Origin of the sequence: Nonomuraea sp. NPDC048882 (assembly GCF_040649755.1) — a bacterium.
GTDB lineage: Bacteria > Actinomycetota > Actinomycetes > Streptosporangiales > Streptosporangiaceae > Nonomuraea > Nonomuraea maheshkhaliensis.
Genome location: NZ_JBEZGB010000012.1, coordinates 341,083 through 397,300, shown reverse-complemented (window position 1 = coordinate 397,300; position 56,218 = coordinate 341,083). Strand labels below are relative to the sequence as shown.

Here is a 56,218-nt window from a genome sequence, read left to right as displayed (position 1 = left end):
CCCCGTATGGGCTTCAACGTGTGACACGCCTGCCAAGGTCCCGGCACCTCCCGGGAGGCGTTACGGTCGAGTCATGAGTGAGCTGCCGGAGGAGACCGGCGACGAGCGGGTCGACGCCATCGTGGCGCGCCTCGGCGGGCTGGGCGAGCTGCCCGTGAGTGAGCACGTCGCGCTCTTCGACGAGGCGTTCTCGGGGCTGGAGAGCACGCTCGCGGCCGTGGACGAGCCGACGGCGGACCAGCCCTCGCCGGACGGACGACCCTCGCCGAGCGAACCGATGCCGGATGGGCCGATGCCGGGTGGGCCGACGCCGGGTGAGCGGCCGCGCCCCGGTGGGTGGTTGGCGGGCGAGCGGGCCGTGGGACGCCCGTGAGCCGCAGGATCCGGCTCGACAGCGAGCTCGTACGCCGCGGCATGGCCAGATCGCGCGAACAGGCCGTCCAGCTCATCGAGGCCGGCCGGGTCAGCGTCGGCGGGCAGCGGGCACAGAAGGCCGCCACCCAGGTCGACACCGCCTCCGCCATCGTCGTGGCCACCTCGGACGAGGGGCCCGACTACGTTTCGCGCGGAGCGCACAAGCTGCTCGGCGCGCTGGACACGTTCGAGACCCTGAAGGTGGAGGGCCGCCGCTGCCTCGACGCGGGCGCCTCCACCGGCGGGTTCACCGACGTGCTGCTGCGCCGCGGCGCCGCCCACGTGCTGGCGGTGGACGTCGGCTACGGGCAGCTGGCCTGGTCGTTGCGCAACGACGAGCGGGTGACCGTCATGGAGCGGGTCAACGTACGCGACCTCACCCCCGAGATGGTCGGCGAGGAGCCGCCCACGCTGGTGGTGGGCGACCTGTCGTTCATCTCGCTGCGGCTCGTGCTGCCCGCGCTGGCGGCGGTGGCCGCGCCCGCGGCGGATTTCGTGATGTTGGTGAAGCCTCAGTTCGAGGTGGGCAAGGATCTGGTCGGGGCGGGCGGGGTCGTGCGCGATCCCGCGCTGCGGGCGCGTTCGGTCCGCGACGCCGCGGCCAAGGCGACGGAGCTGGGGCTGAGTGTGCGCGGCGTGACCGCGAGCCCGCTGCCCGGACCGTCGGGAAATGTGGAATATCTGCTCTGGCTGGGCAAGGGGGCAGGCGAGCCGCAGGTCGCCGACCTCGACGCCGAGATCGAGCGGGCCGTCGCGGAAGGGCCGCAATGAAACGGACTGTGCTGGTCGCCGTGCACACCGGGCGCGGCGCCGCCATCGACAGCGCCCGGTTGGTGATCAACCGGCTGGTCGACGCGGGCATCAACGTCAAGGTGCTGGACGCCGAGGCAGGCGAGATCGGCTGCGGCGTGGCCGAGGCGGTGCCCGCCGACCCGGGCGCGGCCAAGGACGCCGAGGTCATGATCGTGCTCGGCGGCGACGGGTCGCTGCTGCGCGCCGCCGAGCTGGCCAGGCCCACCGGCACGCCACTGCTGGGCGTCAACCTCGGTCATGTCGGGTTCCTGGCCGAGGCCGAGGTCGCCGATCTCGCCGCGGCCGTCGACAGTGTCGTGGCCGGCCGGTACGACGTCGAGGAGCGGATGACCATCGATGTTCTCGCCCGGCAGAACGGCCGCGTGCTGGCCGACACCTGGGCGCTCAACGAGGTCACCGTCGAGAAGCAGGAACGCATGCTGGAGGTCGTCGCGGAGATCGACGGGCGGCCGCTGTCCAGATGGGGCTGCGACGGGGTGATCTGCGCCACTCCGACGGGCTCGACCGCCTACGCCTTCTCCGCGGGCGGCCCCGTCGTCTGGCCGGAGGTCGAGGCGCTGCTCATGGTGCCCATCAGCGCGCACGCGCTGTTCGCCAAGCCACTGGTGGTCTCGCCGCGCTCCACGCTGGCCGTCGAGATCCTGCCCGACACCCCCGGGGGCGTGCTGTGGTGCGACGGGCGGCGCAGGTTCGAGCTGCCGTCCGGGACGCGGATCGAGGTCCGCAAGGGCGCCGAGCCCGTACGGCTGGCGCGGCTGCACGGGGTGGAGAGCACCGGCGCGCCGTTCACCGACAGGCTGGTCGCCAAGTTCGAGCTTCCTGTCCAGGGGTGGCGCGGAAGGGTTCGTCCTTGAGTGAATGGGCTGAGGAGGACGGAAGGGTTCGTCCCTGAGTGAATGGCCTGAGTGAATGGAAGGCGGAGCGCGTAGGATCACGTGGGCATGATGAAACGCCTCAGGCGGCGTCGGACACGGCAGTGAACGGGAGTGGGCAGTGCGACCAAGGGTCGAGGAGGTCCGCATCCAGGGGCTCGGCGTCATCGACGAGGCCGTGCTCGAGCTTTCGCCTGGCTTCAACGTGGTCACCGGCGAGACGGGTGCGGGCAAGACGATGGTCGTCACCGGGCTCGGCCTGCTGTTCGGCGGCCGGGCCGACCCTTCGCGGGTCCGGCCGGGAGCCGACCGGGCCTCGGTCGAGGGCACGCTCGTCATCGAGCCGGGCGGGCGCGTCGCCCAGCAGGTCGAGGACATCGGCGGCGCGGCCGACGACGGCGAGCTGATCATCTCCCGCACCGTCTCGGCCGAGGGCAGGTCCAGGGCGTGGCTCGGCGGGCGCACGGTTCCCGTGGGCACGCTCACCTACCTCGCCGACGACCTGGTCGCCGTGCACGGGCAGATGGACCAGCAGCGGCTGCTGCAGCCGGCCAGGCAGCGGGCGGCGCTCGACCGCTACGCCGGCAACGAGCTGGTCAAGCCGCTGCGCGCCTACTCCCAGGCCTACAAGCGGCACAAGAAGGTGGGCGCGCAGCTCGAAGAGCTGACCACCAGGGCCAGGGAGCGGGCGCAGGAGGCCGACCTGCTGCGCTTCGGGCTCGAAGAGATCGAGAAGGTCGATCCCAAGCCGGGCGAGGACGTCGAGCTGCGCAGCGAGGAGGAGCGGCTCTCGCACGCCGACGCGCTGCGCAGCGCCGCGACCACCGCCCACACGGCGTTGCTCGGCGACCCGATGGAGGCCGCGGGCGGCCCTCACGACGTGATCTCGCTGCTGGGCGAGGCCCGCGCGGCCGTGGAGGCCGTGCGCGACTTCGACACTCAGCTCGCCGGGGTGGCCGACCGGCTGGCCGAGGCGGGCTACCTGATCTCCGACGTGGCCACCGACCTGGCGGCGTACGCGGAGTCGATCGAGGCCGATCCGGCGCGGCTGGCCGCCGTCCAGGAACGCCGGTCGGTGCTGTCCGGCCTGATCCGTAAATACGCCGAGGACAGCGCGGGAGTGCTGGCGTGGGCGCAGCGCTCGTCCGCCCGCCTGGCCGAGCTGGAGGGCGACGACGAGCGCATCGACGAGCTCACCCGCGAATACGAGGAGCTGACCACCCGGCTCACCGACCTGGCCGACGAGCTCACCGCCGTCCGTCAGGCCGCCGCCGAGCGGTTCGGCCAGGCGGTGACCGACGAGCTGACCGCGCTGGCCATGCCGCACGCCAAGGTCGTGGTCCAGCTGAGCCAGAGCCCGGAGTTCGGCCCCGAGGGCCGCGACGAGGTGGAGCTGCGGATGGCCGCCCATCCGGCCGCGCCGCCGCTGCCGCTCAACAAGGGCGCCTCGGGCGGTGAGCTGAGCCGGGTGATGCTCGCCATCGAAGTGGTCTTCGCCGGCGCCGATCCCGTGCCGACGTTCGTGTTCGACGAGGTCGACGCGGGGGTCGGCGGGAAGGCCGCGGTCGAGATCGGGCGCAGGCTGGCCCGGCTCGCCCGCACCGCACAGGTGATCGTCGTCACGCACCTGCCGCAGGTCGCGGCCTTCGCCGACCAGCATCTCGTGGTCGAGAAGGCGAGCGACGGCAGCGTCGTGCGCAGCGGCGTCGTCACGCTCAACCACGAGGGCCGGGTACGCGAGCTGTCCCGGATGCTGGCCGGCCTGGAGGACTCCGAGCTCGGCCGGGCCCACGCCGAAGAACTGCTCGGGCTGGCGGCGGCCGACAGGTGATCCTGGGTGACATAGCGGACACGCCGCGTCATGCGTGGCCTCCGCGCTGTTTCCCTCTGGCAGGATGGTCTTGATGAAGGTTCCGGGAAGCAGGATGCCGGGCCTCCGCGGGAGGAAGGTCGGAGACCTTCCCGGTGTAACGGCAGTGGCGAGAATCGACCGGCGGACCAAGAGGCTGACAAAACGCCTCCAGCCCGGGGAAATAGCGATTATCGACCATGTTGACGTTGACCGGGTCAGCGCGGAGGCTCTTGTCGCATGCGGTGCTTCGGCCGTGGTCAACGTGGCCAGCGGCATCAGCGGCCGCTATCCCAACCTGGGGCCTCAGATTCTGCTCGACGCCGGGGTGCCGTTCGTCGACAACGCCAACCAGGAGTTGTTCGAACGGGTCAAAGACGGTGATGTCGTACGCGTCTGCGACGGCGTCGTCTACCTCGACGACGACGTGGTCGGCAAGGGCGAGGAGCAGACCCCGGAGGCCGTCGAGTCGGCCATGGCCGAGGCGCGCGCCGGTCTGGCCGTGCAGATCGAGGCGTTCGCCGTCAACACGATGGAATACGTCCGCGGTGAGGGCAAGCTGCTCATCGACGGTGTCGGCGTACCCGAGATCCGCACGCCCATGGAGGGCAGGCACGTCCTCATCGTGGTGCGCGGTTATCACTACAAAGAAGACATCGCCACGCTGCGCCCCTACATCCGCGAATACCGTCCGGTACTCGTCGGGGTCGACGGCGGCGCCGACGCGCTGCTGGAGGCCGGCTACCTGCCCGACGTGATCGTCGGCGACTTCGACTCGGTCTCCACCAAGGCCCTGACCTGCGGCGCCGAGCTCGTCGTACACGCCTACCGCGACGGCAGGGCGCCCGGCCTCGAGCGGGTGCACCAGCTCGGCAGGGAAGCGGTCATCTTCCCCGCCACCGGCACCAGCGAGGACATCGCGATGCTGCTGGCCGACGACAAGGGCGCCGAGCTGATCGTCGCGGTGGGCACCCACGGCACTCTGGAGGAGTTTCTCGACAAGGGCCGCTCCGGCATGGCCAGCACCTTCCTCACCCGGCTGATCATCGGCAGCAAGCTCATCGACGCCAAGGGCGTCAGCAGGCTCTACCGCAGCCGCATCACCACGTCCCAGCTGCTCCTGCTCGTGATCACGGCGCTGATCACCATGGGGGTCGCGCTCTTCCTGTCGCCGCTCGGCCAGACCTGGCTCAACGGGCTGCAGGACGTCTGGAACGCATTCATCTTCTGGTTGGTCGGACTTTTCTCGTGATCGATTTTCGCTACCACCTCGTCTCCATCGTCGCGATCTTCCTGGCGCTCGCGGTCGGGATCGTGCTCGGCACCACGCTGCTGCAGGAGCCGGCGGTCAAGTCCGCCCAGGAGCTGACGGCCCAGCTCACCAAGACGAAGGAGGAGCTGCGGGCCCAGATCGACACGCTGCAGGGCCGCGAGGCGGGCAACGACAGCTTCATCACCTCCGTGACGCCCGACCTGGTGTCGGGCGACCTGGCCGGTCAGCGGGTGCTGCTGATCGAGACGCCGGGCTCCAGCACCGCCGCGCGCGAGTCCGTGCAGCAGGTGCTCGACCAGGCCGGGGCCGAGATCTCCGGCCGGGTCACGCTGACCGAGAAGTTCCTCGACCCCAAGGGCATAGGCGTGCTCGACGGCCTGGTCAACCAGCTCAAGCCGGTCAACATGGTCTTCCCCGCCACCACCACCAGCTGGGATCGCGCCGCCACGCTGCTGGCCTCCGCCCTGGTCACGACCGACCAGACGCAGGGCGGCACCCCTAACACCGCCGCCGCCGACGTCGTCAGCACGTTCGAGACCGGCGGCCTGCTCAGCACCGAGGGCGAGGTGACCAAGCGGGCCACGCTCGCGGTCATGTTCGCGCCGGAGAAGGCGTACGAGGGGGAGAGCGCCGAGGCCCAGGCGGGCGCGCTCGTCTCCGTCGCCGACGGCTTCGACGTCGGCGGCATGGGTACGGTGCTGGCCGGAATGGCCGCCACCACGGCCCTGCCCGGCGACGCGATCAGCGCCGTACGCGACGAGGGCGAGGTCTCCAAGCGCGTGTCCACCGTGGACACCGTCGACATGCCCCTCGGGCGCGTCGTGGTCGTCTATTCTCTCCGCGAACAACTGGCCGGGCGCGCCGGCCAGTACGGCGTGGGCAGGGGAGCCTCGGCCGCCATGCCCGTGGAGACGTCCGCCACCCCGTCCCCCACCGCAACGTCAGGGAGCTGACATGCCAGCCAGCCGGGCCCGTGGCCTGCTGTACGCCCTCGCCGGTGCCGCGATCGGCGCCGCCGCGGCGCGGGCCGCCTACGCGGCGTTCACCCGCAACCGCCCCGCCGACCTGAGCGGCCGCTGGACCAGGAAGAACCACCGCGGCGAGCCCATCACGCTGCTCGAAGGCCCCGCGTTCGTGGCCGGCTCCACTGCCGCCGCCGCGCTCGCGCCCGGCCTGACCCCGCGCGTACGCGCCGCCGCGCTGCTGGCCGGAGCCGGAAGCGGCGCGCTCGGCGCCTACGACGACCTCTACGGCACCACCTCCTCCAAGGGCTTCAAAGGCCACCTGAGCGCGCTGAGCCGCGGCGAGGTCACCAGCGGAGCCGTCAAGATCCTCGGCATCGGCGCCACCGGCCTCGGCGCCGCCGCCCTCGTCTCGCAGGGCCCCGCCGACATCCTGGTCAACGGCGCCACCATCGCCGGCACCGCCAACCTGGCCAACCTCTTCGACCTGCGCCCCGGCCGCGCCATCAAGGTGGCCCTGCTGACCGGCGGCCCGCTGCTGGCCGCCTCGCTCCTGCGCGGCTCGCCCGCCGCGGCGGTGCTGGCCGCCGTCCCGCTCGGGGCCGCCGCCGCGCTGCTGCCCGACGACCTCGGCGAACGCGCGATGCTCGGCGACGCCGGCGCCAACGCCCTGGGCGCGCTGCTCGGGCTCGCCGCCGTCACCAAGCTCGGCAAGCCGGGCCGCTACGTCCTGCTGGGCACGGTCGTGGCGCTGACCGCGGCCGCGGAGAAGGTCAGCTTCACCAAGGTCATCGCGGGCAATCCCGTGCTCAACCGCATCGACATGCTCGGCCGCCGCCCGGCCGAGACCGTGTGACCCGCTCGGCGCGATTGTCGGTCCGGCCTGCCAGGATGTCTGCGTACGCGTGATCGGCGGCGGGGCTGCCGGCAGCGGGGCTATCGGGGGCGGGGCTGAGGAGGCCGGGTGGGTGTGGTGACGGCGCGGGGCGTCGCGGGCGGCGCGATGCTCATCGGAGCCATCACGGTGCTGGCGCGCGTCGTGGGCTTCGCCAAGCAGTACGCCTTCGCCAGGACCGTCGGCACCAACTGCCTGTCCACCGCCTACATGACGGCCAACCAGATCCCCAACATCGTCTTCGAGCTGGTCGTCGGCGGCGCGCTGGCCGGGATGGTCGTCCCCGTGCTGGCCGGCGACCTCTCGCGCGAGCGGGCGGGGCGGATCGGCTCGGCGCTGCTCACCTGGGTGATCGTCGTGCTCGTCCCGGTGAGCGTGCTCATGGCGCTGCTGGCCGGGCCGGTCATCGCGCTGTTCGTCGGCGCCGCCGTCGACGGCTGCCAGGACACCTCGGCCGTGGCCGCCGTGGCCGCCCGTATGCTGGTCGTCTTCGCCCCCCAGATCCCGCTGTACGGCGTGGCCGCCGTCCTCTACGGCGTACTGCAGTCGCACAAGCGCTTCGCCGGGCCCGCCGTCGCGCCCCTGGTCTCCAGCATCGTGGTGATCGTCGCCTACCTGCTGTTCGTGCCGCTCAGTGGCGGGGTGGTCGATCCCGCGACGCTGCCCGAGCCGGCCGAGCTGGCGCTGTCGGTGGGCACCAGCCTGGGAGTGCTGTCGCTGGTACTGACCGTGCTCGGGCCCGTGGCGCGGCTCGGGCTGCGCTGGCGGCCCACCTTACGATTCCCCGACGGGGTGGCCGGGCGGGTGCGCAGGCTCGCCCTCGCGGGCATCGCGGCGCTGCTCGCCCAGCAGGCGGCCATGATCGTGGTGCTGGTGCTGTCCAACAAGGCGATCGGCAACGGCGCCATCGCCGTCTACAACTACGCGTGGGCGATCTACCTGGTGCCGTACGCCGTGCTGGCCGTGCCCATCGCCACCAGCGCGTTCCCCCGGCTGTCCGCGCAGGCCGGCGACCCGGTGGCCTTCGCGGCGCTCTCGGCCCGCACGACCAGGGCCGTGGTGCTGGTGTCCGGGCTGGCCGCCGGGGTGCTGGCCGCCGCGTCAGGGCCGGGGGCGGTGGTCTTCCTGATCGACAAGAGCGACGTGCCGCCCGCCGAGCTGGCGGCGGCGATCGCGCTGTTCGCGCCGGGACTGGTGGGATACGGGCTGATCGCGCACCTCAGCCGGGTGCTCTACGCGGCCGGCCACGGGCGGGCGGCCGCCACCGGCACCGTCGCCGGGTGGTGTGTGGTCATGGTGGCCCAGGTCGTGTTCGTGATCGTGCTGCCCGAGCAGTGGGAGATCGGCGGGATGGCGCTCGGCATGAGCGTCGGCATGAGCGTGGGCGGGGCGTGGCTGCTCGGGTCCGTGATCCGGGCTCGGGGGCGCGCGGCCGCGGCGGGGCTGGGCAGGGCCGTGGGCGCGGCGCTGGCCGGCGGGGTGCTGGGGTGGCTCGCCGGGGCCGGCGTGGTGGGGTGGCTCGGGGCGAGCGGCCTGTGGCCGAACGTCGCCTCCGCCGCCCTGGCCGCCGTGGTGGCACTGGCCGTCGGCGCTGCTGTCGTGGCGGTGGTGGATCGGGCGGATGCTGACGCGGTGGTCGGGCTGCTGCGGCGGCGTGGCCCGAGCTGAGCCCGGGACGCCACCTCATGAGCGGGCTGAGCACGGGAGGCCACCTCTCAAGGGGGCTGGGCACGGTGGCCCGGGCAGCGCCGGAGAGATCGCTAGGGCCGAGCAGGGCCGGAGGGATCGCTTGGGGCGGGCACGGCCGGAGGGATCGCTTGGGGCGGGCAGGCGGGCAGGCTGGGAGGGATCGGTTTGGGTCGCGCGGGTCGCGGGGGATCCTTCGGGGCTGGTGGGGCTGGGGTGGGGCTGGTGGGGTCGGTGGGGGCAGCGGATCCAGCGCTTGGTCGGTCTGGATACGACGGGCGGTTGGGGTGGTCCGAAAGGGCGGGTGGTCGGTTCGCTCGGGATCGTTGGGTTGGTTGGCTCAGGGTGGATAGGGCGGTGTGGTGTTCGGGACGGGCGGCTGGTCGTTGGTTGGTGCGGGGAGGGTGAGTGGTCGGTCTGTGTGGGATCGTCGGGGGGCGTTCGGGGTGGACGGATCGCTGGTTCGTTCAGGGCGGACGGGGTCGTTGGTTCGTTCGGGATGGATGGACGGTCGTAGGTTCGGGCGGGCGGGTCGGCGGTTCGGGCGGGACGGACTGTTCTTGGTCGGGTCGGGAGTGGTGGACTTGAGGAGGGAGCGGGTTGTGCGGGTGGCTTTCGTGCTGGGCACTACGACCGGAGGCACGGGGCGGCATGTCCTGACACTGGTGGAGGAGCTCGTACGCCGGGGACACCAGGTCGTCGTGATCGGGCCCGGGAGTGTCGAGGAACAGTTCGGCTTCGGCGCCGCGGGGGCCAGGTTCGCGGAGGTGGCCGTCTCCGATCGGCCGCATCCGGTGAACGACCTGCGAGCCGTGCTGGCCGTCAGGCGGCTGACCAGGGGCGCCGACGTGGTGCACGCCCACGGGCTGCGGGCGGGGGCGCTGGCCGCGCTGGCGCGGCGGGGGCCGGTCGTGACGCTGCACAACGCGCTCACCGCCGGCGGGTTCGTCGGGCTGGCCTACGGGGTGCTGGAGCGGATCGTGGCCCGCCGGGCGGGGCGCGTGCTGACCGTCTCGCCCGACCTGGCGCAGCGGATGACCCGGCTCGGCGCCCGTGACGTGCGGGCCGCCCTGGTGACGGCGCCGGTGCCCCGGCCGCCGAAGCGTACGCCGCGGGAGGTCAGGGACGAACTGGGCGCGGGCGAGCGGCCCATCCTGCTCACCGTCGCCAGATTGGCCCAGCAGAAGGGCTTGGAGACGCTCCTCGACGTCGCCGCCGGGCCGTGGCATGACGCCCGGCCGCTGTTCGTGGTGGCGGGGGAGGGGCCGCTGCGCGGGGAGCTGCGGCGCAGGATCGACGGGGAAGGGCTGCCCGTCACGCTGCTGGGTCACCGGGAGGACGTGCCCGACCTGCTCGGCGCCGCCCTGGCCCTGGTGATGCCGAGCCGGTGGGAGGGGCAACCGCTCACGCTGAGGGAGGCGCTCATGACGGGGACGCCGGCCATCGCCTCGAATGTGGGGGGCATTCCGGAAATCTTGGGAGATGCCGGAATCCTGGTTCCGTACGGTGACGTGGAGGGGTTGCGTATGGCCGTACAGGAGCTGCTGTCCAGCCCGCGAGCTGCGGAAACGCTGGCCGAGGCGGCCGCGCGGCGGGGCCGGGAGATGCCGGATGACGACGACGTCGTCGAGAGCGTGGTGGCCGCGTACCGCGGAGTGAGAGACGGGGATGGTTAGGCGTGCCCGATCCGTTCTCATATACTGCCTGGGTTAGGGAGGGGAGTATCCCTTCGCGACAGCCTCGTCATCACGGTGCAGCCCCACTCCACGGGGCCCCCGGGGCTGCCGGTCCGCGGTTTGAGCGGGCGGGAGAGACCTCCGGCAATGAAGCGTGCATGCTGCCGGAGGGTCTTTGTGACTGAACCCCTGTGGGCCTGGATCGCCGTGATCGGCGCTCTTCTGCTCGTCATCGCCATTGACCTGTGGATCGTCGACCGCGGAGAAGCCCGGGAATTCTCCATGCGGCAGGCCGGATACTGGGTGACGTTCTACGTCGCCCTCGCTGCGGCGTTCGCCGTGTTGTTGTGGAACACCTCCGGAGCCGACCGGGCCGGGGAGTTCGTCGCCGGTTACATCACCGAATACAGCCTGAGCGTCGACAACCTGTTCATCTTCTTCATCATCATGAGCCGGTTCGCCGTGCCCAAGATGTACCAGCACAAGGTGCTGCTCGTCGGCATCCTGCTCGCGCTCGTGATGCGCGGCGCGTTCATCGCGCTCGGCGCAGCGGCTCTTGAGCGGTTCAGCTGGCTGTTCTACGTCTTCGGCGCCTTCCTCGTCTACACGGCGATCAACCTCGTCCGCCAGCACCTGAAGGGCGAGGAGGAGGAGTTCAACGAGAACGTCCTGCTCCGATGGGTGCGCAGGGCCTTCCCGACCACCGAGGGCTACGTCGGCTCGAAGGTCACCGTGCGGATCGACGGCAGGCGCATGGTCACGCCCATGCTCATCGTGATGGTCGCCATCGGCAGCACCGACCTGCTGTTCGCCCTCGACTCGATTCCGGCGATCTTCGGGCTCACCAAGGACCCCTTCATCGTCTTCACGGCCAACGCGTTCGCCCTGATGGGGCTGCGTCAGCTCTACTTCCTCCTGGGCGGCCTGCTGCAGCGGCTCGTCTACATCAGCTATGGTTTGGCGTTCATCCTGGGGTTCATCGGGGTTAAGCTCGTATTGGAGGCGTTGCACTCCAGCCATGTCTCCTGGGCGCCCGAAATTCCCATCTGGGTGTCGCTCTCGGTCATCGGCGCCACCATGGTCATCACCACTGTGGCGAGCCTGATCAAGGCCCGCATGGACGCGCGCAAGGGCGAGCAGACGCACTCGGAGCAGGTCTAGCGAAATGGGCTTCGAGGCGCTTTGCTTGTGTAGTTGTGCCGTGTCATAGTTGCTCGTTCTGTAACATCACGGCAAAGCGCCCAGTCCAGTCACCACCAAAGGTTGTTCGTGTCAGACGATTCTGCTAAGCCGAGCCGCGTGAGGCTCGCGCGAGGGGTCTCCCCGTGGCTTCTCCCGACAGCGGCCACGGCGGCCGTCACCGCTCTGCTGACGCGCCGAAACCGGCGATGGGCGCTCGCGGCGGTGCCGCTGAGCGCGCTCACCGGTGGCATGCTCTGGTTCTTCCGCGATCCCGACCGCACTCCCGGCCGCGGCCGGGTTCTGTCGCCCGCTGACGGCGTGGTGCAGAGCATCGATCCGTGGCCGGACGGCCGCACCAGGGTCGCGATCTTCATGAACCCGCTGAACGTGCACGTCAACCGCGCCCCTCTTGCGGGAAATGTCACCTCCGTGCAGCATGTGGCAGGTGGGTTCCTGCCGGCGTTCAACAAGGACAGCGACCAGAACGAGCGCGTGGTGTGGCATTTCGAGACCGCGCTGGGCGACATCGAGATGGTGCAGATCGCGGGCGCGGTGGCGCGCAGGATCGTGCCGTATCTGAGCGCCGGGGCGAAGGTGGAGCAGGCCGAGCGGATCGGTCTCATCAGGCTCGGCTCCCGGGTCGACCTCTACCTGCCCGAAGGGATCTCTCCCGCGGTGTCCGTGGGTGACAAGACGGTTGCGGGGGTGACCAGAATTGACCACGGCTGACGCCGGCAGCTGGCAGGCCGACGAGGAAGAGCCGCGCGGTCCCGTGGGCAAGGCGTTCCGCCTGTCCGCCGCCGACTCCCTGTCCCTGGGCAACGCCGTCTGCGGGTTCCTCGCGGTGTGCGTCCTCGCCTACTCCGCCATCCAGCAGCTCCAGGTCGACGGCGGGCGCTTCACTCCCGAGCCCAGCTACTTCGCCACCGCCATCGTGCTGCTGCTCATCGGCGCGACCTGCGACCTGTTCGACGGGCTCGTGGCGAGGCGCTTCCGCGCCTCCGCGATGGGGGCCGAGCTGGACAACCTGGCCGACGTCATCAGCTTCGGGTTCGCGCCCGCGTTCATGGTGGTGATCTGGGGCGGGTTCACGCCGCAGGTGCCGTTCACCGCGGTGCTCGCGGCGGCGGCGGCCGTGCTGGTCGCCGGTGTCGTACGGCTGGCCAGGTTCGCCTGCGTCAAGACCAAGAGCGGCGACTTCATGGGGCTGCCCATCCCGATGGGCGCGATGACCGTGATCTCCATCGTGCTGCTCTTCCAGCCGAGCGTCTGGTCGCTGGCGGCCGTGCTCGGCGTGGCCTGGCTGATGGTCAGCCGGATCGAATACCCCAAGCCGAAGGGGCAGCTCGCCGCGGTCGTCCTCGGCTGGATCATGGTGAACGTGGCGTTCCTGACCGTGTGGGTCGCCTGGCCGCAGGGCGGGGACCTGCCGATCAAGATCGGGGCGAGCATGCAGATCGCGCTCGTCGCCGCGATTCCGCTGCGGGTGCTGTTCTACAAGCGCGAGCAGCGCAAGGAAGCCGCCCGTATCCGAATCGGCCACTGATGCGCCACTGACGGGATTTTTCGTCTTACTTCGGCTTTGATGGAGCCATGTCGGCTACGCCGCGCGAGCACACGCGCACGTACTATCTCGGCAAGCTGGCCACGGAGCTGGAAGAGCGCGGGCTGACCGCCCTGCTGCGGAGCCATCCGCCCGCGCTGCGCATCAGCCATCCCGACACGTTCATGCTGGCCGAGACCGTGGACTGTGTGCCGCTCTCCGGCGGATGGTTCTACCGCTGGTCGTGGGGCGAGCTGGTCGGCCTGGCCGACGAGCCCGCCCTCGCGGCGGCGCGGATCGTGCACGTGCTGGCCGCCCGCTCGTGACGCACCACCTCGCGTCGGCCGTCCGTTCATGACATGCCACGCGTCGGCGGCGCGTTCTTCACATACCACGCGCCAGGCCGCGCGTCCGTGACATGGCGACGCGTCGGTCGCGCGCCTGATGCCGGCCCAGACGGCGGCCGGCCACGGTCTACCAGCCTCTGGCTCGCCACTCGGGTAGGGCGGGGCGCTCGACGCCGAGGGTGGTGTCCTTGCCGTGGCCCGGGTAGACCCAGGTCTCGTCGGGCAGGCGGTCGAAGATGCGCTCCACCACGTCGTTGAAGAGCTGGTCGAACCGCTCGGGATCCTTGTTGGTGTTGCCGACGCCGCCGGGGAACAGGGAGTCGCCGGTGAACAGGTGATGGCCGGCCTCGCCGCCGTCGTACAGCAGGGCGATCGAGCCGGGCGTGTGGCCGCGCAGGTGGATGACCTCCAGGGTGACCTCGCCGAACGTGATCGTGTCGCCGTGCTCGACCGTGCGATGCACGGGCAGCGGGAGCGCGGGCGCGTCGAGCGGATGGGCCACCAGCCGGGCGCCGGTCACCTTGGCCACCTGCTCAAGCGCCTGCCAGTGGTCGCCGTGCTGATGGGTGGTGACGATCGTGCCGACCGGCTGGTCGCCCATCAGCGCGAGCAACCGGTCGGAGTCGGCGGCGGCGTCGATGAGCAGGCCCTCGCCGGTCTCGGTGCAACGCAGCAGGTAGGCGTTGTTGTCGTACGGGCCGACGGCGAGCTTGGAGATCGTCAGTGCGGGCAGCTCGCGCACGTCGGCGGGACCGCCGACCTGAACGTCGCCTGTGTACGTCATGGATAGTCCTTCGGGGGCGTCGCGGGCAGATCAGCGGGGGCCGGCATCGTCAGCCACGGCGGCGGTGGTGGCAGACCCGCGCCTCCGGGGCCTGGCATGAACGACTGCCCCACGGGCAACAGACTAACGCCCTCACCGCGGGAGCGGCCGGTGAGCCAGGCCAGCATGTCGCGTGGCGTGCCCGCGACCGCAGGGCCGTCGCCGAGGCCGCGCCAGCGGGCGACGATCTCGAGTGGCCGGTGGGTGGTAACCGGGGGAGAGCCCGGCGAGGACTGGTGGATGACAGGAGCGGCAGGCGTCATGGGACGCATAAGAGGGGGTTGTGAGGGTCCGTCTGTGACGGGGGTGACGGCGGGTGTGGCAGGTGTGCCGGGATGTGTGGGTGGGGGTCTGTGCGTGATGGGTGTGGCGGGATGCGGGGGTGGGGGTGGGGGTGGGGTGAGGAGGATGATCTCGCTCACCGTGCTGTGGTCGTGGGGCCAGGTGGTGTGGCAGTCGTGTAGTTCGCGGCGGACGAACGGGTCAGGCCAGTCGGCAGGGCCGTAGCCGGCGGCGAGGTCCACATGGTGGAAGCCGACCTCGCGCAGGCGGCGTACCAGGACGTACCAGGCGGGATGGGGTGGTGGGCGCAGGCCCTCGACCCGCGCGGACCAGGCGCGGTCCGGCAGGTTCCGGACGGCGGCGGCGAAGCGGGCGGCGCCGTCCTCCAGGCGGGCCAAGTGCTGGGCGGCCGGCTGGAGGGCGTGGGCCTCGATGGCGGCCGCCCTGGACTCGTACGAGCTGTACTGAGGGGTGCGGACACCGGTCCTCGCCCAGGCCAGCAGGCTGACGTAGGAGTCGGCGTTGGCGGCGAGGTGGGCCAGGACGTGCCCCCTGGTCCAGCCGGGCAGGCGGGAAGGGGCGCGGACGTCGGCGTCGGAGAGGGAGGCGGCCGTGGCCAGCAACTGGTTGGTCGCCGAGGCCAGCTCGGCCCGCAGCGCCGCGAGGACGGTCATGTCTAGATTTTTCATCATCTATCGTGTCTGGGGCGGGCGGGGCATAAAACCCCAGGTCAAGCGGTTCCATGTGGAAGGACTCCTGCCGAGGCGGGAGATGGCCGTAACCTGTGAGAGACGGATTTTCGACTGGCCGAGGATCGGGCCGCCGGAAATTGTCGGAGCCCCCGTCTACCATCGCCCGTTGGACCTATCCGCCTTTCGACTTCCGGGATCGCCGTGGCAGACCGCCTGATCGTGCGTGGTGCACGAGAACACAACCTCAAGGACGTCTCGCTGGATCTGCCGCGGGACTCGCTGATCGTCTTTACCGGCCTGTCCGGCTCGGGCAAGTCGAGCCTGGCCTTCGACACGATCTTCGCTGAGGGCCAGCGGCGCTATGTCGAGTCGCTGTCGGCCTACGCCCGCCAGTTCCTCGGCCAGATGGACAAGCCCGACGTCGACTTCATCGAGGGCCTGTCGCCCGCGGTCTCCATCGACCAGAAGGCCACCAGCAAAAACCCGCGCTCGACCGTCGGCACGATCACCGAGGTCTACGACTACCTGAGGCTGCTGTGGGCGCGCATCGGCAAGCCCCACTGCCCGGTGTGCGCGCGCCCGATCGCCAGGCAGATGCCGCAGCAGATCGTCGACCGCGTGATGGACCTGGAGGAGGGCACCAGGTTCCAGGTGCTCGCGCCGGTCATCAGGGGCCGCAAGGGCGAATACGCCGAGCTGTTCCGCGAGCTGCAGACCAAGGGCTTCGCCAGGGCCAGGGTCGACGGCACCGTCGTGCGGCTGGAGGAGCCGCCGACGCTGAAGAAGTACGAGAAGCACGACATCGAGGTCATCGTCGACCGCCTGTCGGTGAAGGACTCGGCGCGGCGCCGGCTCACCGACTCGGTCGAGACGGCGCTGCAGCTGTCCGGCGGCACGATCACGCTGGAGTTCGTCGACCTGCCCGAAGACGACCCCAACCGCGAGCGCTTCTACTCCGAGCACCTCTACTGCCCCTACGACGACCTGTCGTTCGAGGAGATGGAGCCGCGCTCGTTCTCCTTCAACTCGCCGTTCGGCGCCTGCCCTGAGTGCACCGGTCTGGGCACCAAGATGGAGGTCGACCCCGATCTGGTGGTGCCCGACCCCGAGCGCGAGCTCGGCGACGGCGCGATCCACCCGTGGTCCGGCGGCCACACCAGCGAATACTTCTCCAGGCTGATCGAGGCGCTCGGCCACACGGTCGGGTTCACGCTGGAGACCCCGTGGGAGAAACTGCCGAAGAAGGCGCAGAAGTCGCTGCTGTACGGCCACGACGAGCAGGTCCACGTTCGCTACAGCAACCGCTACGGGCGCCAGCGTTCCTACTACACCACCTTCGACGGGGTCATCCCGTGGGTGCAGCGCCGGCACGCCGAGGCCGAGAGCGACTCGGCCCGTGAGCGGTTCGAAGGCTACATGCGCGAGATCCCGTGCCCGGCCTGCAAGGGGGCCAGGCTCAAGCCGGTCACCTTGGCGGTGACGGTGGCCGGGAAGTCGATCGCCGAGGTCGCGGCCATGTCGATCGGCGAGTGCGCCAAGTTCCTGGCCGCGCTCAAGCTGTCCGACCGCGACATGCACATCGCCGAGCGGGTGGTCAAGGAGATCAACGCCCGCATGGGCTTCCTGCTCGACGTCGGCCTCGACTACCTGACCATGGACCGCGCCGCCGCCACCCTGGCCGGTGGCGAGGCCCAGCGCATCAGGCTGGCCACGCAGATCGGCTCCGGCCTGGTCGGCGTCCTCTACGTGCTCGACGAGCCGTCCATCGGCCTGCACCAGCGCGACAACATGCGCCTGCTCGACACGCTGGTCAGGCTGCGCGACATGGGCAACACGCTGATCGTGGTCGAGCACGACGAGGACACGATCGCGGCGGCCGACTGGGTGGTCGACATCGGGCCCGGCGCGGGCGAGCACGGCGGCCAGGTCGTCGTCTCCGGCACCGTCCAGGACCTCCTGTCCAGCGAGGAGTCCTTGACGGGGGCCTACCTGTCGGGGCGCAGGAGCATCCCGATCCCCGCCAAGCGCCGCAAGCGCGACAAGAAGCGGCAGATCACGGTCAAGGGCGCGCGCGAGCACAACCTCAAGGGCGTCGACATCGAGTTCCCGCTGGGGATGTTCACCGCCGTCACCGGCGTGTCGGGGTCGGGCAAGTCGACGCTGGTCAACGACATCCTCTACAACGCCCTGGCCAAGGAGCTCAACGGGGCGCGCACGGTGCCGGGCCGCCACTCGCGGATCAACGGCATGGACCAGGTCGACAAGGTCGTCCACGTCGACCAGTCGCCGATCGGCCGCACCCCGCGCTCCAACCCGGCCACCTACACCGGCGTCTTCGACCACGTGCGCAAGCTGTTCGCGGCCACGGCCGAGGCCAAGGTGCGCGGCTACCAGCCCGGGCGCTTCAGCTTCAACGTCAAGGGCGGGCGCTGCGAGGCGTGCGCCGGCGACGGCACCATCAAGATCGAGATGAACTTCCTGCCCGACGTCTACGTCCCCTGCGAGGTGTGCCACGGCGCCCGCTACAACCGGGAGACGCTGGAGGTCCACTACAAGGGCAAGACGATCGCCGAGGTGCTCGACATGCCGATCGAGGAGGCCCTCGGCTTCTTCGACGCCATCCCCGCGATCAAGCGCCACCTGCAGACGCTCAACGACGTGGGGCTCGGTTACGTACGGCTCGGGCAGCCGGCGACCACGCTGTCCGGCGGCGAGGCACAGCGGGTCAAGCTGGCCTCCGAGCTGCAGCGGCGGCAGACCGGGCGGACCATCTACGTCCTCGACGAGCCGACCACCGGTCTGCACTTCGAGGACATCAGGCGGTTGCTCGGCGTGCTGGGGCGGCTGGTCGACGGCGGCAACACGGTGATCGTCATCGAGCACAACCTCGACGTCATCAAGACCGCCGACTGGATCATCGACATGGGGCCCGAGGGCGGCTCACGCGGCGGCACGCTCGTGGCCTGCGGCACGCCCGAGGAGGTCGCGCTGGTGGACGAGAGCCACACCGGGCGCTTCCTGCGCAAGATCCTCGAGTTCTGACCCCTGGCGCCGGAGATCCCGCCTGCCGAAACGTTCGACGGGCGGGACTTCCGGCGTCACCAGACGTGGCGGCTCCGGGCCCGACGCTTGGGCCGGGCTTCGGAGCTACGCGGCGCGGCAGCACTGGGCACGGTGCTGGGGTTTGCGCGGTGCGGCGGCTCTGGGCGCGGTGCTATGCGGCGGGTGCGGGCGCGGTGCTACGCGGTGCGGCGGGTGCGGGCGCGGCGTTTGGCGGCGTCGCCGCGTTCCAGCCACCACTCGGCCACCAGCAGCGGCAGCACCCGGCCCAGCCAGGCCGCCAGCCCCGACACCGTGGCGATCATCAGCCCCGTGTCACCGTGGAAGGTCGTCTCCAGCTGCGGCTCCAGCAGGATCACGAACAGCACGCTGTAGATCCGGTTGGTGATGATGGACATCGTCAGCGCGAAGCTGCGCACCATCCACCGCCGGTGATCGACGAACCTGCGCTGCCTGGCCATCCGCCACCCCGCCACCGTGACACCCAGCCAGAGCAGCGCCAGCGTGACGTCACTGGCCATCGTCACCGGCCCGAACGGCGTGGCCAGGCCCACCACCAGACCCAGCAGGCCGGCCGGCAGGCAACCGCCGAACACGTACACGCGGCCGATCATCCGGTGCGCCCGCGGGTAGCGGGCGCGGAACCACGGCCAGATCTGCAGGCAGCACGTGATCATCGCGATCGAGCCGAACACCACGTGCAGCGAGAGCATCACGAAGTGCGGCGGGAAGAAGTCAGGGGCGGGCACGCGCGACTGCGAAGGATCCAGCGACAGGTACGGCGGCAGCGAGAAGGCGATGAACGCGGCCGCCACCACCATCAGCGGCGCCACCCACGGCCGGCGTCACCACCGGGTCCTGGGCACCTGAACGGGAGGGACAGAGGGACGCGTCGTCGAAGTCGTCATGCACGCAGCCTGGGGTGGGCCGCTGACCGCCGGCCTACCACCCGCTGACAGGACCGGCGGGTGCCGTCAATAAGGTGAAGTCCTGAGTCATCACCGCGGCTCCAGGGGCGAACGCAGGAGCGCGGGCACATCGCGGGCACACGCGGAAACACGCGGAGACACTGATCGGGGGCGGAGCCATGTCCGGGAACGGGTTGGGGCGTCGGGAACTGCTGGGCGCGACCGGGGTCGCAGCGTGCGGCCTGGCGCTGACCGCGTGCGGCTCGCAAGGCGCGCAGGCCAAGCCGAGCCTCAAGGGAAAGGTCCTGGCCAAGACGGCGGACGTGCCCGTCGGCGGCGGCAAGCTGATCGAGGACCTCAAGATCGTGGTGACGCAGCCCACGCAGGACGTCTACAAGGCCTACAGTTCGGTGTGCACCCACAAGGGCTGCCAGGTCGGCACACCCGCGGACAACGTCATCAGGTGCGCCTGCCACGGCAGCGAGTTCGCCGCCGATACCGGGCAGGCCACCAAGGGTCCCGCGACCGCGCCGCTGACCTCGTTCAAGGTGAAGGTCGAAGGCGACGGGATCGTGGTCGCCTGAACGGGTAATAGTGCGTAGTCCTCCGGATTGCCCTCGGGCACGCTGAACCGGCGCCAGGGCGCTGGCCGTACCTGAAGTGAAAGACAATCTGGGAGGACACACCATGACGGAAACGACGCGTCGGACAGTGGTGTTCGGCGCCGGGAGCGCAGGGCTCGCGGCGGTTCTGACGGCCTGTGCGAGTTACGGCTCGCCGACGACAGAAGTGAACGAGGAGCCGGCCGCCGAAGAGCCGTCGTCCGACGCACCGAAGAAGAAGGCCGACTCCAAGCCGAAGGCGCTGGCGGACGTCAGCGACATTCCGGAGGGAGGCGGGAAGGTCTTCGAGAAGCAGAAGCTCGTCGTGACGCAGCCGACCGCGGGGGAGTACAAGTGCTTCACGGCGGTCTGCACCCATCAGGGCTGTCTGGTCGCCACGGTCTCGAACAAGACGATCAACTGCCCGTGCCACGGGAGCAAGTTCAGCATCGAGGACGGCTCGGTGTCGGCCGGTCCGGCAGGTGACCCGCTGGAGGAGAAGCAGATCGAGGTCGACGGCGACAAGATTAGACTCGCCTGAAATTCGTCTCATGAATTTCTCACCTGTGTACGTTTGGGTGAGCGCATGGCAGATGACCTTCAGAGCCGCAGGGCGGTGTTCGCAAGCGTCGGAGCGGGTGGCCTGGCGCTTGCGATCAGCGCATGCAGCGGCGGCGGCACCGAGACGACGGCGAACACCACCCCTGACGCGAGCGCACCCGCCGCACCCGAGACCAGCGCGCCGGCGGCCGACGGCGGTGGCGCGCTGGCCAAGACCGCCGACATCCCCGTGGGCGGGGGCACGGTCTTCAAGGACCAGAAGATCGTGGTGACGCAGCCGACCGAGGGCGAGTTCAAGGCCTTCAGCGCACTCTGCACCCACAAGGGCTGCCCGGTCGGCTCCGTCGAGGACGGCGCGATCGTGTGCCCGTGCCACGGGAGCAAGTTCGCCATCGCGGACGGCTCCGTCACCGGGGGCCCGGCGGACAAGCCGCTGGCGGCCCAGGAGATCAAGGTCGACGGCGACCAGATCATGCTGGCATAGCCGGACGTTCTCGCGGCGTGCCCGCCGTACCATCGCGAAGAGTACGGCGGGCAACCTTGTCGGTGCGGGCTACTAGGCTGGCAGCGTGGTCAGATCAACGGGCAGCACCTTGAGTTTCCGGCCTAAGCCGGGGTCGATTCCCGAGTCCCCAGGGGTCTACCGGTTCAGGGACACGCACGGCCGGGTGATCTACGTCGGCAAGGCCAAGAGCCTGCGCCAGCGGCTCAACTCCTACTTCGCCGACTTCTCCGCGCTGCATCCGCGCACGCAGTCGATGCTGACCACGGCCGCCGACGTCGACTGGACGGTCGTCGGCACCGAGGTGGAGGCGCTGCAGCTCGAATACTCCTGGATCAAGGAGTTCGACCCGCGCTTCAACGTCAAGTACCGCGACGACAAGTCCTACCCCTACCTCGCGGTGACCATGGGCGAGGACTTCCCGCGCGTGCAGGTCATGCGCGGCGCCAAGCGCAAGGGCACCCGCTACTTCGGCCCCTACTCCCACGCCTGGGCCATCCGCGAGACGGTCGACCTGCTGCTGCGCGTCTTCCCCGTACGCACGTGCAGCGCCGGGGTGTTCAAGCGGGCCGGGCAGATCGGCCGGCCGTGCCTGCTCGGCTACATCGACAAGTGCTCGGCGCCCTGCGTCGGCCGGGTCAGCCCCGACGAGCACCGCGACCTGGCCGAAGACTTCTGCGACTTCATGGCCGGCAACACCACCCGCTTCATCAAGCGGCTGGAGAAGGAGATGCGCGAGGCCGCCGCCGAGCAGGAATACGAGCGGGCGGCCCGGCTGCGCGACGACATCCAGGCGCTGCAGCGGGCGCTGGAGAAGCAGGCGGTCGTGCTCGGGGAGGGCACCGACGCCGACGTCATCGCCCTGGCCGAAGATCCGCTGGAGGCCGCCGTCCAGGTCTTCTACGTACGCGGCGGACGCATCCGCGGCCAGCGCGGCTGGGTCGTCGACAAGGTCGAGGAGAGCACGCCCGGCGAGCTGGTCGAGCAGTTCCTGCTGCAGATGTACGGCGAGGCCAGCCCCGACTCGATGCCCCGCGAGGTGCTCGTCCCGCACCTGCCGCCCGACGCCGAGGCCGTCGCCGAGCTGCTGACCGAGCAGCGCCGCTCCCGCGTCGAGGTGCGCGTGCCCCAGCGCGGCGACAAGAAGTCGCTGATGGAGACCGTCGAGCGCAACGCCAAGGAGTCCCTGGCGCAGCACAAGATCCGCCGCGCCAGCGACCTGACCACCCGCAGCAAGGCGCTGCAGGAGATCGCCGACGCGCTCGACCTCGACCAGGCGCCGCTGCGCGTCGAGTGCTACGACGTCTCCCACCTGCAGGGCGAGAACGTCGTGGCGTCGATGGTGGTCTTCGAGGACGGCCTGGCGCGCAAGAGCGAATACCGGCGTTTCGCCGTCAAGACCAAGGAGGGCGACGTCGCCTCGATCCACGAGGTGATCATGCGCCGGTTCCGCCGCTATCTGGAGGAACGCTCCGCGACCGGCGAGCTGGCCCCCGACGACGACGCCGGAGCGGGCCCCATCGACCCGGAGACCGGCAAACCGCGCAAGTTCGCCTACCCGCCCAACCTCGTCGTGGTCGACGGCGCCGGCCCGCAGGCGGCCGCCGCGCAGCGGGCCCTCGACGAGCTCGGCATCGACGACGTGGCCGTGTGCGGTCTGGCCAAGCGGCTGGAGGAGGTGTGGCTGCCCGGCGACGACCAGCCGGTGATCATGCCTCGTTCAAGCGAGGGTCTCTACCTGCTGCAACGGGTGCGTGACGAGGCACACAGGTTCGCCATCACCTACCATCGTTCCAAGAGGTCAAAGACGGTGAAGGAGAGTGCGCTCGACGGTGTGCCCGGCCTGGGGCCGGCGCGCAGGCAGGCGCTGCTCAAACACTTCGGCTCCGTGAAAAAGCTACGTGAGGCCACTGCCGATGAAATCTGCGCGGTTCCCGGCATCGGCCCGTCCATCGCCGAGGTCATCGTGTCGACGCTGAAGGGAGAGTCACCTTGATCTCGCCAGGATGCCAGGGTGTTCACGCCGAAGAGGCGTACGGTCCGGCCCGTCATGGCCGGGCCCCGTCGAAACCATCGATCACCCCTGACGGGGTGACACGATGAGCGACGCACGGGGTGGCGCGGGCATCGCCCGCGAAGCGCGCGGCGCCGGTTCCGCGCGGGGTGACGCGATGAGCGCCGGGCCGGCGTTCGTCATCGTCACCGGCATGTCAGGGGCCGGGCGCAGCACCGCCGCCAAGGCGCTGGAGGACCTGGGCTGGTTCGTCATCGACAACCTGCCGCCGGGGCTGCTGTTCGCGATGGCCGAGGAGGCGGGCAAGGTCAAGCTCGCCGCCGACAAGGTGGCCGCCGTCGTCGACGTGCGCAGCCTGGCCTTCACCACCGACCTCAACGCGGCCATCGAGGAGCTCGAAGGGCGCGGCGTACGCGTGCGGGTGGTGTTCCTGGAGGCCAGCGACGAAGAGCTGGTGCGCAGGTTCGAAAACGTCCGCAGACCGCATCCCCTCCAGGGCGAGGGGCGGCTGGTCGACGGGATCACCCGCGAACGCGGCATCCTGCGGGAGGTGCGCGCCAACGCCGACCTGGTCATCGACACCTCCTCGCACAACGTGCACGACCTGCGCAACAAGATCGTCGCCTACTTCGGCGGGGAAGACCGTCCCGGGCTGCGGCTCAACGTCGTGTCGTTCGGCTTCAAGTACGGGCTGCCCGTCGACGCCGACCTGGTGGTCGACTGCCGGTTCCTGCCCAACCCGCACTGGGTGCCCGAGCTGCGGCCGATGAACGGCCTCGACGCCCCCGTGAGCGACTACGTCCTCGGCCAGCCGGGGGCCAAGGAGTTCCTCGACGCCTACGAGGAGGTCCTCCAGGTGGTCGCGGCCGGATACGCGCGCGAGGGCAAGAGCTATGCCACGCTTGCGGTGGGATGCACGGGCGGCAAGCATCGCAGCGTCGCGATGGCCGAGCAGGTCGCCGCCCGCCTGCGCGACCGCGGGATGGAGGTCCAGGTGAGTCACCGGGATGTGGGGCGGGAGTGACCGATGAAGACGTCGAAGCCGCTCTGCCGGTTCCGGTAGGCGACGCTGGGCCCGGCCTCGGCGGGCGCGGTCATCAGGGTCCGTCGCTGGTGGTTGGCGGGCCGGGTGGAGACGTGCCTTGTGGCGACCCTTCCGACCATGAGGTTGCCGACCGTGGTGTCTCGGGCCGTGGTGTCTCGGGCCGTGGTGTCTCGGGCCGTGGTGTCCTGAATCGCGAGGTTCTGGACCTTACCGGTCCGGATCGTGGCGTCCCCGGCGGTGGTGCCGTGGACGGTGCGGCTCGCGGTGGTGGCGTTGTGGACGATGGCGTCGTGGCCGCGGCCGGTGGAGGTTCCGGCGGCGCTGTGTCTCCAGCTGGGGTTTCCGGCAGCGGCATGATCGACGGTGAGTCTTCCGGGCGTGGTGCCGGGGCCGGCGTGGGCGAAGACAGCGGGGTTGCGGACGGTGGGGTCGTGGCCGGCGTGGTCGCGCGGGAGGAGCGGGGCGGCGGCGTGGGTGACGCGGATGCGCGGGAGCAGGAGCCTGAGGTTCGCGACGGTGGTGTGGGCGCGCCGTGGCACGGCGGGTTCGGGCCGCCGGTGGTCGCGCTCGGCGGCGGGCACGGCCTGTACGCGTCCCTGTCGGCCTTACGGATGGTCACCGACCGGTTGACCGCCGTGGTGACCGTCGCCGACGACGGCGGCTCCAGCGGACGGTTGCGCCGGGAGCTCGGTGTGCTGCCGCCCGGCGACCTGCGCATGGCGCTGGCCGCGCTGTGCGGTGACGACGAGTGGGGCAGCACCTGGAGCGAGGTGGTGCAGCACCGCTTCCGCAGTGAGGGCGACCTGCACGGGCACGCTGTCGGCAACCTGCTCATCGTGGCGCTGTGGGAGCTGCTCGGCGACCCCGTGGCGGGGCTCGACTGGGTCGGGCGGCTGCTGGGCGCGCACGGCCGGGTGCTGCCGATGGCCTCCGTGCCGCTCGACATCGTGGCGGAGGTGGAGCTCGACGGCGTCACCTCGACCGTACGCGGGCAGGTGGCGTGCGCCCTGACGCCCGGTCGCGTACAGGCGATCTCCCTCGTGCCCGAGGACCCGCCGGCGCGGCCTGAGGCCGTGGCGGCGGTGCTGGAGGCCGACTGGGTGGTGTTCGGGCCCGGGTCGTGGTTCACCAGCGTGCTGCCGCACCTCAAGGTGCCCGAGCTGGCCAGGGCCCTGCACGCGACCAGGGCCAAGCGGCTCGTCACGCTCAACCTCGCCCCCCAGCCGGGTGAGACCGACGACTTCTCCCCCCAACAGCATCTGGAGGTGCTCCGACAGCACGCACCCGGCCTGTCGATCGACGTCGTGCTCGCCGACACCGGTGTCGTGGACGATCCCGACGCCCTGGAGAAGGCGGCGGCGGCGCTCGGCGCCCGGCTCGTCATGGCCGACGTGGCCGCCGCCGACGGCTCCGCGCGGCATGACCCACGACGTCTTGCCTCCGTCCTGGACGAGATTTTCCTCCAGAAGCGTTGATCCTGGTCGGCGTGGCGCGAAGGTGCGAGAGACTCAAAGGAGCCGGTCTGAATGGGGGAGAGGACTAACGCATGGCGATGACAGGTGTGGTGAAAGACGAACTGAGCCGCCTGCCGGTGCTCAAGCCGTGCTGCCGAAAGGCGGAGGTTTCGACGCTGCTGCGGTTCGCCAGCGGCCTGCACCTGGTGGGCGGCCGGATCGTGATAGAGGCCGAACTCGACACCAACGCCACCGCACGGCGGCTGATCAAGGACATCGGCGAGGTCTTCGGGCACAAGGCGGAGGTGCTCGTGCTCGCGCCCGCCGGGCTGCGCAAGGGCTCGCGCTACGTCGTACGCGTCTACCGCGACGGTGAGGCGCTGGCCCGCCAGACGGGCCTCATCGACAACCACGGCCGCCCGGTGCGCGGGCTGCCGCGCCAGGTCGTGGCGGGGGCCGCCTGCGACGCGGAGGCCGCCTGGCGGGGGGCCTTCCTGGCGCACGGCTCGCTCACAGAGCCGGGGCGCTCCATGTCGCTGGAGGTCACCTGCCCGGGGCCGGAGGCGGCGCTGGCACTGGTGGGCTCGGCACGGCGGCTGAAGATCCACGCCAAGGCGCGCGAGGTGCGCGGCGTGGACCGGGTGGTGGTGCGCGACGGTGACGCGATCAGCGCGCTGCTCACCCGGCTCGGGGCGCACGACAGCGTGCTGGCCTGGGAGGAGCGGCGGATGCGGCGCGAGGTGCGCGCCACCGCCAACCGCCTGGCCAACTTCGACGACGCCAACCTGCGTCGTTCCGCCAGGGCCGCGGTCGCGGCGGGGGCCCGCGTGCAGCGGGCGCTGGAGATCCTGGGAGACGAGGCGCCCGAGCACCTGGTCGTGGCCGGTCGGCTGCGGGTGGAGCACAAGCAGGCGTCGCTGGAGGAACTGGGGCAGATCGCCGACCCGCCGCTGACCAAGGACGCGATCGCCGGACGGATCCGGCGGTTGCTGGCGATGGCCGACAAACGGGCCTCCGATCTGGGGATCCCCAACACTGAGGCCAATCTCACAGTGGACATGCTCGCGCCGTGAGGTGACGCGACGGTCAGGCGGCTGCTTTCGCGTGGCGGGCAGGTTGCACGCGGGCGCTCAGGGGGGTGTCCGGGAGCGCGTCACGCGGTGGTGGCCGCCTTCGTCGTGGGATGGCGGACGGCTGGCCGTCCTGGGGTGGCGGGTCCCGCTGTGCCGGACGTGTCGCCGCCGGTGTGTCGCCGTGAGCAGGCGGGCGTGGCGGGCGGGTGCGGGTTGAGGGACCCGTCAGTCCTTCACGGGCTTGCGGGGGGTGAAGAGGTCGGCCGTGGTCTTCGGGGTGGGCTGCTGGGCGGGTTCGAACGGGGCCCGGTACTCAGGCTCCTTGGTCTCCTCGGCCTCCGCCGCGTCCTCCTGCGCCCGCTGGGCCCGCCGCACCCGCGTCACCCGCAGCGTGAGCAGGGCGAACGCGGCCACGGCCGCCACGGCGACGTACAGCCAGGCGGACCACGTCTCCGCGAGCGGCCCCCGGTACAGCGCGAGCGCGTCCTGCAGGCCGGTGTTGAAGTTGGTCATGTCGATGTCGCCCAGGTCGGCGGGGGCCGGCTCGGGCGAAGGGGCGCCGCGCAGGGCGGCGCCGTACAGGATGGAGGAGCCCGTGATCTGCCCGGCCGCGACCGCGCCGCCCGCGAACAGCGCGGCGAACGGGAGCAGGACGAGGGAGCGCGGACGTACGGCGCCCATCGCGAGAGCGACCAGTGCGGCGATCACGAGCGACAGGCCCAGCAGGACCGGATGGCCGCCCCACAACGTGATGACGGCGGCCGGCAGGCTCTGCTGGAACAGCACGACCATCCCCATGCCGGCCGCGCAGACGAGCGCGGCGAGCAGCCCTGCTAGAAGTCCGGGCAGTAGGCCGGACCGGTTATGTGACATCTCAGCCCCCAGAGAATGCACGAATTTACTCCGACGAGTCGGGCACTTTACTCGAACCTCTCAAAACGTGTCGCCAGAACGGTGATTCACAGGGCGGGACCTGAAGTGGTCTAAACCAATTTGGGTCCGATAGGGTTCGTGGTTGAGGATCCCGCCCGCCGGTGGCTGAAGGATCCAGCCCGCCATCTGTTCGAGGAGATCGGTTCCCGTGAGCATTCGCGTAGGCGTCAACGGCTTCGGCCGCATCGGTCGCAACTTCTGGCGCGCTGTCGCCGCCAGCGGCAAGGACATCGAGATCGTCGCGGTCAACGACCTGACCGACACCGCGACGCTCGCCCACCTGCTGAAGTACGACAGCATCCTCGGCCGCCTGCCCTACGAGGTCAAGGCGACCAGTGACGAGATCACCGTTGACGGCAAGGCCATCAAGGTCTTCGCTGAGCGTGACCCGGGCAAGCTGCCCTGGGGCGACCTCGGCGTTGACGTGGTGGTGGAGTCGACCGGCCTGTTCACCGACGCCAGCAAGGCGCGGGTGCACGCTGACAACGGCGCCAAGAAGGTGATCATCTCCGCCCCGGCGAAGAACGAGGACGTCACCCTCGTGCTGGGCGTCAACGACGGCGCGTACGACCCGGCCAGCCACACGATCATCTCCAACGCCTCCTGCACCACCAACTGCCTGGCGCCGATGGCCAAGGTCCTGCACGACTCCTTCACCATCGAGAAGGGGCTGATGACCACCATCCACGCCTACACGCAGGACCAGAACCTCCAGGACGGCCCGCACAAGGACCTGCGCCGCGCCCGCGCCGCCGCGCTCAACGTGGTGCCCACCTCGACCGGCGCCGCCAAGGCCATCGGCCTGGTGCTGCCCGAGCTCAAGGGCAAGCTCGACGGGTTCGCCATGCGCGTGCCGATCCCCACGGGCTCGGCCACCGACCTGACCGTCGAGGTCAGCCGCGACGTCACCGTCGAGGAGGTCAACGCCGCGGTCAAGGCCGCCGCCGAGGGCCCGCTCAAGGGCATCCTCAGCTACACCGAGGACGAGATCGTCTCCTCCGACATCGTGACCGACCCGGCCTCCTGCGTCTTCGACGCCGGTCTGACCAAGGTCATCGGCAACCAGGTCAAGGTCGTCGGCTGGTACGACAACGAGTGGGGCTACTCCAACCGCCTCGCCGACCTGGTCGAGCTCGTCGGCCGCGGTCTGTGAGCGAAGGTCAGGACGGCCTCTTTACCACGGGAGCATGAGCATGCGCACGCTCGACGATCTCGACGTGAAGGGGCGGCGCGTGCTCGTGCGCGCCGACCTCAACGTCCCCCTCGACGGGGAGACGATCACCGACGACGGCCGCATCCGGGCGTCGGTGCCGACGATCAAGGCCCTGCTCGAACGGGGCGCCAAGGTCGTCGTCTGCGCCCACCTGGGCAGGCCCAAGGGCAAGGTCAACCCGGAATACTCGCTCGCGCCCGTCGCCGCGCGGCTCGGCGAGCTGCTCGGCCAGGACGTGGCCTTCGCCTCCGATGTGGTCGGCGAGAGCGCGCGGAGCACGGTCGAGGCGCTCCAGGACGGCCAGGTGGCCCTGCTGGAAAACCTGCGCTACGAGCCGGGCGAGGAGTCCAAGGACGACGCCGCGCGCGGTGAGTTCGCGGCCAGGCTGGCGGGGCTGGCCGAGCTCTACGTGGGCGACGGCTTCGGCGCCGTGCACCGCAAGCACGCCAGCGTCTACGACGTGCCCAGGCTGCTGCCGCACGCCGCGGGCGGGCTGGTCGTGGCCGAGGTCGAGGTGCTGCGCAAGCTGACCGAGAGCCCCGAGCGGCCCTACGTGGTGGTGCTGGGCGGGGCCAAGGTCTCCGACAAGCTCGGCGTCATCGCCAACCTGCTGACCAAGGTCGACCGGCTGCTCATCGGCGGCGGCATGGCCTACACCTTCCTCAAGGCCCAGGGCCACGAGGTCGGGAGGTCGCTGCTCCAGGAGGACCAGCTCGACCAGGTGCGGGGCTTCCTCGACGAGGCCGCGCGGCGGGACGTCGAGCTCGTGCTGCCCGTCGACGTGCTGGCGGCGGTCACCTTCGCCGCCGACGCCGAGCACGACGTGGTCGAGGCCACGGCCATCCCGGCCAACCGGGAGGGGCTCGACATCGGGCCGAAGACGCGCGAGCTGTTCGCGGCCAAGCTGGCCGACGCCAGGACGGTGTTCTGGAACGGGCCGATGGGCGTGTTCGAGTTCGAGGCGTTCTCCGGCGGCACCAGGGCGGTGGCCGAGGCGCTGATCGCCGGCGACGCCTTCACCGTGGTGGGCGGTGGCGACTCGGCGGCGGCCGTACGCAAGCTGGAGCTCTCCGAGGACGGCTTCTCCCACATCTCCACGGGTGGCGGCGCCAGCCTCGAATATCTGGAGGGCAAGACCCTCCCCGGACTCGCGGCCCTGGAGGACTGAACGGTGCAGCGCAAGCCGCTCATCGCCGGCAACTGGAAGATGAACCTCAACCACTTCGAGGCCATCGCCCTGGTACAGAAGCTGGCCTTCGCGCTCAACGACAAGGACTTCGACAAGGCCGAGGTCGCCGTCCTGCCGCCCTTCACCGACCTGCGCAGCGTCCAGACCCTGGTCGACGGCGACAAGCTCAGGATCGTCTACGGCGCCCAGGACCTGTCCGAGCACGACGGCGGCGCCTACACCGGCGAGGTGTCGGGCGCCATGCTGGCCAAGCTCGGCTGCACCTACGTCGTGGTGGGCCACTCCGAGCGCCGGCAGTACCACCGCGAGGACGACGACCTGGTCAACGGCAAGGTCCGGGCGGCCTACCGCCACTCGCTGACGCCCATCCTGTGCGTGGGGGAGGGCCTTCCCGTGCGTCAAGCGGGGGGCCAGATCGCGCACTGTTTGCGACAACTCGACGGGGCGCTGCGCAAAATCAGCGCCGAGCAGGCAAAATCGATAGTGGTGGCCTACGAACCGGTGTGGGCGATCGGCACCGGTGAGGTGGCCACCCCGGAGGACGCCCAGGAGGTCTGCGGAGCGCTGCGGGTCAGACTCGCCGAGCTCTACGACCCCGAAGTGGCCTCCGCGATCCGTATCCTTTACGGTGGCTCGGTCAAGTCAGGAAACGTCGCCGGCATCATGGCTCAGCCGGATGTCGACGGCGCGCTCGTCGGTGGCGCCAGCATCGACGCCGGAGAGTTCGCGAAGATCTGCCGATTCTCCGATATGCCTGCCAACTGAGCCGTTCTGGGGGTGCGACTTGACATCAGGTCGTACCCTCAAGAGGCAAGTTTGAATCGTCACGCGTAACAGAGCACTGAAGGAACAGGCATACCGTGGTACTCGGAATCTCCATCGCCCTCATCCTGGCGAGCCTTCTCATGATCCTGCTCGTTCTGCTTCACAAGGGCAAGGGCGGTGGCCTGTCTGACATGTTCGGCGGCGGCTTCTCGTCGAACTTCGGTGGTTCCTCGGTGGTGGAGCGTAACCTCGACCGGCTGACCGTCATCACCGGCACGGTCTGGTTCGTCTGCATCATCGCTCTCGGCCTGCTCATGAGGCCGTGAGCAAGCAAGTCAACGCGTGACAGTGATTCTCCCCCCGTGTCTGTACGCGGGGCGATCGAGCGAGGAGTTCATCCGTGGGTAGTGGCAACGCGATCCGTGGCAGCCGAGTCGGCGCCGGCCCGATGGGGGAGGCCGAGCGTGGCGAGGCGGCTCCGAGAGTGCGGGTCTCGTTCTGGTGCGCCAACATGCACGAGACGCGCCCCAGCTTCGCCAGCGACGCGGCGGTGCCCGAGCTGTGGGACTGCCCGCGTTGTGGTCTCCCGGCCGGACAGGACGAGGAGGCGCCGCCTGCCCCGCCGAAGAACGAGCCGTACAAGACGCACCTGGCCTACGTGAAGGAGCGCAGGAGCGACAAGGACGGCAAGGCGATCCTGGAGGAAGCACTGGAGCGCCTGCGCAACAACAAGTCCCCCTGGTAGTGGTGGCGGACGGCGAGGGGCCCCGGGCGGCTGCCCGGGGCCCCTTCGTCATGTCCGCCGCAGGAGAACCCTCCGTCAGCGTTCGTGGACCGGCTCGCCGTCCACGAACGTCATGCGCACCCGCGTCGTCCAGATCTCGTCCGGCGGCAGCTCGAACGGGTCGCGGTCCAGCACCACCAGGTCGGCGGGGCGGCCCGGCTCGATGACGCCGGCGGGGGAGCGGTTGATCCAGGCCGAGCCCGCCGTGTACGCGGTCATGGCCGTGGCCAGGTCCATCCGCTGGCCGGGCAGGAACGGCGTTTGCGCCGTCGGGTAGCCCGCGTGCAGCGAACCGCCGGGCTCGGTGCGGTTGACCGCCACGTGCATGCCCTGCAGCGGATCGGCGTCGGAGACCGGCCAGTCGCTGCCCGCGCAGAGGCGGGCCCCGGTGGCCAGCAGGTCCGCGAACGGGTACTGCCACGACGAGCGCGGCTCGCCCAGGTACGGCAGCGTCAGCTCGTCCATCTGGGCGTGATGCGTGGCCCACAGCGGCTGCAGGTTGGCGGTGACGCCCAGGGCGGCGAAGCGCGGCACGTCGGACGGCTCGATGATCTGCAGGTGGGCGATGTGGTGCCGGTTGGCGGGGTCGGTGCCCTCGAAGGAGTCGAGCGCCTCGCGCACCGCCCGCTCGCCGATGGCGTGCACGTGCACCTGGAAGCCGAGCCGGTCGAGCTCGGCGACGCACTCGCGCAGCAGGGCCGGATCCACGTACGACAGCCCCGTGCCCCCGCACAGGCAGTAGGGCTCCAGGGTCGCGGCGGTGAAGTTCTCCGTGATGCCGTCCTGCATGATCTTGACCGAGCCGGCCCGGAACCGGTCGAGGCCCTCTGCCGACGCGCGCCGCGCCACCAGCTCCTCGATCTGATCGAGCCCACGCGTCCTGTCCCACCACAGCGCGCCCACGACGCGCGCCCGCAGCGTCCCCGAGCGGGCCGCGGCCAGGTAGGCGGGCAGCTGGTCCTGCGAGCCCGCGTAGGAGCCCACGATGGCGTCCTGCCAGCCGGTGATGCCCAGCGAGAACAGGTGCCGCTGCGCCTCCGCCAGCGCGTCCTGGAGGTCCTGGGGCGTCGGGCGGGGCGTGAGCAGGCCGACCAGGTCCATCGCGCCCTCGTGCAGGACACCGGTCGGCACGCCGGTGGCGTCGCGCTCGATGCGGCCGTCGGCGGGGTCGGGCGTGTCGCGGGTGATGCCGGCCCGTTCGAGCGCGCGGGTGTTGACCCAGGCGGCGTGGTGGTCGCGCTGGATCAGATAAGCGGGGCGGTCGAGGAAGTCGATCTGTTCGCGGTGCGGCAAGCCACCCGAAAATGCCGACATGTCCCAGCCGCCGCCATCAATCCACTCTTTATCAAGATTTTTCGCCGCATAGTCGGCGATCTTTTCTCTGTACGCGTCCAGCCCGTATTTGTCGGACAAATCGCACTTCGCGCGTTCTAGGCCCGCCTGGATGGGATGGATGTGCGCGTCGGTGAAACCGGGCACCAGCAGCCCGCCGTCGAGATCCACCGTCTCGCCGGCCCGCGGCGCCGGCTCCCCTTCCGCGACCACCGCGGCGATCACGCCGTCCCGCACCAGCACGGATCCGGCCAGGACGCCCTTCGGGGTGAAGACGCGACCGCCTCGGAAGAGGATGCTCATGGACGTTCCTTTCTAGTGGCCGGTGATCATATCGGCGAACCGGGCCAGGGCGGAGGTGCGCGGCATCGTCCGCTCCCGGTGGTCGGCCATCCGGTAGAGGCGGTACATCGCGTGCACGCCCGCCCAGCGCAGCGGCTCGGGCTCCCAGCGGCGCACCCGGTGGTCCACCCACGGCAGCGACGTCAGCTCCGTCTCCTCGCCGAGTATCAGGTCGCGCAGCGTGCGCCCGGCCAGGTTGGTGGTGGTCACGCCGTGACCGGTGTAGCCGCCCGCCCAGCCCAGGCCCGTCGCGGGGTCCACGTGCACGGCCGAGCACCAGTCGCGCGGCACCGCCAGCACGCCCGACCAGGCGTGCGCGACCGAGGAGGAGCGGGCGGCGGGGAAGAAACCGGTCAGCAGCCGCCACAGGGCCTCGACGGTCCACTCGTGGGTGCGGCCGCGGGCGTCCACGCGCGAGCCGTACAGGTACGGGCGGCCGCGCCCGCCGAAGGCGATCCGGTCGTCGGCCGTGCGCTGGGCGTACATGTAGTAGTGGGCCATGTCGCCGAGCAGCTCCGCGCCCTGCCAGCCGACCTCGTCCCAGAACGACGCGGGGAGGGGCTCGGTGACGATCATCGAGCTGTTCATCGGCAGCCACTGCCTGCGCAGGCCGCGCAGCCGGGCGGTGAAGCCCTCGGTCGCGCGGATCACGTGGCCGGCCGTCACCGTGCCGTACGGCGTACGCGCCCGGTGCGGGGCGATGGCGGTCACCGGGGTGCGCTCGTAGACGGGCACGCCCAGCTCGCGCACCGCCCTGGCCAGGCCGCGCGCCAGCTTGGCCGGCTGGATCCTGGCGCAGTGGGGGCTCCAGGATGCCGCCAGAGCGCCGGAGACGCGTACCCGGTCCGCCGGGTCCACCAGGCGCAGATCGGGCTCCTCGATGCCCCAGGAGCGGGCGGAGGCCACCGTCTCGCGCAGCCGGGCGGCCTGGGCCGGGGTGCGGGCGACGTTCAGCACGCCGCCCTTGACCAGGTCGCAGTCGATGGACTCCCGCTCGCAGACCGCGATGACCTCGTCGATCGAGGCGTACATGGCGCGCTGGAGCCGCCGTGCGCCCTCCCCGTAGCGCTTGTGCGAGCCGGCCAGGTCGCCGGTGAGCCAGCCGCCGTTGCGTCCCGAGGCCCCGAACCCGGCGAACTCCTGCTCCAGCACCACCACGTTCAGCGACGGGCGGGCCCGCTTGAGGTAGTAGGCGGTCCACAGGCCCGTGTAGCCGGCGCCGACGATGGCCACGTCGGCGCTCAGTTCGCCGTCGAGCCGCGGGCCGGCGGCGGGCAGCCCGGACGACCGGTACCAGAAGGAGACGTCGCCGTTCACGAACCCGGTCGACAAAGGGACACTCATAGCGACATATCCTCCTATATCGGGATAAGTCGGCGCATCATGCGACGAAATACGCAATGTAAACACGTCGGTAGCGACCGTGTAACAGCCGCGGGGCATGCTCGTGCCCATGGGATTCCTGCGCATCCGAACGACGGTGGACGAGCGACCCGGCCGGCTGGCCTCGCTGGCCTCGGCCCTTGCCGACAGGGGCGGCAACATCCTCGGCCTGAGCGTACAGTCCGACACCGACGGCACCGTCGACGAGTTCGTCGCCGACATCCCCGCCAGCGCCGAGACCGTGCGCGAGGCCCTTGAGGCGGCCGGCGGCCGCCGCGTCGAGGTGGTGCCCGCCACCGCCCACGAGCTGACCGACGAGCCCACCCGGGCGCTGCTGCTGGCCTCCAGGCTGCGCACGATGCCCTGGCGGCTGCCGGAGCTGCTGGCCGAGCTGCTGCGCGCGGACGACGCCCGGTGGATCTATGGTGAGCCCGTGAGTGATCTTCCCGACCCGACCCAGCTCGTCGTCCCCGTCGCGCCCAGGCGCGCCGTCCGCCTGCGCCGTTCCGAGCTGCCGTTCACGCTGACCGAGGCGGCCAGGGCGGCCTCCTTCGCCCGGCTGGCCCAGCCCGCGACGGAGCCGGCCGTGGCCGAGCGCGCGATCAAGCTCGCCGACGGCGCTGAGGTGACGGTGCGCCCGCTCACCTCGATCTACCGCGAGGCCGTGCGCGACCTGCACGACAGGTGCTCGCCGGAGTCGCGCAGGTTCCGCTACTTCACCGCCATGCCGGCGCTGCCGCCGCGCGCGTTCGACAAGCTCTGTGACAGGAGCAAGGGATATTCGCTGGTCGCGGGCCACGACGGGCAGGTGGTGGGCATGGCCAACCTCATGTTCACCCCCGACCCCGGGATCGCGGAGATGGCCTTCCTGGTCGAGGACCGCTGGCAGGGGCGCGGTCTGGGCACGGCGATGGCCAGAATGCTCGTACGGGCGGCCCGCGACTTGGGCTACGCCGAGGTCAGGGCCACCATGCTGTCGGACAACGCGCGGATGCGCCGGCTGCTGGTCGCGCTGGGAGCCGGCCTCGCCTACACCGAGGACCCGGGAGTGATGGAGGCCCGGCTCCCGGTCGGCGCGCTGGCCTCGATCTGAAGGCCTCGGCTTGAGGTGGGCCCGTGGTCGCCTCAGCCCAGGCCCGCCTCGTCGTTGCCCGCCTGGCCGGGTGGGTCCCGCTTCTCGATGCCGAGGTGGCGTTCGATGCGGTCGAGGCTCTCCTGGATCTGCGTGAGCCGCTCGCTCAGCACGGAGCCGCCGGCGAAGAACATCTCGGCCGGGCGCTCCTTGGGGGCGCGGCCCACCCGGTCGAGCACGCGCTGGCGTACATCCACCAGGTCAGCGCCGGCGTCCGCCAGCGCCGATGCGGCCAGCCCCTCGCCCTCCCTGATCAGCCCGAGCAGGATGTGCTCGGTGCCGATGTAGTTGTGCCGCAGCTGCAGCGCCTCGCGCAGTGACAGCTCCAGGACCTTCTTGGCGCGCGGCGTGAACGGGATGTGCCCGCTCGGCGCCTTGCTGCCGTGGCCGGCCTCGCGCTCGACGAACGCGCGTACGTGCTCGATGTCCACGCCGCAGCTGTCGAGCACCAGCGAGGCGAGCCCTTCACCCTCGTGGACGAGGCCGAGCAGCAGATGTTCTGTGCCGATGTAGTTGTGGCTCATCATCCGCGCCTCCTCCTGAGCGAGGACGACGACCCTGCGCGCACGGTCGGTGAAGCGTTCGAACACCGGATGCCTCCGTTCGGCTGGGGCTGCCTCCACTATGCGCTAGAAACCCGGCCGTGTGGGGTATTTGTCCTGTGTGGATCTTGACGAGGTGGCCGGCCGCCTGTATGCGTTGCCGCCGTCCGAGTTCACCGCCGCGCGCACGGCGGAGGCCCGCGCTGCCAAGGACGCGGGGGACGTACGGCTCTCGCGCGACATCGCGAAACTGCGTCGGCCGACGGTCTCCGCCTGGGCGGTGAACCGGCTGGCCCGTGAGCATCCCGACGCGCTCGCCGAACTCCTCGACGTGGGCGAGAGCCTGCGCGCGGCCTGGGAACGGCAGGACGCGGGCGAGCTGGCCGAGCTGACCCGGCGGCGGGGCGAGGTGACCGGGAGGGCGGGCCGGCTCGCGCGGGAGGGCGTGAACCTGTCGGCCGCCGCCGGGGCCGAGGTGGACCAGACGCTGGACGCCGCCGTCGTGGACGCGGGCGCGGCCGAGGAGGTGCGCCGCGGCCGGCTGGACAAGCCACTGCGGTTCAGCGGTTTCGCCCCCGCCCCCGTTCCGCGCGGGCGTCCCGCCGCCGCCAGGGGGAAACGCGGCAGCGGTACGGAGGACACGGAGAAGGCGCGGGCGGAGGCTCGGGAGGAGGAGACCAGGAAGCGCGCCGAGGCCGAGGCCAGGAAGGCCGAGGAACGGCGGGAGGCCGAGGCGGCGCACCGCGAGTGGCGCGATGCCCTGGACGCGGCCGAGAAGGAGCACGGCGAGCGCGCGGAGAAGGTGGCGCGGCTGGAGCGGAAGCTGGCCAAGGCACGCAAGAAGCTGGACGACAGCGCCCAGCGGCTGGAGGTGACGCGGCGCGAGGAACGGCACGCCCGCCTGCGCCTGGACCGCGGCCGGTGATCTCCGCAGCGCCTTGAACGTGCACCGGTGATCTCCAAAGCACCATGAACGTGCGCCGGTGATTTGCGCGACGTCTTGAAGCTGCGCCGGTGATCTAGGAAACGTCCGGAACGTTTAGTCTGTGATCTACGCAACGGTTCCGCACCCCTGGAGCGCCGATGACCGCCTGGACCCCAGCCTCCATGCCCGACCTGAGCGGCAAGTCGGCCGTCGTGACCGGCGCCAACAGCGGCATCGGGTACCCCACCGCGCTGGAGCTGGCCAGGCACGGCGCCCACGTCATCGTGGCGGCGCGCGACCAGGGCAGGGGCGAGGAGGCGGTCGCGCGGATCCTGCGGGAGGTGCCCGGGGCCCAGGTCGAGTACGGGCGGCTCGACCTCGCCGATCTCTCCTCGGTCAGGGGCTTCGCCGCGGGTGTGCGCAAGCTCGACCTGCTGATCAACAACGCCGGCATCGCCATGATCCCCAGGAGCACGACCAGGGACGGCTTCGAGATGCAGTTCGGCACCAACCACCTGGGGCACTTCGCGCTCACCGGGCTGCTGCTGCCGCTGCTGATCGCCGCTCCAGGCGCCCGGGTCGTGACCGTGACCAGCGACGCGCACAACGCGGGCCGGATCGACTTCGACGATCTGGGCCTGGAGCGCCGCTACGGCCGCATGTCCGCGTACGGGCGCTCCAAGCTCGCCAACGTGCTGTTCGCGCTGGAACTGCAGCGGCGGGCCGACAAGGCGGGGGTCGATCTGCTCAGCACGGCGACCCATCCCGGCGTGACGGCCACCCGGATCGTCAAGCTGGGGCTGTTGCAGCCGCTGGTGGGGCTGGTGCTGAAGCCGGCCGCGGCGGGCGCCGTCCCCTCGCTGTACGCGGCCACCTCGCCCGACGTGCGCGGCGGCGAGTACTTCGGCCCCAAGGCCAAGCTGCTCGTCCCGTCGGAGCGGGCCCGCTCGGAGGAACTGGCCGCGCGCCTGTGGGAGGTCTCGGCCGAGCTGACGGGTGTGCGGTTCGAGGCGCTGGCCGGCCGCTGAAAGGACGGGCTCGCGTCGGTGTCTGGGGACGTCTGGCGGCGACTCGGCTACTGGGAAGTTCGGCGGAGACTCGTCTGCCGGGGGTCGTCCGGTGGCGACTCAGCGGCGTGCGCGGGCGAGGTGGGCGCAGATGGGAAACCCCTCCCGCTCGTACGGCGCCGCCAGCCGCAGATAGCAGGCCCTGACCCGCTCGACCACCTCCGGCGGCTGCCGGCCGATGACCGCGAACCGGGGACCACCCGCCCGCACGATGTCGGCCCACCATGCGGCGAGGTCGACCCGGTGCCGCCATCTGACGTCCTCCACGGAGATCCGGCTGAACCCGGCCCGCGCCAGCAGCGCGGCGAAGCGCTCGGGTGTGTCGTGCGCGGTGAACGAGCGGACCGGCGGTTCGTAGGGGACCCCGGCGGCGGCGATGGCGTCGGCGATCACGCCGGTGGCCGTCATCTCGTCGGCCTTCCACCAGGTCAGGCCGATCGTGCCGCCCGGCCGCAGCACACGGTGCAGCTCGGTCAGTGCCGCGGCGGCGTCGGGAACGTGATTGATGATGAAATTTCCGGCTATTACGTCAAATTGCTCGTCATCGAACGGCAACTCGGGCAGCGCCGCCGGCCGGACCGTCGCGGACGGATTACGGCGGGCGGTCAGCGCCACCATGCCCGGATCGACGTCCACGGCCGTCACCTCGGCCCCCGCCGCCAGCGCCGCCGCCGTCACCACCCCGGTGCCACAGCCCACGTCGAGCAGGCGCAGGGCGCGGCCCCCCGCCACGCGGTCCTCGTCGAGCAAGCGCACGGCACGGTCGCAAGCCACGGAGGCGACGAGGAGACCGGCGGTGTGGGCTGTGAGGCGGGCGAAGCCGCGGTCGTAGGCTTCGGCATCGGTCACGCGCCCCAGCCTAGCTCGGCCAAAGAATCTGACAAATGACTGTGAGATTTAGCGGCGAAGCCTGTATTTCCGGGAAACCCCGCATCTATGGTCGTCGGCATGACCCTTGACGCCTTCATCGACGCCCTGCCCAAGGTCGAACTGCACGTGCACCTGGTGGGCTCGGCCTCGGTGCCCACCGTGCTGGAGCTGTCGCGCCGCCATCCCGGCATCGAGGTGCCCACCTCGGAGGAGGAGCTGCGCCGCTTCTACACCTTCACCGACTTCCCCCACTTCGCCCAGGTCTACGGGGCCGTCAACTCCCTGATACGCGAGCCGGAGGACGTGGCCACCCTCGTCCTCGGCCTGGCCCGCGACCTCGTCCCGCAAGGGGTCAGGTACGCCGAGTTGCAGGTCACCCCGTACGCGCACCACATGGTCGGCCTGCCCATGCGGGCCGTCACCGAGGCGCTGGACGTGGCCTCCAGCCGTTCGCTCAGCGAGTACGGGGTCGAGATGGCCTACATCTTCGACATCCCCGGCGAGTACGGCGAGGAGGCCGCGAAGGTGACCCTGGAGCACGCCCTTCGAGAACCTCCCGCCGCGTTGGTAGGTTTCGGCATCGGTGGGATCGAGCAGGAACGCCCCAAACACCGCGACGCCTACCGGTCGGCGTTCTCGGCCGCCCGCGCGGCGGGCCTGCACAGCGTGCCCCACGGCGGGGAGATGAGCGGCCCCGAGACGATCTGGGAGGTCATCGACGGCTACGGCGCCGAGCGCATCGGCCACGGCATCAACTGCCTGTCCGATCCCCGCCTGGTGGCGTACCTGCGCGAGACGCAGCTGCCGCTGGACGTGTGCCCGACCTCCAACGTGTGCACGGGCCAGGTCGCCGGGATCGAGGACCACCCGCTGCCCCGGCTGCTGGAGGAGGGGCTGTTCGTCACGCTCAACAGCGACGACCCGCCGATGTTCGCCACGACGACGGCCGCGGAGTACCGGGCGGTGGCGCGGGCGTTCGGGTTCGGGAAGGAGCGGTTGGCGGAGTTCGCGCGGAACGGGGTGCGGGCGTCGTACCTGAGCGAGGAGCGCAAGCGGCAGCTCATCGAGGAGATCGACACGCTGACCGGCCAGGAGGCCGCACAGACGCCGGGCGCGCAGGGACCGGCCCAGGGGCCGGGCGCGTAGAGACCGGCCGGGGAAACGAGCGCGAGCAGGCCGGCGGGAACCCACCCCAGAGGGTGAGCAGGCCGGCGTGAACCGCCACAGGCGTGACCCCGGCCGATCGGCGAGGGTCACGCCTGTGACGGGCCCGCAGGCGTTACGGGGAGGCGATGCGGCCCAGGCCCGGCGGGATCTTGCCGGCCGCCGCCCGGTCCAGCAGGAACAGCGTCCGCCCCCGCCCCCTGGCCCCAGCCGCGGGCACCTGGACGGGCCCGGACTTCGACAGGGCCAGCCGTACCGCGCCCGACTTCTCCTCACCGGCCGCCACCACCCACACCTCACGCGAGGCCTGGATGGCGGGCAGCGTCAGCGAGATGCGCGTGGGCGGCGGCTTCGGCGAGCCGTGCACCGCCACCACCGGGCGCGTGTCGTAGAGCGCGGGCAGGCCGGGGAACAGCGAGGCCACGTGCGCGTCGGGGCCCATGCCGAGCAGCATCACGTCGAAGTTCGGGACCGGCCCGTGATCCTCGGGCCTGGCGGCCCTGCGCAGCTCGGCGGCATAGGCGTCGGCGGACTCCTCGGCCGTCATGCCCGAGTCGGGGCCGCGCATGACGTGGACCCGCTCGGGGTCCACGTCCACGTGGTCGAGCAGCGCCTCGCGAGCTCCGGTCTCGTTGCGCTCCTTGTCGCCCGAGGGGACGAACCGCTCGTCGCCCCACCACACGTCCAGGCGCCGCCAGTCGACGGCGTCCCTGGCCGGGGTGGCGGCGATGGCGGCCAGCGTGGCCGTGCCGACCGTGCCGCCCGTCAGGACGATCGAGGCCGACCCCTTGGCCGACTGCACGTCGACCAGGCGGGTGATGATCCGCGCCGCCACGGCCTTGGCCAGGACGTCCGCGTCGCGGTGCACGACGATGCCGGGAACGCTCACGGTCGCCATCCCTTGAACTGTCGTCATCCCTTGTACGTCCTAGCGAACCGCTTGACGGCGGTCTCGTAGATCTCGTCGGTGTCCAGCCTGCGCAGCTCCTCGGCCATCAGCTCCGAGGTCTGCCGCCTGGCCAGGGCCACGTTGCGGTCGGGCTGGCCGGGGCGCGACAGCTTAGCCAGCCGGGCGTCGGTCCTGACCACGGCGAGCTCGCCGTCGCCCAGCTGCAGGCGTACGGCGGTCAGGCCGGGGCCGGCGGACTCGGCGACCTTCATGCTCACGCCCAGCCGCTCCGACAGCCAGGCGGCCAGCAGCGGCGCGCTCGGATGCCCGGGAGCGGCCTCCACGACGCCCTTGCGCACCTTGCCCACCGGCTGGTCGAACGCGGCCGCCAGCAGGCTGCGCCACGGCGTCAGCCGGGCCCAGGCCAGGTCGGTGTCGCCGCGGGCGTACCCCTTGGCCCTGATCACCAGCGACTTGACGCCGCCGTCGTCGAAGCCCTTGGCGTCGGTGATGCGGCGCTGCGCCAGCGCCCCGATCGCGTCCTTGGAGGGCACGTCGGGAGCCGCGCCCGGCCACCACGCCACCACCGGGGTGTCGGGCAGCAGCAGCGGGCTGACCACGGAGTCGGCGTGCTCGGTCAGCTCGCCGTACAGGCGCAGCACGACGACCTCGCCGGGCGTGTTCTCGCCGATCCGCAGCTCGGCGTCGAGCCTGATGGGCTCGTCCTCCTCGCGCTTGATCACGACGATGATGCGCGACGGGTGCTCGCGGGCCGCCTCGGTGGCCGCGCGCAGCGCGTCGTACTGGTGGCGCTCCTCGCTGATCACGACGAGCGTCAGCACCATGCCGATGGCCGGCGCGCCCATCTGGTGCCGCAGGTGCATGAACTGGGCGGCGATCTTGCCCGCCGTCGTGTCCGTCAGCATGAACGTGGTCATGAGCCCTCCTTCGTCGGTCTCGTGACCACGGTGGTGCTGCGTCTGATGGTTCGCTCGCTCACTAGAGCCTCCTCCACACCCGGCCGTCGCGGGCCATCATCGCGTCGGCCGACTCGGGCCCCCACGATCCTGACTCGTAGCCCTCGGGCTGGCCCTGCGTGGTCCAGAACTCCTCGATCGGGTCGAGGATCTTCCACGACAGCTCCACCTCCCGCTGGTGCGGGAAGAGCGGCGGGTCGCCGATCATCACGTCGAGCAGCAGCCGCTCGTACGCCTCCGGCGACGACTCCAGGAACGACTCCCCGTAGGCGAAGTCCATGGAGACGTCGCGGACCTCCATCTGCGTGCCCGGCACCTTCGAGCCGAAGCGCACCGTGATGCCCTCGTCCGGCTGCACCCGGATGACCAGGGCGTTCTGGCCCAGGATCTCGGTGTCGTCGGCGCTGAAGGGCAGGTGCGGGGCCCGCTGGAACACCACGGCCACCTCTGTCACCCGGCGGCCCAGGCGCTTGCCCGTGCGCAGGTAGAAGGGCACCCCGGCCCAGCGCCGGTTGGCGATCTCCAGCTTGATGGCGGCGTAGGTCTCGGTCGTGGACTCGGCCGAGATGCCGTCCTCCTGGAGGTAGCCGACCACCTTCTCGCCGCCCTGCCAGCCGGCGGAGTACTGGCCGCGGGCCGTGTTGAGCGCCAGGTTGGCCGGCAGGCGCACGGCCTTGAGCACCTTCTCCTTCTCCCGCCGCAGCGCCGAGGCGTCGAAGGAGGTCGGGTCCTCCATGGCGACGAGGGCGAGCAGCTGGAGCAGGTGGTTCTGGATCACGTCGCGGGCGGCGCCGATGCCGTCGTAGTAGCCGGCCCGGCCGCCGATGCCGATGTCCTCGGCCATCGTGATCTGCACGTGGTCGACGAAGCTGCGGTTCCAGATGGGCTCGTAGAGGTTGTTGGCGAACCTCAGCGCCATGATGTTCTGGACGGTCTCCTTGCCCAGGTAGTGGTCGATCCTGAAGATCGAGCTCTCCGGGAAGGCCGAGGTGGTGATCTCGTTCAGCTCGTGGGCCGACTGCAGGTCGTGGCCGAACGGCTTCTCGATGACCACCCGCCGCCACGAGCCGTCGGGCGCGTCGGACAATCCGGTCCGCTTGAGCTGCTCCACCACCGTCGGGAAGAACTTCGGCGGCACGGACAGGTAGAAAGCGTAGTTTCCGCCCGTGCCCCTGGTCTCGTCGATCTCGGCCAAGGCCATGGCCAGCGCGTCGAAGGCCCCGTCGTCCGAGAACTCGCCAGGAACGAAGTGGATGCCCTCACGCAGCTGCTTCCATACCTCCTCGCGGAAGGGCGTCCTGGCGTGGGCCTTGACGGCGTCGTGCGTCAACTGGGCGAAGTCCTGGTCCTTCCAATCCCGCCGGGCGAACCCGACCAGGGAGAATCCGGGCGGCAGCAGCCCCCGGTTGCCCAGGTCGTAGATCGCCGGCAGCAGCTTGCGCTTGGCCAGGTCCCCCGTCACGCCGAACAACACCATCACACATGGTCCCGCCACCCGGGGCAGCCGCTTGTCGCGCGGATCGCGCAGCGGGTTGGCGGCTGCCACCTCCATGGTGGTGGCGGTGCCCGCGACGGCGGCCGCCACGGTGGCGGCCTCCTCCGCGGGTGCTGCCGGGTCTGTCATCTCAAGCCTCCTGTGCGGCTGCGAGCAAACGCGCGACTCCGGCCGCGCGGTCGGTCAAATGCAGGCGTACGGCCGGGCGCCCGCGGGTCTCCAGCGCCCCCAGGTCGCCGAGCGCCTGCGCGAGCTGGAGCCGGCCCAGCGTGTACGGTCTGCCCGGCACGGCGACGTCGTCGGTCACCGCCCCGGTGATCTGCAGGAACACCCCGTTCTGCGGGCCACCCTTGTGATATTGCCCCGTCGAATGCAGATATCGCGGCCCCCACCCGAACGTGACCGGCCGGTCGGTGCGCAGCGCGAGCAGCGCCCGCAGCGTGGCAGGGTCGGCCATCATCCAGGCGTCGGTCATCTGCTCGAAGTCGGCCCCGTCGGGCACCGGCGTGTCGAAGGCCGCCAGCCGGTCGAGGAAGGCGGTGATCGCCAGGTAGCCGTCGCCGGGAACGGCGTCGAGCAACTCGGAGAACAGGTGGGGCAGGTCCTTGGCCGTCGTCGGCCCGTACGCCTCGACCGGGCCGTCCACGAACGCGGGCGCGCCGGCGGGCAGGTCGGGCAGGTCGGGCAGGTCAAGCAGAGCGGCGGTGTTCGCCTTCGACTCGGCCACGTTCGGCTGGTCGAAGGGGTCGATGCCGAGCACGGTCCCGGCGATGGCGGTGGCGTACTCCCAGACGAGGAACTGCGCGCCGAGCGGCCCGTCGACGCGGACGTCGCCGACGTCGGACTCGATCGCCACGACCAGCTCGTCAGCCGTCCCCGAAGGGTCGGCGGCCACGACAGGCAGGATCCCCCTGCCCTGCTTGCCGGTGGACTCGGCGACGAGCTGCTCGATCCAGTCGGGCAGCCCGGTGATGGCCGAGAGCTGGTCTTCGAGCAGCAGCTTGTCGCGCCCGGCCAGGGCCGCGCCGGCGAGCGCGGCGCCCAGGTCGAGGCCGGGATTGCCGCTGTCGAGCGACAGCAGCGCCAGCACCTCTTCCGCGTCGTCGAGCAGCCGCTCGACGTCGGCGCCCGCCAGCGCGGCGGGCACCAGCCCGAACGCCGACAGCGCCGAATAACGGCCCCCCACGCCGGGAGGGCCGAGCACCAGGTCGTAGCCGGACTCCACGGCCCGCCGCTCCAGCGGCGAGCCCGGGTCGGTGACGACCACGACGCGGCCCGCGGGCGCGAGGCCCGCCTCGGTGAAGAGCCCCTCGTAGATCCGCAGCAGGCAGTCGGTCTCCACGGTCGAGCCGCTCTTGCTCGCCACCACCAGGACCGTGGACTCCAGCCCCTCGGCCAGGGCCCGGCGGACCTGCCCGGGATCGCTCGTGTCGAGCACCGTGAGCGGCACGTCGGCGGTGTCGCAGATGACCTGCGCCGCCAGCGAGGAGCCGCCCATCCCGGCCAGGACCACGTTCGTCAGGCCCGCGGCGCGGGTCCGGCCCGCGAGCTCGCCCAGGACGGGCAGCAGCTCGCGGGAGGAGCGGGGCAGGGTCAGCCAGCCGAGCCTGACCGCCGCCTCCGCCTCGGCGTCCTCACCCCACAGCGTGGGGTCGCCGGCGGCGAGCCGCGCGGGCACGCCGTCGGCGACGAGGCGCCCCGCGACGGAGGAGGCGGCCGAGGCCACCCCCTCCTCGCGGTAAGAGACCTCCATCACGGAACCAGGTTCTTGGTGACGCTCTCGAGCAGCTCGTTCCAGGACGCCTCGAACTTCTCCACGCCCTCGTCCTCCAGGACCTTCACCACGTCGTCGTAGTCGACGCCGGCGTCCTTGAGCGCGGCCATGGTGTTCCAGGCCTGCTCGTAGAAGGGGCGCACGGTGTCGCCGGTGATGTTGGCGTGGTCAGCCGTGGCGTCGAGCGTCTTCTCCGGCATCGTGTTGACGGTGCCGGGCGCGACGAGCTGGTCGACGTAGAGGGTGTCGGAGTATTCGGGGTTCTTGACCCCGGTCGAGGCCCACAGCGGCCGCTGCGGGCGCGCGCCGGCGGCGCGCAGGCGCTGCCAGCGCTCGGAGTTGACGACGTCCTCGAACGCCGCGTACGCCAGGCGCGCGTTGGCCACGCCCGCCTTGCCCTTGAGCTCGGGCTTGCCGAGCTGGTCGAGCCGCTTGTCGATCTCGGTGTCGACGCGGCTGACGAAGAAGGAGGCCACCGACTCGATCGAGCTCAGGTCGAGACCCTTGGCCTGGGCCGCCTCCAACCCCGTCAGCCAGGCGTCCATGACGGCGCGGTAGCGCTCAAGGGAGAAGATCAGCGTGACGTTGACGCTGATGCCCTCGGAGATCGCCTGCGTGATCGCGGGCAGCCCCTCCACCGTGGCCGGGATCTTGATCAGCAGGTTGGGCCGGTCGACCAGCCACCACAGCGCGCGGGCCTCGGCGATCGTCTTCTCGCTCTCGCGGGCCAGGCGCGGGTCCACCTCCAGCGACACGCGGCCGTCCACGCCGCCGCTGGCGTCGTAGACCGGGCGCAGCACGTCGGCGGCCCAGCGGATGTCGTAGGTGGTGATGGCGCGCACGGCCTCGCCCACGTCGACGCCGCGTACGGCCAGGTCGTGCAGCTGGCTGTCGTAGGCGTCGCCCTTGCTCAGCGCGTTGGCGAAGATCGTCGGGTTGGAGGTCACCCCGACGACGTTCTTCTCCTTGATCAGCTGGTCGAGGTTGCCCGTGCGCAGGCGCTCGCGGCTGATGTCGTCGAGCCAGATGGCAACGCCCTGGCCGGACAGCTTGTTGAGGTTCTCGCTCATGATCTTTCTCAGTTTCCCGTCGTCTCGCCCTTGTCCTGACCCAGCTTGGCCAGGCTCGCCTTGGCCGCGGCCGCCACGCGCTCCGCCGTCAGTCCGAACTGCTCGTACAAAGTTCTGTACGGGGCGGAGGCACCGAAGTGTTCGAGACTGACCACTTCGCCGCACTCGCCGACGTAGGCGTGCCAGCCGAGCGCGATGCCCGCCTCGACCGCCACGCGAGCCCGGATCGACGAGGGCAGAACCGTCTGCCTGTATGCGGAATCCTGCCCGTTGAACCACTCCACACACGGCATCGAGACCACTCGCGTGGGGATGCCCTGCGCCTCCAGGATCTCGCGGCCGTTGACCGCGATCTCCACCTCGCTGCCGGTGGCGATGAGGATGACCCTCGGCTGGCCGTTGGACGCCTCGCGCAGCACGTAGCCGCCGCGGGCCACGCCGTCGGCGCTCGTGCCCTCGTAGACCGGCAGGTTCTGCCGGGTGAGCGCCAGCGCGGCGGGCCGGTCGGTGTGCTCCAGCACGGCCTTCCACGCGTACGCGGTCTCGTTGGCGTCGGCCGGGCGCACCACGTCGAGGCCGGGGATCGCGCGCAGCGCCCACAGGTGCTCGATCGGCTGGTGGGTCGGGCCGTCCTCGCCCAGGCCGATGGAGTCGTGCGTCCACACGTACGTGACCGGCAGCTTCATCAGCGCGGCCAGGCGCACCGAGGGACGCATGTAGTCGGAGAAGACCAGGAACGTGCCGCCGTAGGGGCGGGTGCCGCCGTGCAGCGCGATGCCGTTGAGAATGGCGCCCATGGCGTGCTCGCGGATGCCGAAGTGCAGCGTGCGGCCGTAGCGGTTGCCGGGGAACGCCTTGGTCTGGAACTCCTCGGGGATGAAGGACGGCTCGCCCTTCATCGTGGTGTTGTTGGACTCGGCCAGGTCGGCCGAGCCGCCCCACAGCTCGGGCAGCACCGGCGCCAGCGCGTTGAGCACCTCGCCGGAGGCCTTGCGGGTGGCGACCGAGGAGCCCTTCTCGAACGAGGGCAGCGCGGTGGCCCAGCCGGCCGGCAGCTCCCGGTGGGAGATGCGGTCGAGCTCGGCGGCGCGCTCGGGGTTGGCCAGGCGCCACTCGGCGTAGGACTTCTCCCACTCGGCGTGCTCGGCGCGGCCGCGCTGGGCGATGCCGCGGGCGTGGTCGAGCACCCCGGCCGGCACGTCGAACGTCTTGGCCGGGTCCATGCCCAGCACCTGCTTGGTGGCGGCGACCTCGGACTCGCCCAGGGCGGACCCGTGGATCTTGCCGGTGTTCTGCTTGTTGGGCGCGGGCCAGCCGATGATCGTGCGCAGCCGGATGAACGACGGGCGGTCGGTCTCGGCCTTGGCCTTCTGGAGGGCTTCGTACAGGGCCGGGACGTCCTCGGCGTAGTCGCCGGTCGCGGTCCAGTCGACGCTCTCGGTGTGCCAGCCGTAGGCCTGGTAGCGCGCGACCACGTCCTCGGACTTGGCGATCTGCGTGTCGTCCTCGATGGAGATGTGGTTGTCGTCCCAGACGACGATGAGGTTGCCCAGCTTCTGGTGGCCGGCGAGCGCGCTGGCCTCGTGGCTGATGCCCTCCTCGATGTCGCCGTCGCTGACGAAGCACCAGATGTGGTGGTCGAACGGCGAGGCGCCCTGCGCGGCCTCGGGGTCGAACAGGCCGCGCTCGCGGCGGGCGGCCATCGCCATGCCGACCGCGTTGCCCAGGCCCTGGCCCAGCGGGCCCGTCGTCGTCTCCACGCCGGCCGTGTGGCCGTGCTCGGGGTGGCCGGGCGTCAGGCTGTCCCACTGGCGCAGCCGCCGCAGGTCGTCGAGCGTCAGCCCGTAGCCGGAAAGGTAGAGCTGGATGTAGAGCGTCAGGCTCGAATGGCCGCACGACAGGACGAAACGGTCGCGCCCGAGCCAGTTCGGATCGGTCGGGTCGTGGCGCATGACACGCTGGAACAGCAGGTATGCGGCGGGGGCCAGGCTCATGGCGGTGCCGGGGTGACCCGAGCCCGCCTTCTCCACTGCGTCCATCGCCAGGGCTCGAACGACGTCGACCGCCTGCTTGTCCAGGTCGGTCCATTCAAGGGCTGGCACGAGTTCGGTGCTCAAGTGCTCGATCTCCGGAATCTAGTTGTCGTGGTGGTGCCGGTCGGCTGTCCCGCCCCGCGGCCGACCGCCTTCGGCGGCCCGCCGCAGGTTGTGCGGCCCGCGCCTACACGGGACCCTAACCGAGTGGAGATGGCGATCGATTCCCATTCCACCCGCGCGTGTCCATGTAGGCCCGGACTCCGTCGGGTTCGTCCGGCCGGGACGGCGCAAGCCCCCCATTGGCCGGACCGGCCGACCCTGCGACTACAGTTTGGTTGTTCGCAGGGGCGTCACGGCGCCCGCCCATGGATCCGCTCTTATCAGAGGTTACGCGTTGACTCCGCACAGGCTGGAAGCGCCTTGACGGTGCTGACCAACAGGCACGCGACGGCCCCCTCACCGCAGGTGGAGGCGCCGCGCTCGATAGGCATGACCATCAAGGCCTATATCGCGCTCACCAAGCCGCGGATCATCGAGTTGCTGCTGATCACGACGCTGCCGGTGATGTTCCTCGCCGCCGGCGGCCTGCCGCCGCTGTGGACCTCGATCGCGGTCATGGTGTTCGGCACCCTGTCGGCGGGCAGCGCCAACGCGCTCAACTGCTACGTGGACCGCGACATCGACCAGAAGATGCGCCGCACCCGCCGCAGGCCGCTGGCCAGGCACCAGGTCTCGCCCCGCGGCGCGCTGATCTTCGGCATCGTGCTGGGCGTGCTGTCCACGCTGGGCCTGTGGCTGACCACCAACTGGCTGGCCGCGGTGCTGTCGCTCGCGGCGATCCTGTTCTACGTGCTGGTCTACTCGATGATCCTCAAGCGGCGCACGGCCCAGAACATCGTGTGGGGCGGCATCGCGGGCTGCATGCCGGTGATGATCGGCTGGGCCGGCATCACCGAGCGGCTCGACTGGGCGCCGCTGGTGCTGTTCGGGGTGGTGTTCTTCTGGACGCCGCCGCACACGTGGACGCTGGCCATGCGTTACAAGGAGGACTACGCGGCGGCCAAGGTGCCGATGCTGCCGGTGGTGGCCACCGAGCGGCGGGTCGTGCTGGAGTCCATCGCCTACACCTGGGCCACCGTGCTGTGCTCGCTGGCGCTGTGGCCGGTGGCGGGCACCACGCCGTTCTACGCGATCGTGGCGGCCGTGCTGGGCGCGATGTGCCTGTGGGAGGTGCACCGCCTGCTCGCCCGGCTCAACGCCGGCAAGACGGGCGTCGACCTGCGGCCGATGCGCTTCTTCCACTGGTCCAACGCCTATCTGGCGCTGCTGTTCCTGGCCGTGGCGATCGATCCGCTGCTGGCCTGAACGGCTTGCTCCCGCCCACCGCCCGGCCGTTGCGCCGGGCTTTTCCTCTTTCGTATCATGCACATATGAATAGCTCTTCAGGTGTTGTGGCGGCGCTGGACGGATGCGTGGTGCCGGAGCCGGACGCGGCCAGGGTCGCGGCCACCCGCGACCGGCTCGTGACGCCTGACGAGGCCACCCGGCTGGCCGAGCTGTTCCGCCTGCTCGGCGACCCCACGCGGGCCCGGCTGCTCTACGCGCTGCTGGAGGCGGGGGAGCTGTGCGTGTGCGACCTGGCCGACGCGGTCGAGGTGACCGACACCGCCGTCTCCCACGCGCTGCGCCTGCTGCGAACAGCCGGCATCGTGGCCAGCCGCAGGGCCGGGCGCATGATCTACTACCGGTTGGCGGACGCTCACGTCCGCATGCTCCTCGACCTGAGCAGGGAGCATCTGAAGGAGACCGGATGAGCGGCGACCACGAGCACGGGCCCAGTCATAGGCACGGTCACGGGCACGGTCACGGGCACGGTCACGGTCACGGTCACGGTCACGGTCACGGGCACGCGCTGAGCGCGGACGCCGACCGGCGTTATCTCGTCGGCGCGCTGGCGCTGATCCTCGGCTACATGGCGGTCGAGGTGATCGCCGGTGTGGCCGCCAACTCGATCGCGCTGATCTCCGACGCCGCCCACATGCTCACCGACGCCAGCGCCATCGCGCTGGCGCTGATCGCCATGCGCATCGCCGCCAGGCCGGCCAAGGGCGCCTACACCTTCGGCTACAAGCGGGCCGAGATCCTCTCCGCGCAGATCAACGGGGTGACGCTGCTGTTGCTGGTGGCGTACTTCGTCTACGAGGGCGTACGCAGGCTGCTGGAGCCGCCCGCGGTGGACGGCCCGATCGTGGTCGTCACCGCGGTGGCGGGCATCGCCGTCAACGCGCTGGCCGCCTGGCTGCTGTCCAGGGCGAACCGGCGCAGCCTCAACGTCGAGGGCGCCTTCCAGCACGTGCTCAACGACATGTACGCGTTCATCGCCACCGCCGTGTCCGGCCTCGTGGTCTGGCTGACCGGCTTCCGCCAGGCCGACACGATCGCCGCCCTGGTCGTGGCCGCGCTCATGCTCAAGGCCGGCTGGGGGCTGCTGCGCGACTCGGGCCGGGTGCTGCTCCAGGCCGCGCCCAGCGACCTCGACCCCGACGAGATCGGCCGCGTGCTGGCCGCGGAGGCGGACGTGGAGGAGATCCACGATCTCCATGTCTGGACGGTGACGAGTGGCTATCCGACCCTGTCGGCGCACGTGATCGTGGCCAGGGGCTCCGACTGCCACCGGGTGCGCTCCCGGCTGGCGGACCTGCTGAGCCGGAGGTTCGCGATCGGGCACACGACACTCCAGGTCGACCACGGTATTCCGGGTCTTGATCGGCACTGCGAGGACCCGCACGGACCCCGGCACTCTGATCCGTTAAGGTCACCGTATGGCGACCCGTGATCCACGCTGGGTGTTGAAGGACCGCCCGTCGTTCGCGTTGATCATCGGGCTGGTCCTCACCGGCATCTGCGCTCTGGTCTCGTTCTCCTTCGACGTCTTCAACGGCGCTCCGGTGCAGTTCTTCATCGCGCTGGCCCTGGCCCTGGCCCCGGTGCCGCTGCTGCTCGCGGCGGTGCTGGCGCTGGATCGGATGGAGCCGGAGCCGCGCAGCAACCTGATCTTCGCCTTCGCGTGGGGCGCGGGCGTCGCGGTGCTGGTCGCCGGCGTGATCAACTCGCTCAACCTGCACTACATCATCGACACCGCCAAGCTGTCGGAGGCCAGCGCGCGCAACATCGCGGCCACGTTCGGCGCGCCCGTGGTGGAGGAGACGATGAAGGGCCTGGTGCTGCTGGGCCTGCTCAGGTTCCGCCGGGCCGAGCTGGACGGGCCGACCGACGGCGTCATCTACGCCAGCATGGTCGGCCTCGGCTTCGCCATGAGCGAGAACGTCAGCTACTACCTCGGCGCGCTGTCCACCTCGGGCGTCAAGGGGCTGGCCGTCACGGTGGTGCTGCGCGGCATCCTGTCGCCGCTGGCGCATCCGCTGTTCAGCTCGATGATCGGGGTCGGCGTGGCGTACGCGGCCCAGCGCACCGGCCCCGAGCGGGTGACCTACGTGCTGGCCGGCTGGTCGGGGGCGATGATCCTGCACGGGCTGTGGAACGGCCTGGCCTCCTACGGCGGCTTCCCCGGGCTCGTCGTGGCCTATCTGGTGCTGCTGGTCGTCCTGGTCGTGCTCATCGGCGTGATCTTCAGGGACCGGCGGCGCATCGTGGCGCTCATCCAGCGGTATCTGCCGCCGTACGAGCCGACCAGGCTCGTCACCCAGGCCGACATCCACATGTTGTCGGCCTTCTCCCGGCGTCGCCAGGCCCGGCAGTGGGCCCGCGCCTACGGCGGCAAGCGCGGCGTGCGGGCGATGCGCGACTACCAGCTCGCCGCCACCGAGCTGGGGCTGCTGCACGAGCGGGCGGCCCGCCACATGGTCGACGAGCACACCTTCCACGAGGAGCAGCGGGCGCTGCTGGAGTGCATGAGCACGGCGCGGGCCGACTTCCCCATGCCGCTGCACACCAGGTCGGTGGCCAGGGGCTCACCTCCGCCCGGCTACGCGCCCGGCGCACCGACCTGACCTTCTGCGCAAAACGGGCGTCCGATGGGGTGGGGGAGTGGCGGACGTACCACCGCAAACCCCGGCACAACCCCTCAGACGGCGGCGGGCGTCCCGGTGGGGGAGGGGCTGACGGGGGCGGGCTCGCCGTCGCGGACCCGCAGCGAGGTGACCACCCTGAGCGCGGCGATCCAGACCAGCGTCGAGCCCAGGACGTGCATGAGCACCAGCGCGGCCGGCACGGCCAGGAACCACTGCGTGTAGCCGATCACGCCCTGGAGCAGCTCCACGCCGAGCAGCGCCAGCGCCGCCCGCCTGGCGGGCCTCGGCGCGTTGGTCACGTGGAGGGCGAACAGCAGCGCGAACGTCAGCCCCACCACCAGGTAGGCCAGATCGGCGTGGAAGCGGGCCATGGCCTCGATGTCGAGGTCGAAGCGCGAGGCCATCTCGTCGCCCGAGTGCGGCCCCGTACCGCTGACCACGACCCCGGCCACCAGCAGCGCGAACGTCGCGGCCAGCAGCACGTGGCCGAGTCTGCGGATGTCGCGGTGGGTCACCCGGCGCACGGGGCCGTCGCCCTCGCCCGCGCGCGCGTACAGCAGCCAGCAGACGGCGATCAGGCCGCTGGAGATCAGGTAGTGGGTGCCGACGGTGAACGGGTTGAGCATCGTGTTGACGACCAGCCCGCCCCACAGCGCCTGGGCGACGATGCCGGCCGGCTGCAGCCAGGCCAGGCGCACCAGCGAGACCCGGCGCGGGGCCAGCCGCAGCGCGGCCAGCACGCACGCGACGCCGACGGCCAGCACCAGGAACGTCAGCAGCCGGTTGCCGAACTCCACGGCCATGTTGAGCGGCGAGACCTCGGGGTGCGCCACCGGGACGAAGCTGTCGGGCGTGCACCTCGGCCAGGTCGGGCAGCCGAGCCCGGACTCGGTGACGCGCACGCCCGCCCCGGTCACCGTGATCCCCGCGTTGACCACCACGGACGCCAGCGCCCAGCCGCGCAGCGAGCGAGTCGTGGGTGCCCAGAAGGACAGCAGGAAACGCACGAAGAGGTTGGGGTTGTCCGTGGGTAGCTTCACGTCATCGATGGTAGGGGCCGGACCCGGCGGTCCCGCCACCGGGAACAGGCTTCTCAAGACCTCAAGGTATGTGACATATTACTGTGAGGAGGTGGTGATGTCCGACGTGATCGTCGTCGGCGCCGGAGTCGTGGGCGCGGCCTGCGCCTACTACGCCGCGCGCGCGGGCCTCGACGTGACCGTGGTCGACCGCGGGCCCGTGGCGGGCGGCACGACGGGCTCGGGCGAGGGCAACATCCTGGTGTCCGACAAGGAACCGGGGCCCGAGCTGGAGCTGGCCGTGCTGTCGAACCGGCTGTGGCGCGAGCTGGCCGAGCCGGGCGGGTTCGAGTTCGAGCCGAAGGGCGGGCTGGTCGTCGCCGAGACCGAGGACGTCCAGCGGCAGCTCACCGGCCTGGCCGCCAAGCAGGGCGTGGAGTACTCGCTCGTGGGGGCGTCCGAGCTGCGCGACCACGAGCCGCACCTGGCCGAGGGGCTGGCCGGCGGCGTCTTCTACCCGCAGGACGCGCAGGTGCAGCCCATGCTGGCCGCCGCCACCCTGCTCCGGCGCGGCGCCGGCGACCATGGGTCCCTGCGGTTGCGTCTCGGGGTCGAGGTCACCGGCGTTCTCCGCTCCGGCGAGCGGGTGACGGGCGTGCGGACGTCCGGCGGCGACATCCTCGGGGACGCCGTCGTCAACGCGGCCGGCACCTGGGGCGGCGAGATCGCCGCGCTGGCCGGCGCCCACCTGCCGATCCTGCCCAGGCGCGGGTTCATCCTCGTCACCGAGCCCCTGCGCGAGCCGCTCATCCGGCACAAGGTCTACACCGCCGCCTACGTGACCAACGTGGCCAGCGACTCCGCCGGCCTGGAGACCTCGGCCGTCGTGGAGGGCACCCCTTCGGGGACCGTGCTCATCGGGGCCAGCAGGGAGCGGGTCGGGTTCGACCGGACGACGTCGGTGCCCGTGCTGTCGATGCTGGCCGCTCAGGCGGTCGCGCTCTTCCCCGCGCTGCGGGAGGTCCGGGCGATCAGGTCGTACTGCGGCTTCCGTCCGTACTGCCCCGACCACCTGCCCGTCATCGGCGCCGACCCGCGCGTGCCCGGGCTGTATCACGCGTGCGGCCACGAAGGGGCCGGCATCGGGCTCGCCCCCGCCACCGGGCACCTGCTCGCCCAGCTCCTCACCGGCGAACCGCCCGACCTGGACCTGACCCCCTTCCGCCCGGACCGCTTCACCGAGGAGGACTCGTGACCCGCCACGTTGCCGGCGAGGCGCCTGCGGCCCGCCATGTCGTTGCAAGGGAGGGCGTGTGACCTTCCACATCACCGTCGACGGGCGCAGCGTTCCCGTCGCTCCCGGACAGACGATCGGGGCGGCGCTGCACGCGGCCGGGGTGAAGTCGTGGCGCACCACCCGGTTCGGCGGGCGGCCGCGCGGGCTGTTCTGCGGGATCGGGGTCTGCTTCGACTGCCTGATCTCGGTCAACGGGCGGGCGCCCGAGCGGGCGTGCCTGCTGGAGGCCGCACCTGGGGACGAGGTGACGACGGCGTGACGTACGACCTCGTGGTGGTCGGCGGTGGGCCCGCCGGTGTGGCGGGTGCGCTGACGGCGGCGCTGGCCGGGCTGAGCGTGGCGCTGGTGGACTCCGGGCCGCGGCTCGGCGGTCAGTACTTCCGGCACGCGCCCGTGCGCGAGGAAGGGCCCGAGCCGGGGGCCGGGCTGGCCCGGTTCCTGCGGCAGGCCGACGCCCTCGCCGCCCGCGCCGACGTGCTGTCGCGGCACCAGGTCTGGAACGTCTCCCGCGACCCGGACGGCACCCTGACCGTGCACTGTCTGACCAGCACGCCGCCCACGCCACCCCGCCCGGCGAGCGCTACCGGCGCGGGTGCCGCCGGTGCGAGCCTCGGCGGCGTGAGTGCCGCTGGTGAGCGGGCTGTGGTGGTGCGGGCGCGGCGGTTGCTGATCGCCACCGGTGCGCATGATCGGCCGTTGCCGTTCCCCGGCTGGGACCTGCCCGGGGTGCTCACCGCCGGCGGCGCGCAGGCGCTGCTCAAGGGTGGCGGCGTCCTCGCGGGCCGGCGGGTCGTCGTCTCCGGCACCGGGCCGTTCCTGCTGCCGGTGGCCACCGGGCTGGCCGGGGCGGGAGCGCGGGTGCTCGGCGTGTACGAGGCCAACGGCGGGCTCGGGCTGGCCAGGCATCCGCTGCTCGCCCTGGGCAAGGCCGGTGAGGCGGCGGGGTACGCGGCCGCGCTGACCCGGCACCGGGTGCCGTACCGCACCCGTCAGGCGGTGGTCGCCGCCCACGGGGACACCGAGCTGGAGGCCGTGACCGTGGCCCGCCTCGACGCCGGCTGGAACGTTCTCGCCACCCGCGTCGTCCGCTGCGACGCCCTGGCCGTCGGTTACGGGTTCGTCCCGCAGATCGAACTGGGGACGCAACTCGGCTGCGCGACCAGGCACGACGTGGACGGCAGCCCCGTGCTGGCCGTGGACGCGACCCTGCGTACGAGCGTCCCCGGCGTGTGGGCGGCCGGCGAACCCGTGGGTGTGGGCGGATGGCGGCTGGCCGAACTGGAAGGCCGCCTCGCGGGCCGCGCCATCGCCGACGACGCGAGCCCAGGGGCTGGTGTCAGCGCGCAGGACGCGCCGCCGGCCCGCGGCGGCCCCGAAGGCGTGCCGGCCCGGCTTGCCCGGCGTAGGGAGCGGTGGCGGGCCTTCGGGGAGGCGTTGCAGCGGGCCTATCCCGTGCGGCCC

At 71.1% G+C, this 56,218-nt stretch carries 52 protein-coding genes and 1 pseudogene (1 of these 53 cut by a window edge); 37 read left to right on the top strand and 16 right to left on the bottom strand.

Going from position 1 to position 56,218, the window contains the following annotated elements; genetic code table 11:
• Positions 1–73: 73 nt before the first annotated feature.
• From AB0C27_RS37700 to AB0C27_RS37640, 13 genes are all read left to right on the top strand, one after another.
• Complete coding sequence (locus AB0C27_RS37700) at positions 74–373, top strand: hypothetical protein (RefSeq protein ID WP_357854467.1); 300 nt, start codon at positions 74–76, stop codon at positions 371–373.
• The gene (locus tag AB0C27_RS37695) at positions 370–1,185 is read left to right on the top strand and encodes a TlyA family RNA methyltransferase (protein ID WP_357854463.1); all 816 of its coding nucleotides are present in this window, start codon (positions 370–372) and stop codon (positions 1,183–1,185) included. The genes AB0C27_RS37700 and AB0C27_RS37695 overlap by 4 nt, the downstream gene beginning before the upstream one ends.
• Positions 1,182–2,081 (top strand): NAD kinase, encoded by a 900-nt coding sequence (locus AB0C27_RS37690; RefSeq protein ID WP_357854460.1) that lies wholly within the window; start codon positions 1,182–1,184, stop codon positions 2,079–2,081. Before AB0C27_RS37695 ends, AB0C27_RS37690 begins: the two co-directional genes overlap by 4 nt.
• Before the next feature lie 139 nt (positions 2,082–2,220).
• Positions 2,221–3,930: a DNA repair protein RecN gene (gene recN, locus AB0C27_RS37685; RefSeq protein ID WP_357854457.1), complete on the top strand. Its 1,710-nt coding sequence runs from the start codon at positions 2,221–2,223 to the stop codon at positions 3,928–3,930.
• A gap of 73 nt (positions 3,931–4,003) precedes the next feature.
• A complete protein-coding gene (steA, locus tag AB0C27_RS37680) occupies positions 4,004–5,200 on the top strand; it encodes a putative cytokinetic ring protein SteA (RefSeq protein ID WP_346114753.1) in 1,197 nt (398 codons plus the stop codon).
• On the top strand, positions 5,197–6,174 hold the full coding sequence (locus AB0C27_RS37675; RefSeq protein WP_357854453.1) for a copper transporter: 978 nt from the start codon (positions 5,197–5,199) through the stop codon (positions 6,172–6,174). Before steA ends, AB0C27_RS37675 begins: the two co-directional genes overlap by 4 nt.
• Position 6,175: 1 nt before the next feature.
• Positions 6,176–7,039 (top strand): hypothetical protein, encoded by an 864-nt coding sequence (locus tag AB0C27_RS37670; protein WP_357854450.1) that lies wholly within the window; start codon positions 6,176–6,178, stop codon positions 7,037–7,039.
• Between the two features lie 108 nt (positions 7,040–7,147).
• On the top strand, positions 7,148–8,746 hold the full coding sequence (locus tag AB0C27_RS37665) for a lipid II flippase MurJ (RefSeq protein WP_357854447.1): 1,599 nt from the start codon (positions 7,148–7,150) through the stop codon (positions 8,744–8,746).
• A 620-nt stretch (positions 8,747–9,366) separates the two neighbouring features.
• Complete coding sequence (locus AB0C27_RS37660) at positions 9,367–10,440, top strand: glycosyltransferase family 4 protein (protein WP_357854445.1); 1,074 nt, start codon at positions 9,367–9,369, stop codon at positions 10,438–10,440.
• Positions 10,441–10,617: 177 nt separating this feature from the next.
• Positions 10,618–11,601: a TerC family protein gene (locus AB0C27_RS37655; protein ID WP_357854442.1), complete on the top strand. Its 984-nt coding sequence runs from the start codon at positions 10,618–10,620 to the stop codon at positions 11,599–11,601.
• A gap of 138 nt (positions 11,602–11,739) precedes the next feature.
• A complete protein-coding gene (locus tag AB0C27_RS37650) occupies positions 11,740–12,351 on the top strand; it encodes a phosphatidylserine decarboxylase (RefSeq protein ID WP_357854439.1) in 612 nt (203 codons plus the stop codon).
• Positions 12,338–13,168 carry a CDP-diacylglycerol--serine O-phosphatidyltransferase gene (gene pssA / locus AB0C27_RS37645; protein ID WP_106251537.1) on the top strand — a complete coding sequence of 277 codons (831 nt, stop codon included), beginning with the start codon at positions 12,338–12,340 and terminating at the stop codon, positions 13,166–13,168. Before AB0C27_RS37650 ends, pssA begins: the two co-directional genes overlap by 14 nt.
• A gap of 47 nt (positions 13,169–13,215) precedes the next feature.
• Positions 13,216–13,491 carry a hypothetical protein gene (locus tag AB0C27_RS37640; RefSeq protein WP_357854434.1) on the top strand — a complete coding sequence of 92 codons (276 nt, stop codon included), beginning with the start codon at positions 13,216–13,218 and terminating at the stop codon, positions 13,489–13,491.
• A gap of 148 nt (positions 13,492–13,639) precedes the next feature.
• On the opposite strand, the gene AB0C27_RS37635 is transcribed toward AB0C27_RS37640, so the two are convergent.
• Complete coding sequence (locus AB0C27_RS37635) at positions 13,640–14,296, bottom strand: MBL fold metallo-hydrolase (RefSeq protein WP_357854431.1); 657 nt, start codon at positions 14,294–14,296, stop codon at positions 13,640–13,642.
• Entirely contained in the window at positions 14,293–15,291 is a 999-nt protein-coding gene (locus tag AB0C27_RS37630; protein WP_357854427.1) for a maleylpyruvate isomerase N-terminal domain-containing protein, read from the bottom strand. The genes AB0C27_RS37635 and AB0C27_RS37630 overlap by 4 nt, the downstream gene beginning before the upstream one ends.
• Before the next feature lie 219 nt (positions 15,292–15,510).
• Between AB0C27_RS37630 and uvrA the strand changes: the two genes are divergently transcribed.
• Positions 15,511–18,351: an excinuclease ABC subunit UvrA gene (uvrA, locus tag AB0C27_RS37625; protein WP_357854424.1), complete on the top strand. Its 2,841-nt coding sequence runs from the start codon at positions 15,511–15,513 to the stop codon at positions 18,349–18,351.
• Positions 18,352–18,548: 197 nt separating this feature from the next.
• Here uvrA and AB0C27_RS37620 read toward each other — a convergent pair whose 3' ends face one another.
• Positions 18,549–19,202 carry a DUF2306 domain-containing protein gene (locus AB0C27_RS37620; RefSeq protein ID WP_357854421.1) on the bottom strand — a complete coding sequence of 218 codons (654 nt, stop codon included), beginning with the start codon at positions 19,200–19,202 and terminating at the stop codon, positions 18,549–18,551.
• Between the two features lie 269 nt (positions 19,203–19,471).
• On the opposite strand from AB0C27_RS37620, the gene AB0C27_RS37615 reads away from it, so the two are divergent.
• From AB0C27_RS37615 to rapZ, 5 genes are all read left to right on the top strand, one after another.
• Complete coding sequence (locus AB0C27_RS37615; protein WP_357854418.1) at positions 19,472–19,861, top strand: Rieske (2Fe-2S) protein; 390 nt, start codon at positions 19,472–19,474, stop codon at positions 19,859–19,861.
• 103 nt (positions 19,862–19,964) lie between these two features.
• A complete protein-coding gene (locus AB0C27_RS37610) occupies positions 19,965–20,420 on the top strand; it encodes a Rieske (2Fe-2S) protein (protein ID WP_346111459.1) in 456 nt (151 codons plus the stop codon).
• 45 nt (positions 20,421–20,465) lie between these two features.
• Entirely contained in the window at positions 20,466–20,924 is a 459-nt protein-coding gene (locus AB0C27_RS37605) for a Rieske (2Fe-2S) protein (RefSeq protein WP_357854415.1), read from the top strand.
• Positions 20,925–21,033: 109 nt separating this feature from the next.
• Positions 21,034–22,938: an excinuclease ABC subunit UvrC gene (gene uvrC / locus AB0C27_RS37600; RefSeq protein WP_357854530.1), complete on the top strand. Its 1,905-nt coding sequence runs from the start codon at positions 21,034–21,036 to the stop codon at positions 22,936–22,938.
• 175 nt (positions 22,939–23,113) lie between these two features.
• Complete coding sequence (gene rapZ / locus AB0C27_RS37595; RefSeq protein ID WP_346111479.1) at positions 23,114–23,980, top strand: RNase adapter RapZ; 867 nt, start codon at positions 23,114–23,116, stop codon at positions 23,978–23,980.
• On the opposite strand, the gene AB0C27_RS37590 is transcribed toward rapZ, so the two are convergent.
• Positions 23,956–24,540, bottom strand: a complete 585-nt coding sequence (locus AB0C27_RS37590; RefSeq protein WP_357854412.1) for a hypothetical protein — start codon at positions 24,538–24,540, stop codon at positions 23,956–23,958. The two genes, rapZ and AB0C27_RS37590, sit on opposite strands and share 25 nt — an antisense overlap.
• An 18-nt stretch (positions 24,541–24,558) precedes the next feature.
• Here AB0C27_RS37590 and yvcK point away from each other — a divergent pair, with 18 nt between their 5' ends.
• Positions 24,559–25,476, top strand: a complete 918-nt coding sequence (gene yvcK / locus AB0C27_RS37585) for a uridine diphosphate-N-acetylglucosamine-binding protein YvcK (RefSeq protein ID WP_357854525.1) — start codon at positions 24,559–24,561, stop codon at positions 25,474–25,476.
• Between the two features lie 71 nt (positions 25,477–25,547).
• Positions 25,548–26,528, top strand: coding sequence for a DNA-binding protein WhiA (whiA, locus tag AB0C27_RS37580; protein WP_026214667.1), 981 nt, complete (start codon positions 25,548–25,550; stop codon positions 26,526–26,528).
• A gap of 225 nt (positions 26,529–26,753) precedes the next feature.
• Here the strand turns inward: whiA and AB0C27_RS37575 are convergent, their stop codons facing one another.
• On the bottom strand, positions 26,754–27,401 hold the full coding sequence (locus AB0C27_RS37575) for a hypothetical protein (protein WP_357854409.1): 648 nt from the start codon (positions 27,399–27,401) through the stop codon (positions 26,754–26,756).
• A gap of 208 nt (positions 27,402–27,609) precedes the next feature.
• On the opposite strand from AB0C27_RS37575, the gene gap reads away from it, so the two are divergent.
• The 5 genes from gap to AB0C27_RS37550 all read left to right on the top strand — a co-directional run bounded on the left by gap (position 27,610) and on the right by AB0C27_RS37550 (position 31,373).
• On the top strand, positions 27,610–28,614 hold the full coding sequence (gene gap / locus AB0C27_RS37570) for a type I glyceraldehyde-3-phosphate dehydrogenase (protein WP_357854406.1): 1,005 nt from the start codon (positions 27,610–27,612) through the stop codon (positions 28,612–28,614).
• Positions 28,615–28,654: 40 nt separating this feature from the next.
• Positions 28,655–29,842, top strand: a complete 1,188-nt coding sequence (locus tag AB0C27_RS37565) for a phosphoglycerate kinase (protein ID WP_357854521.1) — start codon at positions 28,655–28,657, stop codon at positions 29,840–29,842.
• 3 nt (positions 29,843–29,845) lie between these two features.
• The gene (gene tpiA / locus AB0C27_RS37560; protein WP_357854403.1) at positions 29,846–30,628 is read left to right on the top strand and encodes a triose-phosphate isomerase; all 783 of its coding nucleotides are present in this window, start codon (positions 29,846–29,848) and stop codon (positions 30,626–30,628) included.
• Between the two features lie 95 nt (positions 30,629–30,723).
• On the top strand, positions 30,724–30,954 hold the full coding sequence (gene secG, locus AB0C27_RS37555) for a preprotein translocase subunit SecG (protein WP_106251512.1): 231 nt from the start codon (positions 30,724–30,726) through the stop codon (positions 30,952–30,954).
• Positions 30,955–31,028: 74 nt separating this feature from the next.
• On the top strand, positions 31,029–31,373 hold the full coding sequence (locus AB0C27_RS37550) for an RNA polymerase-binding protein RbpA (RefSeq protein WP_090942943.1): 345 nt from the start codon (positions 31,029–31,031) through the stop codon (positions 31,371–31,373).
• 75 nt (positions 31,374–31,448) lie between these two features.
• Here the strand turns inward: AB0C27_RS37550 and AB0C27_RS37545 are convergent, their stop codons facing one another.
• Positions 31,449–33,047, bottom strand: a complete 1,599-nt coding sequence (locus AB0C27_RS37545; protein WP_357854400.1) for an amidohydrolase — start codon at positions 33,045–33,047, stop codon at positions 31,449–31,451.
• Between the two features lie 12 nt (positions 33,048–33,059).
• Positions 33,060–34,430 carry an FAD-dependent oxidoreductase gene (locus AB0C27_RS37540; RefSeq protein WP_357854397.1) on the bottom strand — a complete coding sequence of 457 codons (1,371 nt, stop codon included), beginning with the start codon at positions 34,428–34,430 and terminating at the stop codon, positions 33,060–33,062.
• A 109-nt stretch (positions 34,431–34,539) separates the two neighbouring features.
• On the opposite strand from AB0C27_RS37540, the gene AB0C27_RS37535 reads away from it, so the two are divergent.
• Positions 34,540–35,562 (top strand): GNAT family N-acetyltransferase, encoded by a 1,023-nt coding sequence (locus AB0C27_RS37535; RefSeq protein WP_357854395.1) that lies wholly within the window; start codon positions 34,540–34,542, stop codon positions 35,560–35,562.
• Positions 35,563–35,774: 212 nt separating this feature from the next.
• Here the strand turns inward: AB0C27_RS37535 and AB0C27_RS37530 are convergent.
• Positions 35,775–36,191 (bottom strand): annotated as a pseudogene (locus AB0C27_RS37530) (Clp protease N-terminal domain-containing protein); the annotation flags it as partial.
• A gap of 73 nt (positions 36,192–36,264) precedes the next feature.
• Here AB0C27_RS37530 and AB0C27_RS37525 point away from each other — a divergent pair.
• Positions 36,265–37,068 (top strand): hypothetical protein, encoded by an 804-nt coding sequence (locus AB0C27_RS37525; protein WP_357854392.1) that lies wholly within the window; start codon positions 36,265–36,267, stop codon positions 37,066–37,068.
• 158 nt (positions 37,069–37,226) lie between these two features.
• On the top strand, positions 37,227–38,096 hold the full coding sequence (locus AB0C27_RS37520) for an oxidoreductase (protein ID WP_357854389.1): 870 nt from the start codon (positions 37,227–37,229) through the stop codon (positions 38,094–38,096).
• 99 nt (positions 38,097–38,195) lie between these two features.
• Here the strand turns inward: AB0C27_RS37520 and AB0C27_RS37515 are convergent, their stop codons facing one another.
• Positions 38,196–38,984, bottom strand: coding sequence for a methyltransferase domain-containing protein (locus tag AB0C27_RS37515; protein WP_357854386.1), 789 nt, complete (start codon positions 38,982–38,984; stop codon positions 38,196–38,198).
• A 99-nt stretch (positions 38,985–39,083) separates the two neighbouring features.
• Between AB0C27_RS37515 and add the strand changes: the two genes are divergently transcribed.
• Complete coding sequence (gene add / locus AB0C27_RS37510; protein ID WP_357854383.1) at positions 39,084–40,151, top strand: adenosine deaminase; 1,068 nt, start codon at positions 39,084–39,086, stop codon at positions 40,149–40,151.
• A 133-nt stretch (positions 40,152–40,284) separates the two neighbouring features.
• On the opposite strand, the gene pgl is transcribed toward add, so the two are convergent.
• The 6 genes from pgl to tkt form a co-directional block, all read right to left on the bottom strand.
• Positions 40,285–41,058, bottom strand: a complete 774-nt coding sequence (pgl, locus tag AB0C27_RS37505; RefSeq protein WP_357854518.1) for a 6-phosphogluconolactonase — start codon at positions 41,056–41,058, stop codon at positions 40,285–40,287.
• Between the two features lie 23 nt (positions 41,059–41,081).
• Positions 41,082–41,996 (bottom strand): glucose-6-phosphate dehydrogenase assembly protein OpcA, encoded by a 915-nt coding sequence (locus AB0C27_RS37500; RefSeq protein ID WP_357854380.1) that lies wholly within the window; start codon positions 41,994–41,996, stop codon positions 41,082–41,084.
• 61 nt (positions 41,997–42,057) lie between these two features.
• The gene (gene zwf / locus AB0C27_RS37495) at positions 42,058–43,587 is read right to left on the bottom strand and encodes a glucose-6-phosphate dehydrogenase (protein WP_357854515.1); all 1,530 of its coding nucleotides are present in this window, start codon (positions 43,585–43,587) and stop codon (positions 42,058–42,060) included.
• A gap of 73 nt (positions 43,588–43,660) precedes the next feature.
• On the bottom strand, positions 43,661–45,283 hold the full coding sequence (locus tag AB0C27_RS37490; protein ID WP_357854512.1) for a glucose-6-phosphate isomerase: 1,623 nt from the start codon (positions 45,281–45,283) through the stop codon (positions 43,661–43,663).
• A complete protein-coding gene (gene tal / locus AB0C27_RS37485; protein ID WP_357854377.1) occupies positions 45,283–46,374 on the bottom strand; it encodes a transaldolase in 1,092 nt (363 codons plus the stop codon). The genes AB0C27_RS37490 and tal overlap by 1 nt, the downstream gene beginning before the upstream one ends.
• A gap of 8 nt (positions 46,375–46,382) precedes the next feature.
• Positions 46,383–48,413, bottom strand: a complete 2,031-nt coding sequence (gene tkt, locus AB0C27_RS37480; RefSeq protein ID WP_357854509.1) for a transketolase — start codon at positions 48,411–48,413, stop codon at positions 46,383–46,385.
• A 417-nt stretch (positions 48,414–48,830) separates the two neighbouring features.
• On the opposite strand from tkt, the gene AB0C27_RS37475 reads away from it, so the two are divergent.
• From AB0C27_RS37475 to AB0C27_RS37460, 4 genes are all read left to right on the top strand, one after another.
• Positions 48,831–49,775, top strand: a complete 945-nt coding sequence (locus AB0C27_RS37475) for a heme o synthase (protein WP_357854374.1) — start codon at positions 48,831–48,833, stop codon at positions 49,773–49,775.
• A 65-nt stretch (positions 49,776–49,840) separates the two neighbouring features.
• Complete coding sequence (locus AB0C27_RS37470; protein WP_106251496.1) at positions 49,841–50,224, top strand: metalloregulator ArsR/SmtB family transcription factor; 384 nt, start codon at positions 49,841–49,843, stop codon at positions 50,222–50,224.
• Positions 50,221–51,246, top strand: coding sequence for a cation diffusion facilitator family transporter (locus AB0C27_RS37465; RefSeq protein ID WP_357854370.1), 1,026 nt, complete (start codon positions 50,221–50,223; stop codon positions 51,244–51,246). Before AB0C27_RS37470 ends, AB0C27_RS37465 begins: the two co-directional genes overlap by 4 nt.
• Complete coding sequence (locus AB0C27_RS37460; RefSeq protein ID WP_357854368.1) at positions 51,233–52,420, top strand: PrsW family intramembrane metalloprotease; 1,188 nt, start codon at positions 51,233–51,235, stop codon at positions 52,418–52,420. The genes AB0C27_RS37465 and AB0C27_RS37460 overlap by 14 nt, the downstream gene beginning before the upstream one ends.
• A gap of 74 nt (positions 52,421–52,494) precedes the next feature.
• Here the strand turns inward: AB0C27_RS37460 and AB0C27_RS37455 are convergent, their stop codons facing one another.
• A complete protein-coding gene (locus tag AB0C27_RS37455; protein WP_357854366.1) occupies positions 52,495–53,481 on the bottom strand; it encodes a COX15/CtaA family protein in 987 nt (328 codons plus the stop codon).
• A gap of 97 nt (positions 53,482–53,578) precedes the next feature.
• Here AB0C27_RS37455 and AB0C27_RS37450 point away from each other — a divergent pair, with 97 nt between their 5' ends.
• The 3 genes in view from AB0C27_RS37450 to AB0C27_RS37440 are tightly spaced (at most 58 nt apart) and all read left to right on the top strand, a layout consistent with a single transcriptional unit that may run on beyond the window.
• Positions 53,579–54,715 carry an FAD-dependent oxidoreductase gene (locus AB0C27_RS37450; protein WP_357854363.1) on the top strand — a complete coding sequence of 379 codons (1,137 nt, stop codon included), beginning with the start codon at positions 53,579–53,581 and terminating at the stop codon, positions 54,713–54,715.
• A 58-nt stretch (positions 54,716–54,773) separates the two neighbouring features.
• Complete coding sequence (locus AB0C27_RS37445) at positions 54,774–55,016, top strand: (2Fe-2S)-binding protein (protein ID WP_357854360.1); 243 nt, start codon at positions 54,774–54,776, stop codon at positions 55,014–55,016.
• Positions 55,013–56,218: the 5' portion of an NAD(P)/FAD-dependent oxidoreductase gene (locus AB0C27_RS37440; protein WP_357854357.1), read on the top strand. 306 nt of this gene lie beyond the right edge of the window; only the first 1,206 of its 1,512 coding nucleotides appear in the window; it begins with the start codon at positions 55,013–55,015; the stop codon falls past the right edge of the window. The genes AB0C27_RS37445 and AB0C27_RS37440 overlap by 4 nt, the downstream gene beginning before the upstream one ends.

Bases quoted from the DNA above. Each gene is read 5' to 3' on its own strand.
- AB0C27_RS37545 (WP_357854400.1), bottom strand. From the start codon at position 33,047: ATGAGCATCCTCTTCCGAGGCGGTCGCGTCTTCACCCCGAAGGGCGTC.
- AB0C27_RS37460 (WP_357854368.1), top strand. From the start codon at position 51,233: ATGGCGACCCGTGATCCACGCTGGGTGTTGAAGGACCGCCCGTCGTTC.
- tal (WP_357854377.1), bottom strand. From the start codon at position 46,374: ATGAGCGAGAACCTCAACAAGCTGTCCGGCCAGGGCGTTGCCATCTGG.
- AB0C27_RS37575 (WP_357854409.1), bottom strand. From the start codon at position 27,401: ATGTCACATAACCGGTCCGGCCTACTGCCCGGACTTCTAGCAGGGCTG.
- AB0C27_RS37700 (WP_357854467.1), top strand. From the start codon at position 74: ATGAGTGAGCTGCCGGAGGAGACCGGCGACGAGCGGGTCGACGCCATC.
- steA (WP_346114753.1), top strand. From the start codon at position 4,004: ATGAAGGTTCCGGGAAGCAGGATGCCGGGCCTCCGCGGGAGGAAGGTC.
- AB0C27_RS37520 (WP_357854389.1), top strand. From the start codon at position 37,227: ATGACCGCCTGGACCCCAGCCTCCATGCCCGACCTGAGCGGCAAGTCG.
- AB0C27_RS37690 (WP_357854460.1), top strand. From the start codon at position 1,182: ATGAAACGGACTGTGCTGGTCGCCGTGCACACCGGGCGCGGCGCCGCC.
- AB0C27_RS37610 (WP_346111459.1), top strand. From the start codon at position 19,965: ATGACGGAAACGACGCGTCGGACAGTGGTGTTCGGCGCCGGGAGCGCA.
- AB0C27_RS37670 (WP_357854450.1), top strand. From the start codon at position 6,176: ATGCCAGCCAGCCGGGCCCGTGGCCTGCTGTACGCCCTCGCCGGTGCC.
- add (WP_357854383.1), top strand. From the start codon at position 39,084: ATGACCCTTGACGCCTTCATCGACGCCCTGCCCAAGGTCGAACTGCAC.
- AB0C27_RS37470 (WP_106251496.1), top strand. From the start codon at position 49,841: ATGAATAGCTCTTCAGGTGTTGTGGCGGCGCTGGACGGATGCGTGGTG.
- AB0C27_RS37640 (WP_357854434.1), top strand. From the start codon at position 13,216: ATGTCGGCTACGCCGCGCGAGCACACGCGCACGTACTATCTCGGCAAG.
- AB0C27_RS37450 (WP_357854363.1), top strand. From the start codon at position 53,579: ATGTCCGACGTGATCGTCGTCGGCGCCGGAGTCGTGGGCGCGGCCTGC.
- AB0C27_RS37465 (WP_357854370.1), top strand. From the start codon at position 50,221: ATGAGCGGCGACCACGAGCACGGGCCCAGTCATAGGCACGGTCACGGG.
- AB0C27_RS37630 (WP_357854427.1), bottom strand. From the start codon at position 15,291: ATGACCGTCCTCGCGGCGCTGCGGGCCGAGCTGGCCTCGGCGACCAAC.
- AB0C27_RS37540 (WP_357854397.1), bottom strand. From the start codon at position 34,430: ATGAGTGTCCCTTTGTCGACCGGGTTCGTGAACGGCGACGTCTCCTTC.
- tkt (WP_357854509.1), bottom strand. From the start codon at position 48,413: ATGGACGCAGTGGAGAAGGCGGGCTCGGGTCACCCCGGCACCGCCATG.
- AB0C27_RS37565 (WP_357854521.1), top strand. From the start codon at position 28,655: ATGCGCACGCTCGACGATCTCGACGTGAAGGGGCGGCGCGTGCTCGTG.
- rapZ (WP_346111479.1), top strand. From the start codon at position 23,114: ATGAGCGCCGGGCCGGCGTTCGTCATCGTCACCGGCATGTCAGGGGCC.
- whiA (WP_026214667.1), top strand. From the start codon at position 25,548: ATGGCGATGACAGGTGTGGTGAAAGACGAACTGAGCCGCCTGCCGGTG.
- zwf (WP_357854515.1), bottom strand. From the start codon at position 43,587: ATGGAGGTGGCAGCCGCCAACCCGCTGCGCGATCCGCGCGACAAGCGG.
- AB0C27_RS37635 (WP_357854431.1), bottom strand. From the start codon at position 14,296: ATGACGTACACAGGCGACGTTCAGGTCGGCGGTCCCGCCGACGTGCGC.
- AB0C27_RS37605 (WP_357854415.1), top strand. From the start codon at position 20,466: ATGGCAGATGACCTTCAGAGCCGCAGGGCGGTGTTCGCAAGCGTCGGA.
- AB0C27_RS37535 (WP_357854395.1), top strand. From the start codon at position 34,540: ATGGGATTCCTGCGCATCCGAACGACGGTGGACGAGCGACCCGGCCGG.
- AB0C27_RS37500 (WP_357854380.1), bottom strand. From the start codon at position 41,996: ATGACCACGTTCATGCTGACGGACACGACGGCGGGCAAGATCGCCGCC.
- AB0C27_RS37490 (WP_357854512.1), bottom strand. From the start codon at position 45,283: ATGGAGGTCTCTTACCGCGAGGAGGGGGTGGCCTCGGCCGCCTCCTCC.